Source organism: Pseudomonas sp. JL27(2026), assembly GCF_056933555.1.
Genome location: NZ_CM167794.1, coordinates 5537360 through 5592103, shown reverse-complemented (window position 1 = coordinate 5592103; position 54744 = coordinate 5537360). Strand labels below are relative to the sequence as shown.

Below are 54744 nucleotides of genomic sequence, written 5' to 3'. Positions count from 1 at the left end.
CGCACCTTGTTCAGGCCGGTCGGTTAACCGGCGATCTCTGCCACACGGTGCCACAACGCGTAGTAGACGCGCCCGGATTTTTGTTCACGGTGCAGGCGCCAGCTTCCCGGCAGGCCGAGGGTCGACGGGGCGTTTTCGCTTTCGGTGTACACCCAGGCGTCATCGGCCAGCCATTGCCGTTCTTCGAGCAGCGCACAGACCGTGGGCAGCAGGTTCTGGTTGAACGGTGGGTCGAGGAACACCAGGTCGTACGGTGTAGCGGTCTGGGTTTCCAGATAACGCAAGGCGTCGGCGGTCTGGACCTGGCCAACAGTGCAGCGCAGCGTTCCCAGATGTTCTTTCAGGCTGGAAACCGCCAGGTTGCTGGCGTCGAGCGCCTGGCCCATGGCAGCGCCACGGGACAGGGCTTCGAGGAACAGTGCGCCGCTGCCGGTAAACGGGTCGAGCACTTTGGCCCCGGCGACGTACGGCGCCAACCAGTTGAACAGGGTTTCGCGCACCCGGTCCGGTGTCGGGCGCAGGCCCGGGGCATCGGGGAAGCTCAGCTTTCGGCTGCGCCATTCGCCGCCGATGATGCGCAATTGGTTCACGCCGTTATGCACGTTGTGAACAGGTTTTTTAGGATGGGCCATTAATGCTCCGGAACCCCGAGCGGCTGCTCGGAAGGTTTGTCAGTAGGGGCCGGTAACGGCTGTTGTGGCACGGTCGGGCCAGCGGTGACGATGACCATTTTGTCCGTGCTGAGGTGTTTGTTCATGGCCGCTTTGACCTGCTCGACGGTCAGGCTCTGGGACTGACGCATGAAGTCTTCGAGGTAGCTCAGCGGCAAGTTGTAGAAACCCATGGCGCCCAATTGGCCGACGATATCGGCGTTGCTGGCGGTGGACAGCGGGAAGCTGCCGGCCAGTTCACGCTTGGCGTCGTCGAGTTCTTTCTGGGTCGGGCCTTTTTCAAGGTAGTCAGCGAGTACATCCTGCACCAGTTTGAGGGTGCCTTCGCTCATCTCGGCGCGGGTTTGCAGGTTGATCATGAACGGACCACGGGCCTGCATCGGCGAGAAACCGGAGTAAACGCCGTAGGTCAGGCCGCGTTTCTCACGCACTTCGCTCATCAGTCGGGTACCGAAACCACCGCCCCCGAGGATTTGGTTGCCCAGCGACACAGCGGCGTAGTCCGGATCATCGCGATCAATGCCCAGTTGCGCGAGCATCAGGTTGGTCTGCTTGGACGGGAACTCGATATGCGTGACGCCCGCCTTGGGTTCGACCGCCCCCGGGATTTTCGCCAGTGCCGGGCCGTGGGGCAGGGCGCTGGAAACCTGTGCAGCAATGGTTTCGGCTTCACTGCGCGACAGGTCACCGACCAGCGCGATCACAACGTTGCCGGCGGCATAGGCTTTCTCGTGGAACGCCCGCACTTGCGCCTGGGTGATCAACGGGATGCTTTTGGCGGTGCCATCGCTAGGGTTCGCGTACGGGTGATCACCGTACAGGCGCTTCATCAGTTCGATGCTCGCCAGTTTGCCGGGGTTCTGTTTCTGGTATTCGAGGCCGGCAAGCATCTGGTTTTTGATCCGCGCCAGCGAATCGGCAGGCAAGGTCGGCTTGCCGACGACTTCGGCGAACAGCTTGAGCGCCGGCTCGCGTTTATCCACGGCACTCAGGCTGCGCAGCGACGCGACGGCCATGTCTTTGTAGGCGCCGTTGCCAAAGTCCGCGCCCAGGCCTTCGAAGCCTTGAGCGATGGCGCTGACATCCTTGCCCGCCACGCCTTCGTTGAGCATGGCGTTGGTCAGTATGGCCAGGCCTGGCGACGCGCCGTCCTGGCTGCTGCCGGCGGCGAAGATCAGGCGCAGGTCGAACATCGGCAACTCGGGGGCGGCAACGAACAGTACTTTGGCGCCTTCGGCCGTGGTCCAGGTCTGTACGTCCAGTGCGCGGTGGCTGGGCGCCTTGCCGTCAAGTTCGGCCAGCGATTGCAGCTGTTTGCTGGCCTTGGCTTTATCGAGGGCTTCGCTGGCGTTGGAGGTGTCCGAACGGCTGAGGTAGAAACCCGCCGAGCCGAGCAGCGAGACGACCACCAGCCCGATCAGGGCCAGGCGTGATTGTTTGCGCTCACTCATGAGCTGTCTCCTCGGGCAGTACATGCGCAACGCTGAGACGTTCGCGAGTGAAATAGAGGGTGGCGGCCTTCTGGATATCTTCCGGGGTCACGCTTTGCAGCTCGGCGAGTTCGGTGTCCATCAGCTTCCAGGACAGCCCGACGGTTTCCAACTGACCGATGGAGGTGGCCTGGCTGGTAATCGAGTCACGCTCGTACACCAGGCCGGCGATGACCTGGGCACGCACGCGCTCCAGTTCTTCGGCGGACGGCGCGGTGGTTTTCAGTTGTTCGAGCAGTTTCCACAAACCGGCTTCGGCCTGGGCGATGGTTTTGTGTTTCTGGGTGTTTGGGGTGGCCGACAGGGTGAACAGGCTGTCGCCACGGGTGTAGGCGTCGTAGCTCGACGAGCCGCCGGACACCAGTTCCTGACCGCGCTCCAGCTGGGTCGGGATGCGTGCGCTGTAACCGCCGTCGAGCAGTGCCGCGATCAGGCGCAGGGCGTTGATCGAGCGTTTGTCGGTGGCGGTCGCGATGCTCGGCACGTTGAAGGCCAGCATCAGGCTTGGCAGTTGGGTCTTCACGTGCAGGGTGATCTGCCGTTCGCCGGGTTCGGCCAGTTCCAGCGGGATCTTGGCCGGGGGCACGTCGCGTCTCGGGATCGGCCCGAAGTAGCGCTGGGCCAGGGCTTTGACTTCATCCGGGGTTACATCGCCGACTACCACCAGCGTGGCGTTGTTCGGCACGTACCAGGACTGATACCAATGGCGCAGCTCTTCAACTTTCATGCGGTCCAGGTCCGCCATCCAGCCGATGGTTGGCGTGTGATAGCCGCTGGCCGGGTAGGCCATGGCCTTGAAGCGCTCGTAGGCCTTGGACATCGGTTTGTCGTCGGTGCGCAGGCGGCGTTCTTCCTTGATCACTTCGATCTCGCGGCTGAACTCGTCGGGCGGCAGGCGCAGGCTGGCCATGCGGTCGGCTTCCAGCTCAAAGGCCACGCCCAGGCGGTCGCGGGCCAGCACCTGGTAGTACGCGGTGAAGTCGTCGCTGGTGAAGGCGTTTTCTTCAGCGCCCAGGTCGCGCAGGATCAGAGATGCTTCACCGGGGCCAACCTTCTCGCTGCCCTTGAACATCATGTGTTCCAGGGCGTGGGACAAACCGGTCTGGCCCGGGGTTTCGTAGCTGGAACCGACCTTGTACCAGACCTGGGAAACCACCACTGGCGCGCGATGGTCTTCGCGCACAACGACTTTAAGGCCGTTGTCGAGGGTAAATTCGTGGGTCGGTTGTGGGTCGGCAGCCAAAGCTGAAAGGGGCAGACAAACTGTGCTGAACAGCAGGCCTGCGGCGCGGCGGGCTAGAGCATTCATTCGTGTTTTAACCTGTTGGGCTACCCGCTTGGTCTTAGCCTGTACGGGTGAGGAGGTGCTAGGATAACGATCCGTTTTACTGGCGGCCACGCCTATCCGGCTTTTATGCCTGATCAGGTTGTATGGGTTCCCGGCGGAAAGCCTTGGTTTATCAGCTAAACTCCGCTTTTTCGCCGATTTTGCCAGTCCAGTCCTTCGTGAAGTCGATCTTTGAGGTGCCGCTGAGCACTTCGACAAAATATTGCGCGTGAACAAGCTGGGTTAAACGCAGTCTGTTCTGCATCGAATACTTATCTGCCGAGGCGCCGGATTGGCGCGTCGCTACCGTGAGATAGCCGTCCTCCATGTTTGGTTCCAACGACGACAAGAAGACCCCAGCTGCGGCTGGCGAGAAAAAAAGCCTGTTCGGATGGCTGCGCAAAAAACCGCAGGAACCCGTCGTTGAACAGCCACAGCCCGAGCCGATCGTCGAAGTGGCGGTCATCGACGCTGCGCCCGTTGCCCCGGCACCGGCACCGATTGTGGCGCCGATTGCCGAGCCGGTGTTGCAGCCAGTTGTTGAATCAGCAGAGCCAGAAATTGTGCCGCTGACGCCGCACGCCGAGCACAAGCCGTGGTTGACACTGCCCGTGGCGGAAGAACCGGTGGCGCTGGTTGAAGACGAATTGACCCCGCACATTGTCCCGCCGATCCCGGCGCCGACCGATACGCAGCAAGCCGTGGAACTGCTGGTGGTCGAGACGCATCCGGTGGTGGAGCCGGTTGTGGTCGAACCCGATGTGCCAGAGCAGGTGATTGCGGCATTCGTGGCGCCCGAACCGGTTCGTATGCCCGAAGCCGCGCCGGTTGTGGTCGCAGCGCCCGTTGCGCCAATCGTCCCGGTTGCCCCGGTTGTCGAGGCTGCGGTCGTCGCCGAGCCGGCCCAAGCCGAAGACAATAAAGTCGGTTTCTTCGCCCGCCTCAAACAAGGCCTGTCCAAGACCAGCGCCAGCATCGGCGAAGGCATGGCCAGCCTGTTCCTGGGCAAAAAACTGATCGATGATGAACTGCTCGAAGACATCGAAACCCGTTTGCTGACCGCCGACGTGGGCGTTGAAGCGACCTCGGTGATCATCCAGAACCTGACCCAGAAGGTCGCGCGCAAGCAATTGGCTGACGCCGATGCGTTGTACAAATCTTTGCAGGCCGAGTTGGCAGGCATGCTCAAACCCGTCGAGCAGCCGCTGAAAATCACCTCGCAGAACAAGCCGTTCGTGATTCTGGTGGTGGGCGTCAACGGCGCCGGCAAAACCACCACCATTGGCAAACTGGCCAAGAAGCTGCAACTCGAAGGCAAGAAAGTCATGCTCGCGGCGGGTGACACCTTCCGTGCAGCGGCAGTCGAGCAATTGCAGGTCTGGGGCGAGCGCAACAATATTGCCGTGATCGCCCAGCACACAGGGGCAGACTCGGCTTCGGTGATTTTCGACGCCGTGCAGGCCGCCAAGGCGCGAAATATCGACGTGTTGATCGCCGACACCGCGGGTCGCCTGCACACCAAAGACAACCTGATGGAAGAACTGAAAAAGGTTCGCCGGGTGATCGGCAAGCTCGACGCCGAGGCGCCGCACGAAGTGTTGCTGGTGCTAGACGCCGGTACGGGCCAGAACGCCATCAACCAGGCCAAGCAATTCAACCAGACGGTCGAACTGACCGGCCTGGCCCTGACCAAGCTCGACGGTACGGCCAAAGGCGGGGTTATCTTCGCCCTGGCCAAGCAGTTTGGCCTGCCGATCCGCTACATTGGGGTCGGTGAAGGCATCGATGACTTGCGTACCTTTGAAGCAGAACCCTTTGTCCAGGCACTGTTTGCCGAGCGGGAGCGTTCATGATTCGTTTCGAACAGGTCGGTAAACGCTATCCGAACGGTCACGTCGGCTTGCATGAGCTGAGCTTTCGAGTCCGTCGGGGCGAGTTCTTGTTTGTCACCGGCCATTCCGGGGCTGGTAAAAGTACCTTGCTGCGCCTGTTGCTGGCCATGGAGCGCCCGACCACCGGCAAGCTGCTGCTGGCCGGGCAGGACCTGGGCACCATCAGCAACGCGCAGATTCCGTTCTTGCGTCGGCAGATTGGCGTGGTGTTTCAAAACCATCAGCTATTGTTCGACCGCACGGTGTTCAACAACGTCGCCTTGCCGCTGCAGATCCTTGGCCTGTCCAAAGCTGAAATCGCCAAGCGCGTGGATTCGGCGCTGGAGCGTGTTGCGCTCTCGGACAAGACCGACCTGTACCCAGGCGACCTGTCCACCGGCCAGCAGCAGCGTGTCGGTATCGCTCGCGCCATCGTTCACCGCCCGGCCTTGCTGCTGGCGGATGAGCCGACCGGTAACCTCGACCCGCGCCTGGCGGCGGAAATCATGGGCGTGTTTGAAGACATCAACCGTCTGGGTACCAGCGTATTGATCGCCAGTCACGACCTGGCACTGATCGCACGCATGCGCCACCGCATGCTGACGCTGCAACGTGGCCGATTGATCGGCGACGGGGAGGCCGGGGTATGAGTGCAACACGCAGCCCGAAAGTGGCCGAACGGGTGGCCCCCAAGGCCTCCGATCCGCAGGGGCCAAAGAAAAAACGCGACGAAGACGACGGCCCTGACTTCGGCACTTTGCTGCGGGCATGGATTGAAAGCCACCGTGCCAGCTTGGTCGACAGCCTGCGACGCCTGGGCAAGCAGCCAATCGGCAGCTTCTTTACCTGCCTGGTGATGGCGGTTGCCCTGAGCCTGCCGATGGGGTTGTCGCTGCTGCTCAACAACGTCGAACGCTTGGGCGGTTCCTGGCAGCGTGCGGCGCAGATTTCGCTGTACCTGCAGATCGACGCCAGCGCCAATGACGGTGAGCAACTGCGCGACCAGATCAAGGCGTTGCCGGGTGTGAGCGATGCCGAGTACATCAGCCGTGAACAGGCACTGGAAGAGTTTCAGCAACAGTCTGGCCTGGGCGAGGCGCTCAAGGAGTTGCCGCACAATCCGCTGCCGGGCGTGGTGTTGGTGACCCCGAACGAAGTCGACAAAGCGACTCTGGAAGCATTAAGACAAAGACTTTCCGAGTTGCCGAAGGTACAGCAGGCTCAACTTGATCTAGTCTGGGTCGAGCGTTTGGCGGCGATCCTCAAGCTGGGCGAGCGGTTTGTCTTCGGTCTGACCGTGCTTCTGGTTTCTGCATTACTTTTGGTGATAGGCAATACCATTCGTCTTCATATTGAAAACCGCCGCACAGAGATAGAAGTGATTAAACTCGTCGGCGGCACGGACAGCTATGTGCGTAGGCCTTTTCTGTATATGGGCGCGCTTTATGGCTTCGGTGCAGGGATTCTTTCGTGGGGTGTATTGGCGTTCGGGCTGAACTGGCTGAACGACGCAGTGGTCGGGCTGGCCGGTTTGTACGGCAGTGATTTTGCCTTGGCGGGCGTGCCGGTTGCCGATGGTCTATCACTCTTGCTAGGCGCAGTGCTGTTAGGGTATATCGGTGCTTGGATTGCGGTAGCACGCCACTTGAGAGAGCTTGCGCCGAAGTAGTGTCTTTTTGCTTGTATGACCTTTCAGCGTGTAGGGGAACTTGTCTTAGGGTTCCCGGTCAATTTTCGCAGTGCTGAACTGCACGAGTTATGTGAGTCGGAGGTTTTTTCGTATGACCACTTCTTTGCAACCTGCTTATGCTCTGGTCCCAGGCGCGAACCTGGAGGCTTATGTGCACACGGTGAACAGCATTCCTTTGCTGACACCGGAGCAGGAGCGTGAACTGGCCGAGAGTCTCTACTATGAGCAGGATTTGGGGGCGGCTCGGCAGATGGTGCTCGCCCACCTGCGTTTTGTTGTACATATTGCCCGCAGCTATTCCGGCTACGGCCTGGCCCAGGCTGACCTGATCCAGGAAGGCAATGTCGGCCTGATGAAAGCGGTCAAGCGCTTCAACCCGGAAATGGGTGTGCGCCTGGTGTCCTTTGCGGTGCACTGGATCAAGGCTGAAATCCACGAATTTATCCTGCGCAACTGGCGCATCGTGAAAGTCGCAACCACCAAGGCTCAGCGCAAGCTGTTCTTCAACCTGCGCAGCCAGAAAAAACGCCTGGCATGGCTGAACAACGAAGAAGTCCATCGCGTGGCTGAAAGCCTCGGTGTAGAGCCGCGGGAAGTGCGCGAGATGGAAAGTCGCCTGACGGGCCATGACATGGCGTTCGACCCGGCCGCGGAAGCGGACGACGACAGCGCTTTCCAGTCGCCCGCCAACTATCTGGAAGACCACCGGTACGACCCGGCCCGTCAACTGGAAGACGCCGACTGGACCGACAACTCAACCAGCAACCTGCACGAAGCGCTGGAAGTGCTGGACGACCGCAGCCGTGACATCCTCTACCAGCGCTGGCTGGCAGAAGAGAAAGCCACGCTGCACGACCTGGCGCAGAAGTACAACGTGTCGGCCGAGCGGATCCGTCAGCTCGAGAAGAGCGCGATGAACAAGCTCAAACTGTCGATCGCCGCCTAACCGGCGCGCAAGGCAATAAAAAACGCCCCGATCATGGATCGGGGCGTTTTTGTTTGTGCCCGATAATCCTGGAACAACACAAAACCAATGTGGGAGCGGGCTTGCTCGCGAAGGCGGTGTAACAGTCAACTGAGATGTTGAATGTTATGGCCTCTTCGCGAGCAAGCCCGCTCCCACAGGGGATCTCCAGGGTTACTGGTTCCAAGGTGCCGGGCGCGAATCGTTGAGTCCGGTCAGGTAGCTATCGCCGCCCAGTTGGCTCATCTGCTGCCGGATCCAGCCTGCCCGCCGCAATACATACGGGCTTGGATGGCTGGCACTCCAGACGCGAGGGTTGGGCAATACCGCCGCCAGCAGACTGGCTTGCTGGCGGCTCAGCGAGCGGGCGCCGATGCCAAAGTGATGCCGGGCAGCCGCTTCGGCACCGAACACGCCTTCATCCCACTCCACGCTGTTGAGGTACACCTCAAGAATCCGTTGTTTGGGCCAGAACACTTCGATCAGCCCGGTAAACCAGGCTTCCAGCCCCTTGCGCAGCCAGCTGCGGCCGGACCACAGGAACAGGTTCTTGGAGACTTGCTGGCTCAAGGTGCTGGCGCCACGGATCGAGCCGCCACGTCCGTTATGGGCCAGTGCGGCCTGAATCGCGCCGAAATCAAACCCCCAGTGCTCAGGGAATTTCTGGTCCTCGCCGGCCATAACCGCGACTTTCAGGTCGTCGGAGATGTTTTCCCATGGCTGCCAGCTACGTTGCAGGTCGATAGGCTCGCCATCGAACCAGGATTCGATCTTGCGCTCGACCATCAGCGTGGTTCCCGGTGGTGGGACAAAGCGAAACACCAACACCAGTAACACGCTACCGCCCGCGAACCAGAGCAGGGCTTTTGTGAAACGGCGGAAAAATAAACGCAGCATAGAGATGGCTTGGCCGAACCCGTCGAGCGGGCCATTATACAGACCCTGCTCAATGATTCTGACTGGAGTTCTCCATGCTGCGTGGCTTCCTGATGCTGGCCGCCTTCTTCGGTTTTACCGGCGTTGCCTTGGGGGCGTTTGCCGCCCACGGCCTGAAAAACCGCCTGAGCGCCGATTACCTGGCGATTTTCCATACCGGCGTCACCTACCAACTGGTGCACACCCTGGCGCTGCTGGGCGTTGCCCTGTTGGCTACGCAGGTTCCGGGGCGTTTGATCACCTGGGCCGGCGCCTCGTTTGCCATCGGTATTGTGCTGTTCTCCGGCAGCTTGTACCTGCTGACCCTGACGGGCGTCAGTGCGCTTGGCATTGTCACGCCGTTCGGCGGTTTGGCCTTCCTGGCAGGCTGGTTTTGCCTGGGGCTGGCGGCGTGGCGCTTGCAGTCGGCGAATTGATCTGACCGACAGGTCCATTTCAAGACGAATGGCTTGGGTCGGCCTGACTGATCGGGCTAGAATGCTGGCCCCTAAAAATGATGGCGGCATCTGGCATGCGCATTCAGTTGAACGGCGAATCCCTTGAACTGCCCGACGGTGAAACCGTTGCGGCCCTGCTGGCCCGTCTGGAACTGACCGGACGCCGGGTGGCGGTCGAACTCAATCTGGATATCGTCCCGCGCAGCCAACACGCTGAAACCACGCTGAACGACGGCGATTCGGTTGAAGTGGTACACGCCATCGGCGGCGGCTAGAGCGCAAACACTGTGAAAACTACTGCGGGCTTCGCACGTAATACATGGCTTTTAATAAACAGGCTCGGAATGCTCATTTACAACCCGTAGACTCCGCTTCCTCGTCTGTTTTTGCCTTGTCTTCCCTTCGCTCGCTACGTTTTCACAGCGTTTGCCAAATATAGAATTCTGCAAGAACCTCACCCCAACAGAGGATTTCCCATGAGCATCGTTCGTAGCGACAAGCCTTTCGTCCTGGCCGGTCGTACTTACCAGTCGCGTTTGCTGGTAGGTACCGGCAAGTACCGCGACATGGAAGAAACCCGCCTGGCCATCGAAGCCTCGGGCGCCGAAATCGTGACCGTCGCCGTGCGTCGGACCAACATCGGCCAGAATCCGGGTGAGCCGAACCTGCTCGACATTTTGCCGCCGGATCGCTACACCATCCTGCCGAACACCGCCGGTTGCTATGACGCCATCGAAGCTGTGCGCACCTGCCGCCTGGCCCGTGAGCTGCTCGATGGTCACAACCTGGTGAAGCTGGAAGTGCTGGCCGACCAGAAAACCCTGTTCCCCAACGTGATCGAAACCCTCAAGGCCGCCGAAACGCTGGTCAAGGAAGGTTTCGACGTGATGGTTTACACCAGCGATGACCCGATCATTGCCCGTCAACTGGCGGAAATCGGCTGCATCGCGGTCATGCCGCTGGCCGGTCTGATCGGCACGGGCCTGGGGATCTGCAACCCGTACAACCTGCAGATCATCCTCGAAGAAGCCAAGATCCCCGTGCTGGTGGATGCCGGTGTCGGGACTGCCTCCGATGCCACCATCGCCATGGAACTGGGCTGCGAAGCGGTGCTGATGAACTCGGCCATCGCCAATGCGCAGCAGCCGATCATGATGGCCGAAGCCATGAAGCACGCCATTGTGGCCGGTCGTCTGGCGTACCTCGCCGGGCGCATGCCGAAAAAACTCTATGCCAGCGCGTCCTCGCCGCTGGATGGTCTGATCAAGTAAGAGCCATTGATGACTGAATCGAACGACACGCCAATCGCGCCTGAAGAAGGCGAAGAGCGCCAACACCGCCGTATCAAGAGTTTCGTGATGCGCGCCGGGCGCATGACGGAAGGCCAGCAAAAAGGCCTGGAGCAGGGCACGCCGCTGTTCGTGCTGCCATTGGCCGATGCGCCGGTGGACTTCGACCAGGTGTTCGGCCGCTCGGCACCGCGCTCGCTGGAAATCGGTTTCGGCATGGGCCATTCGCTGCTGGAAATGGCCGCCGCTGCACCGGATCAGGACTTCATCGGCGTTGAAGTGCACCGTCCAGGTGTCGGCGCGCTGCTCAATGGCGTGCTGACGCAAGGCCTGACTAACCTGCGGGTCTACGATTGCGACGCGATCGAAGTGCTCAACCGTTGCGTGGCCGACAACAGCCTTGATCGCCTGATGCTGTTTTTCCCGGACCCGTGGCACAAGAGCCGCCACCACAAGCGTCGTATCGTTCAGGCGTCGTTTGCTGAACTGGTGCGCAGCAAGTTGAAGGTCGGCGGTGTGCTGCACATGGCCACCGACTGGGAACCGTATGCCGAGTACATGCTGGAAGTGATGAACGTCGCGCCGGGCTACCGCAACCTCGCCGAAGACGGCAAGTGCGTGCCACGCCCGACCGAACGTCCGATCACCAAGTTCGAACGCCGCGGCGAACGTCTTGGGCATGGCGTGTGGGATTTGAAGTTCGAAAAACTGGCTTAAGCCGTAACACAATCCAATGTGGGAGCGGGCTTGCTCGCGAAGGCGGTGTAACAGTCAACTGAGATGTTGAATGTTAGGGCCTCTTCGCGAGCAAGCCCGCCCCCACAGTTGTTTTGTGTCTGGCCGAAATTTAGCGGCGGTCGGCGACCACGCCGATCAATACCAGCACCACCAGCAACACGGGCGCCAGGCTGTAGTTGTTGAACTGGCTCAAGCCTTTAACGATCCACGGCGTGGCGTAGATCAGGGCGGCGCCGCTGCCGATCACGCACAGCAGGGCCATCAACGGGACGCGCAACGCACCGGCAATGTTGCCCAGGCGTTGCTCGACCCAGCCTTTGAAGTCCGCGCCAAACAGCACCAGCAAACACCCCACCAATGCCAGCGCGATCTCCGACAGGTTGCTGCGGCTCCAGCGGGACACGGTGGCGAGCAGGTCGAGTACCAGATCCATTCGATTTCCTTATGTCAGAAAATTCTGTAGCAAGTCATTGAGAAACAGCTGTCCGCGCATCGTCGCCGCCAGACGTGACGGTTCGACCTGCAACAGGCCACTTTGTTCGGCCTCGCGCCGGCCTTCGGCAAGGCTTTCCAGAGGTAGCCCGGTGCGCTCGGGATACACGTGCGCCTCGACGCCTTCGGTCAAGCGCAGGGCGTTCATCAGGAACTCGAAGGGCAGCTCATCATTGGTCAGGGCTTTCGAACCTGCCTGAAAGCTCTTGGCCGGGTTGAGGTAGTCCTTGGGCAGGCGAGTCTTCCAGGTGCGCACAATGCGTCCGTCCGGGTGACTGAGCTTGCCGTGGGCGCCCGCGCCGATGCCGATGAAGTCGCCAAAACTCCAGTAGTTGAGGTTGTGCCGCGCCGCACGACCGGGCTGGGCATACGCCGAGACTTCGTACTGGGCGTAACCGTGTTCGGCCAGCAGCGCTTGCCCGGCCTCCTGAATATCCCACAGGGTGTCGTCCTCGGGCAGGGTCGGCGGCTGATTCCAGAACACCGTGTTCGGCTCCAGCGTCAGCTGATACCAGGACAGGTGGGTCGGTTTCAGGGCGATGGCCTGACGCAGATCGGCGAGGGCATCGTCCAGGGACTGATCGGGCAAGCCGTGCATCAGGTCCAGGTTGAAATTGTCGAACCCGGCCTGACGGGCCATGCCAGCGGCGCGGATCGCTTCGTCGCCGTTATGAATCCGGCCCAGTGCCTTGAGCTTTTCTTGCTGGAAGCTCTGGATGCCGATCGACAGGCGATTGATGCCCAGGGCGCGGTAAGCGACGAACTTTTCCTGTTCGAAGGTTCCCGGGTTGGCTTCCAGGGTGATTTCGATGTCACTGGCGAACGGGATGCGTTGCTCCACGCCTCTGAGCAGTCGGCCCAACGCCTGGGCGCTGAACAGGCTCGGTGTGCCGCCACCGAAGAAAATCGAACTCAGTTCGCGGCCGTACACCGCGTGAAGGTCCTGATCAAGGTCGGCCAGCAACGCGTCGACGTACTCTTCTTCCGGCAGCACTACGCTTGCGGTGTGGGAATTGAAGTCGCAATACGGGCATTTGCGTACGCACCACGGGATGTGGATGTACAGCGCCAGCGGCGGCAAGACCGGCAAAGCCGCCCGAGGCGTTTGCGCGCCGCCGACAATCAGCGGCAACGCGGAGTGATCGTGGGTCATTGCAGGCCCAGACGCTGGCGCAGCAAGTCCATTGCACGGGCGCGGTGGCTGAGCTGGTTCTTCTCGGCCGGGCTCAGTTCGGCGCTGGAGCAGTCGCGTTCCGGCACCCAGAACAGCGGATCGTAGCCAAAGCCGTGTTCACCGCTGGCCTGGGTCAGGATGCGGCCGTGCCACAGGCCTTCACACAGAATGGGCAGCGGATCGTCGGCGTGACGCACCAGCGCCAGCACGCAGACGAACTGCGCACCGCGTTCGGCCTGCGGCACGTCCTTCAAGGCGTCCAGCAGTTTGGCGTTGTTCGCCGTATCGCCCTGGCCGTCGGCATAACGTGCCGAATAGATGCCCGGCGCACCGCCGAGGAAGTCCACGGCCAGCCCCGAGTCGTCGGCCAGCGCCGGCAAACCGGAAATGCGCGACGCGTTGCGGGCCTTGAGAATGGCGTTTTCGACGAACGACAGGCCGGTTTCTTCCGGCTCTACGCTGCTGAACTCGCCAATCGAGCGCAGGTGCACCGATTCGCCGAGCATGGCCTGGAGTTCTTTGAGTTTGCCGGCGTTATGGCTGGCCAATACGAGTTGCGTGAAGTTGATCATTCGCCGGGGAACAGCTCTTGGTTGAAGTTGATGGTGTTGATTTTGTCACCGGTCTGCACCTTGATCTCAAAGGTGCGGGTTTCCTGCTGGTCGACCGGGTACTGCGCCAGGTAGTAGATCGCGCCCTGTTCGGTGACCTGTTTGAAGTTCAGCGTCACACTTTTGCTGGTCAGGTCTTTCACGGTGCCGGTGACGCTGGCGACCATCGGTTGACCGGCCTTGATCACCGAGACGTTGATTACGCCCTGATTCTTGCTGCGGATCAGTTCGGCGGCTTTGGCAATGTCCGGTTGAATGAACGTCGAGTTGAAGGTGTTGTAGTGCACCGTCACGTCGCCAAAGGTTTCCTGGCGATCGCTTTTGATGGCTTCAGCCGCCATGGCGCTGACGCTCAGGCAGGCGGTTAACAGAAGCAGGGCTAGACGACCCATGATCGTTCTCCTTGAAATAGTGTGGTTTACACCGCGACCTTATGGTCCGCAAGGCCGGGGCTGCTCACGCGGTAAATGCCAATCTCACCTAACAGATTAGGCCATAGCTTACTGGCCCACCCGTGTCGGTGTTGTTGATCGACGGCAAGCCGGTCGATGACCTTGGCTTCACGTTCGCGACACAGCGCCTCAAAGTCTTCGAACGTGCAGAAGTGGATGTTCGGCGTGTTGTACCAGGTGTACGGCAGAAATTCCGACACGGGCATCCGGCCCTTGCTGGCCAGGTACCAGCGGCAGCGCCAGTGGCCGAAATTGGGGAAGGTGATGATGCACTGGCGACCGACGCGTAGCATTTCGTCGAGGAGCTTGTCCGGGTAATGCACGGCTTGCAGGGCCTGGGTCATGACCACGATGTCGAAACTGTTGCTGGCGAAGTTGCCCAGGCCCTTGTCCAGGTCCTGTTCGATGACGTTGATGCCCTTGGCCACGCATTCAGCGATGTTGTCGGCGTCGTTTTCCAGGCCATAGCCGGTGACTTGCTTGTTGTCGCGCAGCCAGGTCAGCAGCTCGCCATCACCGCAACCCAGGTCGAGCACACGGCTACCGGCGGGGATCCATTCCTGGATGATTTCCAGATCAGCTCTCATGGCTTTCTCACAGCGTTATTCGGTTCATGTAATTGCTGAACGCTTGCAGGTAGCGCGGGATCGGAATCAGGAAGGCGTCGTGGCCTTGCGGAGCGTCGATCTCCAGGTAGCAAACGTCCTTGCGGGCCGCCATCAATGCATCTACCAGCTCCCGCGAACGGGCCGGGGAGAAGCGCCAGTCGGTGGTAAAGGACATCACGCAGAACTTGGCCTGGCTGCCGGCGAAGGTTTTCGCCAGGTTATCGTCGAAGTTCGCTGCCGGATCGAAGTAATCCAGCGCTTTGGTCATCAAAAGGTAGGTGTTGGCGTCGAAGCGCCCGGAGAATTCCTCACCCTGATAACGCAGGTAGCTTTCGACCTGGAACTCGACGCTGTGGAAGTCGTAGTTGAGCTTTTCGCTCTTGAGGCCACGGCCGAATTTCTCGCCCATGGAGTCGTCCGAGAGGTAGGTGATGTGCCCGACCATGCGCGCCAGCATCAGCCCGCGCTTGGGGATCACGCCTTGTTCCTGGAACGAGCCGCCATGGAACTCCGGGTCGGTGAGGATCGCCTGGCGGGCCACTTCGTTGAAGGCGATGTTTTGCGCCGACAACTTGGGCGCCGAGGCGATGGCCACGCAGTGACGGATACGCTCGGGGTAGGTGATGCTCCATTGCATCGCCTGCATGCCGCCCAGGCTCCCGCCGATGACGGCGGCCCATTGGCTGATGCCGATGCGGTCCGCCAGGCGTGCCTGGCTGTGGACCCAGTCTTCCACGGTCAGCACCGGGAAATCGGCGCCGAAGGGCTTGCCGGTGTCCGGGTTGATGCTGCTCGGGCCGGTAGAACCGTTACAGCCGCCGAGGTTGTTCAGGCTGACCACGAAGAACTTTCCGGTGTCGATCGGTTTGCCGGGGCCGATGCAGCTGTCCCACCAACCGGGTTTGCTGTCTTCGGTGCTGTGGAAACCGGCGGCGTGGTGATGGCCGGACAAGGCGTGGCAGATCAGTACGGCGTTGCTCGCCGTGGCGTTCAGCGTGCCGTAGGTTTCATAGATCAGGTCGTAGGCTGGCAAGGAGCGGCCGCAGGCCAAAGCCAGGGGTTCGCTGAAGTGCGCCACTTGGGGCGTCACCAGACCAACAGAATCGGCGGGAAAGGCAGTTGGCATCGACCCTGCTCTCGTTGAAATGAGGCGTAAGTCTAAAGACCGCTGTGGTTAGCGGCAAGCAATGGCCGGGCTCATTTCATTCAGTTGGACCGAGGTGCGTTCTTCGCGAGCAAGCCCGCTCCCACATTGGAATGCATTCCCGTGTGGGAGCGGGCTTGCTCGCGAAGAACGATGACGCGCTCAGCCAGGCTGTCGCACTAACTCGGGCAAGTCAGGCAGCTTCTTCGGCGAACAGATCCGCACCCGCTTTTGCCGGTTCAGCTCGCCGCTGATCAGGCTCACCTGGCTTTTGGACACGCCAAATGCCTTGGCCAGAAACGCCATCAGGTAGGCGTTGGCCTTGCCTTCGACCGGCGGGGCGGTGAGGCGGATCTTCAGGCGATCACCGTGCAGCCCGCAGAAATCATCGCTGCGGGCCGCCGGTTGCAGGTGACATTCGAGGATCAGGTCCTCGCCGTCCCAACGGTAATAGCTCATTCACAAAGGCCGGGGTCAGATCAGCAGGCGCAGGATTTCCGGCATCATGCTCATGGCAGCGAGGTTGTTGATCACCAGCATGTCCAGCAGCTTGAGTACCATGAACGCCAGGATCGGCGAGATATCCAGGCCGCCCATGCTTGGCAGGAATTTGCGGAACGGCGCCAGGGCTGGCTCGCAGATCTGGTTTACCAGTTCGGCGCCGGGGTTGTGGCTGCCCGGTGCGACCCACGAGAGAATCACGCTGATGATCAAGGCGAAGAAGAATATCTTCAGGAACAACGCGGTCACGCCGATCAGCGACCAGATCAGCAGTTGCAGCGGGTTGCCGGTGGTGCCGTAAGTCAGCAGCAGGGTCAGGGCCATCAGTGTCAGTTGCACGAGGATCGCCAGCACCAGCGAAGACATGTCCAGCCCGAACATGCTCGGAATGACCCTGCGCAGTGGCTTGAGCAGCGGTTGAGTGGCGCGCACGGCGAATTGGCAGAGCGGGTTGTAGAAGTTGGCGCGTACCAGTTGCAGCACAAAGCGCAGCAGCACGATCAGCAGGTACAGGCTGCCGAGGGTTTGCAGCACGTACACCGCTGCAGTGTTCAATCCAATCATGAATGGCTCCTTATTGACCCAGTTGTTCGGCCATTTCGGCCGAGCGGTGTGCCGCGGCACCCAATGCTTTTTCGACCAGGGCTTCGAACCCCCCAGCCTGGAATGATTTGATCGCCGCTTCCGTGGTGCCAGCAGGCGACGTTACACGGCGGCGCAGTTCAGCGGCGTCGACATCACTGGCGACCGCCATGTGGGCAGCGCCCAGCGCGGTTTGCAGGGTCAGTTGGGCGGCGATGTCGCGCGGCAGGCCGAGTTTTTCGCCCGCCGCCGTCATGGCTTCGATCAGCAGAAAGAAATACGCCGGACCGCTGCCGGACACGGCGGTGACCGCGTCCAGTTGTTGTTCTTCGTTCAGCCACAGGGCAATGCCGACGGCCGACAGCAGCTCTTGTGCTTGCTGGCGTTGCTCGGCGGTGACCAGCGCGGTGGCGAACAAACCGCTCACACCCTGGCGCAGCAAGGCTGGGGTGTTGGGCATGCAGCGCACGACAGGTTGTTCACCGAGCCAGTTGTTCAGGCTGGCGCAGGTAATCCCGGCAGCAATCGACACCACCAGTTGATGGGGTGCAAGGCTTGGGCGCAGGGCTTCACACACGGCTTTCATCGCCTGGGGCTTGACCGCCAGCACCACCACGTCCGCGCCTTGAATGGCTTGGGCGTTGTCGGCGAACACCTCGATGCCGTGTTCGGCGTTCACCCGTGTGCGGGTTTCAGCACCCGGGTCGCTGGCGCGGATCTGCGCGGCGTCCAGACCTTTGGCGCGCAGGCCGCCGATCAGGCTGGCGGCCATGTTGCCGGCACCGATAAAGGCAATACGAGTCTTGCTCATGTCAGGTCCTTATAGAGAGGGGCGTCAGCCATTTATTTAAGGTTGGCCGTAGTCGCGGGCACCGAACAGTGCTGTGCCGATGCGCACCCAGGTGGCGCCCATGGCAATAGCCGACTCGAGGTCATGGCTCATGCCCATGGAAAGTGTGTCGAGCGCCAGGTTCAGGCTGGCTTGCAGTGCCTGCACCGTGCCAAAGGCTGCATCCTGGGCGGCGCGATCTTCCGTTGGTTCAGGGATAGCCATCAACCCGCGCAGTTTCAGGCGCGGCAACGCGCTGATCGCGCTGGCCAGGGCCGGCAGGTCTGCCGGTGTGCACCCGGATTTGCTCGCTTCGCCGCTGACATTGACCTGAATGCAGATGTTCAGTGGCGGCAGGTCCGCCGGGCGTTGTTCGGACAGGCGTTGTGCAATTTTCAAGCGATCCACTGAGTGCACCCAAGCGAAGTTCTCGGCGATAGCGCGCGTCTTGTTCGATTGAATGGGGCCGATGAAGTGCCAACTCAAGGGCAGGTCGGCCAATTCGAGCTGTTTGCCCAAGGCTTCTTGCAGGTAGTTCTCGCCAAAGTCGCGGATGCCAGCGGCGAAGGCTTCGCGCACGGCCGCGGCGGGCTTGGTCTTGCTCACGGCCAGCAGCCGGACGCTGTCTGATTCGCGGTGCGCGGCCTGTTCCGCAGCGCGGATGCGTGCGCTAACCAGAGCTATGTTGTCTGCTATCGTGGACATTCAATCCCGCCTTAAAAAGTGCCTACGCTCGATCATGCTGCGTTAAAAGTCGACTCAGAATGCTCATTGACTAACGTCAACTGCGCGTCTTCGCCAACTTTTGCCTTGCCTGATCATCGCTCGGCGACTTTTCAGGCCGGGATTCTGGCCGCCGGCAGTCTGAGGTTCGCGGCATTCTACTGGAATTGGGGAGCGCTATGGATATCACTGAACTGCTGGCGTTCAGCGCCAAACAAGGGGCGTCGGACCTGCACCTGTCAGCCGGGTTGCCGCCGATGATCCGCGTTGACGGCGATGTGCGGCGGATCAACCTGCCGGCGCTGGACGACAAGCAGGTGCATGAACTGATCTACGCCATCATGAACGACAAGCAGCGGGTGGAGTTCGAACAGTCCCTGGAGCTCGATTTCTCCTTTGAAGTGCCGGGTGTGGCGCGTTTTCGAGTGAACGCCTTCAACCAGAATCGTGGCCCTGGCGCGGCGTTCCGGACCATTCCTTCGAAGGTCCTGAGCATGGATGATCTGGGCATGGGCGATGTGTTTCGCCGTATTACCGAGTCGCCCCGTGGCCTGGTGCTGGTCACCGGTCCGACCGGTTCCGGCAAGTCGACAACCCTGGCGGCGATGATTGATTACCTGAACAACCATCGGCATCACCACATCCTCACCATCGAGGACCCCATCGAGTTCCTTCACGAACCGCGCAAATGCCTGATCAACCAACGCGAGGTTCACCGCGACACCCGCAGTTTTTCCACGGCGCTGCGTTCTGCCCTGCGTGAGGACCCGGACGTGATTCTGGTGGGGGAGATGCGCGACCTGGAAACCATCCGTCTGGCGCTGACCGCAGCCGAGACCGGGCATCTGGTGTTTGGCACCCTGCACACCACGTCGGCGGCGAAAACCATCGACCGGGTGGTGGATGTGTTTCCGGGTGAGGAAAAGTCGATGGTCCGTTCAATGCTGTCAGAGTCGTTGCAGGCGGTGATTTCCCAGACCCTGATCAAGAAGATTGGCGGCGGCCGGGTGGCGGCCCACGAGATCATGCTGGGTACCTCGGCAATCCGTAACCTGATCCGCGAAGACAAAGTGGCGCAGATGTACTCGTCGATTCAGACCGGAGGATCGCTGGGGATGCAGACGCTGGATATGTGTTTGAAGGACCTGGTGACCAAGGGCTTGATCAGTCGCGAGCATGCGCGGGAGAAAGCGCGCACGCCGGATAATTTCTGAAGAGAGATTTGTAGCGATTTCGAAGATGCCTTCGCGAGCAAGCCCGCTCCCACTTTAGTTCGGCTTTGCACCGGGGATTTGTGAAATACCACAAATCCAATGTGGGAGCGGGCTTGCTCGCGAAGAGGCCGTCATGTTCAAAGTAAATTCCGGGTCTGACCCTGGAATTTCAAATCAGCGCTGAACAACCCGCATCTGGTTCGGTTCTTTCGGCAGAACCCGTTTGGCAACCACATAGTGGCTTTCCCAGTACGGTTTCTTGAGCGTATCGATGCTGACGGATTTGCCACGACGCGGTGCATGGATGAAGCGGTCGTTGCCCAGGTAGATGGCAACGTGATTGACCTTGCGACTCTTGATGTTGAAGAAGATCAGGTCGCCCGGCTTCAGGTCCTTGCGCTCGACCTTCTGCCCGTGGCCGCTGGCCATGGCATTCGAGGTGCGCGGCAGGTCGAAGGTCGCGTCATTGAAGGCGTACTTCACCAACCCGCTGCAATCGAAACCCTTGCTTGGGCTGCTGCCGCCCCAACGGTACGGCGTGCCAAGCACGTTGACCGCACGGCTCAGGACATTGCTGCTTTGCTTGGTCGCCATCGGCGGCACCAGCGTGCTGTTGGCCTTGCTCAGGTGAGTCGGGCCTTTTACCGCTTGTTTGTTTTTGCTGGTGACAGCAGAAACATGGGATTTAGGGGTGTAACCATTAACGTTCGGAAGACGTTGCTCACGATTGGTGGCGTGGGCGGCCAGTGGCATTAATAGGCAAATGGTTAGCCATGTCTTGAAAAATGGACGCATTAGGCAAGGCTCTATGTGGGTAAGCGCGCAACTTTATAACAGCTTTTTTGTCCATTCCGAGGCCGTTGGTCGATTCAACCTGGGAGTCAATTTCGTCAAATGCGCGACAAATTGCCCTAATTGTCTGACAGAGGTCAGGCGCTGCAAGGCTTTGACGGGAGTGAAGGTAGCACCTGCCACACGTCGGGCGCCTGTAAAAAAGTCACAAAGAATTCAAGAATATTTATCTATCGTGTGAAATGAGGTCCGTCATGAACACCTATCAACCTCCGGTTTCATACCACGACACCCACAGCAAAGTGATCGGCTACTTGCTGTGGATTTTCGGTTTTATCGGCGCTCACCGCTTTTATTACGGCAAGCCGGTGACCGGGACGATCTGGTTTTTTACCTTTGGCATGCTGGGGGTCGGCTGGCTGATCGACCTGTTCCTGATTCCGTCCATGGACAGTGAAGCCGACCGGCGTTTCACTGCCGGCCCCATCGAGTACAGCGTCGCCTGGATTCTGCTGACGTTTCTCGGGGTGTTCGGCGTGCACCGGATGTATCAGGGGAAGTGGATCAGCGGTTTGCTGTACCTGCTGACCGGCGGATTTTTGCTGGTGGGTGTGCTGTACGACTTCTGGACGTTGAACACCCAGATTTCCGAGCTTAATGCCCAGAGCAGAGGCACCTACCAGTAAGTCATCGCGAGCAGGCTCTCCCACAGGATTGATGCGGTCCGTGTGGGAGCGAGCCTGCTCGCGATGGTGGCGACGCGGTTTAAGCCGGGTGGCTGATCCGTCCGTCCACCAGGGTGTAACGCACCACACCCGGCAGGCTATGGCCGAGGAACGGGCAGTTTTCGCCTTTCGACAACCAGTTTTCGCCGGCCACGGTGGATGCGGCGGGGTCGAACACCACCAGATCCGCCGGGGCACCCACCGCCAGCTTGCCCACTGGCAGGCGCAGGGCGTCAGCCGGGCCGGCACTCAGGCGTGCCAACAGCGTCGGCAGATCGAGTAAACCATCTTCCACCAGCGTCATCGCCAGCGGCAGCAGCAACTCAACACTGCTGATGCCCGGTTCGGTCGCGCCGAACGGCGCCAGTTTGGCGTCGCGTTCGTGGGGCTGGTGATGGCTGGAGATGGCCTGCACCACCCCGGACTTCACGGCGGCACGCAGGCCATCGCGGTCAGCGCGAGTGCGCAGCGGCGGCTGCACGTGATACAGGCTGTTGAAGTCGATCAGCGCCTCGTCGGTGAGGATCAGCTGATACAGCGCCACATCGGCGGTCACCTTCAGGCCACGGGCCTGAGCCTGCGCGATCAGGGCCACGCCGCGTGCACTGGTGAGCTGGCTGAAGTGTGCACGCACGCCGGTTTGCTCGACCAGCAACAGGTCACGGGCCAGGGCCACGGTTTCGGCGGTTTCCGGAATGCCCGGCAAGCCGAGGAAACTCGCGGTCGGGCCTTCGTGTGCCAGGCCACCTTCGGCCAGGTCATGGTCCTGCGAGTGGAAGATCACCGTCAGGTCGAACGTCGCCGCATATTCAAGTGCCCGGCACAGGGTGCGGGTGTTGCGGAAACTCTCCAGGCCGTTGCCAAACGCCACGCAACCGGCGTCGCGCAAGGCAATCAGCTCTGCAAGCTGCTCACCGTCCAGGCCTTTGCTCAGGGCGCCAATCGGGAACACCTTGGCATTGCCGGCTTCGCGGGCGCGGTCGAGGATCAACTCGGCGACGGCCGAGGTGTCGAGCACCGGTTTGGTGCGTGGCGGGCAGCACAGGCTGGTGACGCCACCGGCGGCGGCGGCGCGGGTCTCACTGGCAATCGTGCCTTTGCGGCTGTAACCCGGTTCGCGCAGGGCGACGTTCAGGTCAACGAGGCCGGGGGCGACCACCAGGCCTTTGGCTTCAATAGTGTTGACGGCGACGAAACCGGCTGGAGCCGCGCCAATGGCGACGATCTTGCAGGCTTCGATGTGGATATCGGTGATTTGATCCAGGCCGCTGCTTGGGTCGATGACGCGTGCGCCGAGAATGCTGAGCTTCACTGGGCGTTCTCCTGCTCGAATTGGCGCTGGGCCGTTTGCCCGCTCATGGCCATGGACAACACGGCCATGCGAATGGCGATCCCGTAGGTCACCTGATTGAGAATCACCGAGTGCGGACCGTCGGCCACCGCCGATTCGATCTCCACGCCCCGGTTGATCGGGCCGGGGTGCATGACGATGGCATCCGGCTTGGCACCGGCCAGGCGTGCGGTGGTCAGGCCGAACAGGCGGTAGAACTCGCCTTCGCTCGGCAGCAGGCCGCCGGTCATGCGTTCACGCTGCAAGCGCAGCATGATCACCACGTCGACATCCTTCAGGCCTTCGGTCATGTCGGTGTAGACCTTCACGCCGTACTGTTCGATACCGATCGGCAGCAGGGTTTTCGGGGCGATCACGCGGATGTCCGGGCAGCCGAGGGTTTTCAGCGCGAGCATGTTCGAGCGTGCCACCCGTGAATGCAGGATGTCCCCGACAATGGCCACCGAGAGGTTTTCAAAACTGCCCTTGTGCCGACGGATGGTGAGCATGTCGAGCATGCCCTGGGTCGGGTGGGCGTGACGGCCGTCGCCGCCGTTAATGATCGCCACTTGCGGGCACACATGTTCGGCGATGAAGTGCGCGGCGCCGGAGTCGCCGTGGCGCACGACGAACATGTCGGCGGCCATGGCTTCAAGGTTGCGCAGGGTGTCGAGCAGGGTTTCGCCCTTGCTCGCCGACGAGGTGGACACGTTCAGAGTGATCACGTCCGCCGACAGCCGCTGGGCCGCGAGTTCGAAGGTGGTGCGGGTGCGGGTGGAGTTCTCGAAGAACACGTTGCACACGGTCTTGCCGCGCAGCAGCGGGACTTTCTTGACCGCCCGGGCGCCGACTTCAAGGAACGAGTCGGCGGTGTCGAGGATTTCCGTCAGCAGCTCGCGGCGCAAACCGTCGAGCGAGAGGAAGTGGCGCAGTTGGCCCTGGTCGTTGAGCTGCAGCGGGCGCTTGGTTTCTAGAGGCGTCATCGCAATGGACTCTTTAAAAGGGCGAGTTAAATGGCGAGGTCTTGAAGTTCGAGTTGCAGCGGGTCGGGGCCGGTCAACTTGACCCGTTCGTGGGCGGCCAGTGACAGGGTCGCGCCGACCACGTTCGGGCGGATCGGCAGCTCGCCGGCGTCCAGGTCCAGCAGGCAAACCAGGGTGACGCTGGCCGGACGGCCGTAATCGAAGAGTTCATTCATGGCGGCGCGGATGGTCCGGCCGCTCATCAGTACGTCGTCGATCAGCACCAGGTGCTGGCCTTCGATTTCGAACGGCAGCGCCGAGGGACGTACTTGCGGGTGCAGGCCGTTCTGGCTGAAGTCGTCGCGGTAGAAGGAAACATCCAGCGTGCCCAGCGGCGAATCGCTGCCCAGCTCCTGGAGCAAGGCCTGAGCGACCCACACGCCACCGGTGCGAATGCCGATGTAACGCGGTTCGCTGATGTTACGTTTGGCCAGATAGGCATCAAGCCGGATAGCCATCTGGCTGATCAGCTCGGCGGGATTGGGCAGGCTCATGGTTGCTCCTTCGTGGGCCCGAGCCGATGCGTGCACAGTGCGGCGCGGGGTGTCGCTAAGTAGAGCCGCGGTCACGGCTCTTCAGGATTCGGTGTTCAGGACTCGAACAACGCGCCGTTTTCATCGAGCCAGCCTTGCAGCAGCAGGGCGGCGGCGATGGCGTCGACCGGGTTGTCGCGATAAGTGCCTTTCTGCCCGCCCTGTGCCCGCCGTTCGCCTTTGGCCTCGAAGGTGGTCAGGCGTTCATCGTGGGTATAGAAGGGCAGGTTGTAGCGGCCATTCAGGCGGCGGGCGAACTTCTCGGCCCGCAAGCACATGTCACTCGGCGTGCCGTCCATGTTCAGCGGCAGGCCGACCACCACGGCGTCGGGTTTCCATTCCTTGATCAGGGCTTCGACCTGATTCCAGTCGGGAATGCCGTTTTGGGCTTTCAACGTGCACAGCTCGCGGGCCTGGCCGGTAATCACCTGGCCGACGGCGACGCCAATCTGTTTGGTGCCGTAGTCAAAACCCAGTATCAGACGCAGGGCCATCAGGCGTGCCCCGCTTGGCTGGTGAGCAGGCTGAGGTTGACGCCCAGATGCCTGGCCGCGGCGTCGAGGCGCAGTTCGCTGCTGGTATTGAACAGGATGTCGGCTTCGAACGGGCAAGTCAGCCAGGCATTGTCGGCCAGTTCGGCTTCCAGTTGCCCGGCTTCCCAACCGGCATAGCCGAGGGCGATCAGGCTTTTAGCCGGGCCCACGCCGTCAGCGATGGCGAACAGCACGTCCTGAGAGGTGGACAGGGCGAGGCCGTCGAGTTCGACGGTTGCCTGGTACTTCGGCCCGATGGGGTGCAACACAAAACCGCGATCGGTCTGCACCGGGCCGCCGGTAAAGATCGGCACGTGCTGGCAGAGTACTGGCGGCTCGATGTCGGGGCGCAATTGTTCAAGAATGTCCGCCAGGCTCAGGTCTTGCGGGCGGTTGATTACCAGCCCCATAGCCCCATTGGCGGTGTGCTCGACGATGTAGGTCAAGGTGTGAGCAAAGTTCGGGTCGGCCATGTGCGGCATGGCGATCAGGAAGTGATGCTTGAGGTAGCTGGGGCTGACGTTCTTCATGTGCGCTAGTGTGGCGTTGGAGGGGCAAACTGACAAGCTGGGGATGCCGCAATTTGGCAGTCTACAGCGATCAAATGTGGGAGCGGGCTTGCTCGCGAAGACGTCGTGTCAGTCGACATCAATGTTGAATGACCGACCGCATTCGCGAGCAAGCCCGCTCCCACAAGGGATTTGCGCTGGTCAGTTGCTGGAGAGCTTGTCCCCGCGCGCAAACTTCCAGGTGCGGATGATTTCCAGTCGATCGATATCCGACAGATCGCCGGTAAACGGGGCGAATGGCGCTGCCAGTCGCACGATCCGTTGTGCGGCCTGATCCAGCAGCGGCTGGCCGGAGGACTCCAGCACCAGCACTTCATAGAGCGAACCGTCGCGGTTGATCGAGACCATCAGGCGCAAATTGCCGTAGATCTGCTTGCGCCGGGCTTCGTCCGGGTAGTTCAGGTTGCCGATGCGCTCGACCTTCTTGCGCCACTCGTCTTTGTACCAGGCACCTTTGTCGCGCATGGTCGACGCCGCGCTCAGGCGATGGATGCGCGGGCGCTTGGCGTATAGCTGTTGTTCGTGGGCCAGTTCGGCTTCCAGGCTGGCGATGTCGCTGGACAGCTGCGAGCTGTCGAACGTCGGTGTCGCGGCCTTGGGCGTCGGCTCTGCCTTGACCTCTTCTTTCTTGGTCGCGGCTTTCTTTGGCGCGGGGGCGACAGTGGTCACTGCCGCTTTCGGCGCGGCTTCCGGCACCTGGGGTTTGACCGAGGGTGGAGGCGTGACTTTCTGGACCTTGTTGTCCTGGAACGGCGCGATCTCGGTGGTCTTGGGAATCGCTTTTTTATCCAGGGTGCCGCTGCCTTGCTGGTTTTCCTGGGCGAGGAAATCGGCTTTTTTAGGCTTGGTTTCGCTTTTGAACGTGGCGAGGGTGATTTCCAGGGTTTTGCTGATCTGCTTGGGTTCGACAAGGGAGAACCCGACGCCCAACAGCAAGGCCAAGTGAATCAGCGCTGCAAGAAACAGGGTAAAACCGAGGCGATCGGCCGGGCGCACGCCACTGTGGGCGAGTTCGGGGGGCAGATCGGAAGGGAGTGTCATCAGCGGTTCGACATCACAAGAGGCATCACAAAAACCAACATCACGCGTTTCACAGGCGGCGCATGATAACGCAATGTTGGTTCCTGCTTGTTTGTTCTACATCACTTGGCTTTAAGCTTCTGATCGATGGCAGCCATCAGCATTTCGCCGATGTTCGTGCCAAAAGCGTTGTCGATCTCGCGAATACAGGTCGGGCTGGTGACGTTGATTTCCGTCAGGTGCTCGCCGATCACGTCGAGGCCGACGAACAGCAGGCCCTTTTCACGCAACGTCGGGCCGACCTGTGCAGCGATCCAGCGGTCCTTGTCAGTCAGCGGGCGGGCTTCGCCACGACCACCCGCGGCCAGGTTGCCACGGGTTTCGCCAGCGGCCGGAATCCGCGCCAGGCAGTAATCCACCGGTTCGCCGTCGATCATCAGGATGCGCTTGTCGCCGTCCTTGATTGCCGGCAGGTAAGCCTGGGCCATGATCTGCTGGGCACCCAACGCTGTCAGGGTTTCCAGGATCACCGACAGGTTCGGATCGCCCGCGCGGTGACGGAAGATCGAAGTGCCGCCCATACCGTCCAGCGGCTTGAGGATCACGTCGCCGTGTTTGGCGGCGAACTCGCGCAGCACGTCGGCACGGCGGCTGACCACGGTCGGCGGCGTGCACTGCGGGAACAGCGTGGCGAACAGCTTTTCATTGCAGTCGCGCAGGCTTTGCGGCTTGTTGACCACCAGCACGCCCGCGCGCTCGGCTTGCTCCAGCAGGTACGTGGAGTAGACGAATTCCATGTCGAACGGCGGGTCCTTGCGCATCAGGATCACGTCCAGATCGCTCAGCAGCGCGTCGGTTTCGGCTTCCAGCTCAAACCATTTTTCCGGGTTGGCGAACACCTTCAATGGGCGCATGCGTGCCCGGGCTTCACCTTCGCTTTGGTACAGGTCGCGCTGTTCCATATAGAACAGCGTCCAGCCGCGTGCCTGGGCGGCCAGCAGCATGGCCAGCGAACTGTCCTTTTTATAGGCAATGCTGGCGATAGGGTCCATGACAATCCCGACGCGAACGCTCATGGGTGTTTCCTCGAAAATGGGCTGGCCCGACTCTGGATAAAAAGCAGGGCAAAAAATGACGTGAAAAAGTGGCGTCAGAGTGGCGCCCAGTGTGTTCCCGGTCAAGGAAAAACCACCTCGCCGGTTGCTCGATAGATTGCCGCCAGCGACTGTGCTAAAAAGGCTGCCATGCTACGTAGAAGCCTTGAACATCAAGGGCTTCACGCATTGAAAACCCGTGCATCGACAAAATCGAATCCTAGTGGCGATGGTAGAGCAGATATGGAACAGCATTCCAACGCCTTGAAGGTCATGGTCATCGACGATTCGAAAACCATACGCCGCACGGCCGAAACGTTGTTGCGCAACGTCGGCTGCGAGGTGATTACGGCGGTCGATGGTTTCGATGCCCTGGCCAAGATTGCCGATCATCATCCGGGGATCATTTTTGTCGACATCATGATGCCGCGTCTGGATGGTTATCAGACCTGCGCTTTAATCAAGAACAACAGTGCGTTCAAGTCCACGCCAGTGATTATGCTGTCGTCCAAGGACGGCCTGTTCGACAAGGCCAAGGGGCGCATCGTCGGTTCCGACCAGTTCTTGACCAAGCCTTTCAGCAAGGAAGAACTGCTGGGTGCGATCCAGGCCCATGTCCCGGGTTTTGCCGCCGTTTCGCCGCAGTAGGACACGCACAGCGACACCCGGCCAACGGGCCAGGCGTCTATATGAATGGGGAAGACCATGGCACGTATTCTGATCGTCGATGATTCGCCGACTGAAATGTACAAACTGACCGGCATGCTCGAAAAGCACGGCCATGAAGTGTTGAAAGCCGAAAACGGCGCTGATGGCGTGGCCCTGGCCCGCCAGGAAAAGCCCGACGCCGTGCTGATGGATATTGTCATGCCGGGCCTCAACGGTTTTCAGGCGACCCGCCAGTTGACCAAGGACCCGGACACCGGCCACATTCCGGTGATCATCATTACCACCAAGGATCAGGAGACCGACAAGGTCTGGGGCACCCGCCAGGGCGCCAGGGATTACCTGACCAAACCGGTGGATGAAGAAACACTGATCAAAACCCTGAACGCCGTTCTGGCCGGCTGAGCCGTTGGCCATGGCCGAGTCGCTGACGGCGTTCGAACTGTTGTTGCAGATCGATGCGCGCTGCCGCTTGCTGGCGGCTGATTTGCCGTCCCAGCACACCCGCCAGCACGGCTGGAGCGGGATCGGTTTTCGCATTGGCGAGCGCTGGTACGTGGCGCCGATGGGGGAGGTCAGCGAAGTGCTGCACGAGCCCCGTTTCACTCAGTTGCCCGGCGTCAAGCCATGGGTTCGCGGTGTGGCTAACCTGCGGGGGCGGCTGCTGCCGGTCATGGACCTGTGCGGTTTTTTCGGTGTCGAGCTGTCGACGGTGCGCAAGCAGCGGCGGGTGCTGGTGGTCGAGCATAACGAAGTGTTTGCCGGGTTGATGGTCGATGAGGTGCTGGGTATGCAGCACTTTGACCAGAGCAGTTTCAGGCCTGATGTGGCGGACACGGCGCAAGGTCCGATGGCGGCGTTTATCAAGGGGCGGTTCGAGCGCGAGCAATGCTGGCAGGTGTTCAGCCCGTTTGCCCTGGCGCAATCACAGAGCTTCATGAACGTAGCCCTGTAACTGCAGACTTTTGTGGGAGCAGGCTTTTGTGGCGAGGGAGCTTGCTCCATCGCCACAGGTACTTTGGTGAGTTCTAAAGGGTGTTGGTTAACAGGCGAGGATTGATGACAAAAGCAAAAGCAGGCAAGCCAACGGAAGGGTCGCGCAGCCGGTCGCAGATCATCGTGCTGTTCATCGCACTGATCATTTTCATCGTGTTGCTGTTCGCCAACTTCGCCTACCTCAACACCCAGGCTACCTACGACAAACAGTACATCGGCCACGCCGGTGAGCTGCGCGTGCTGTCCCAGCGCATCGCCAAGAACGCCACCGAAGCGGCGGCCGGCAAGGCTGCGGCGTTCAAGCTGCTGAGCGATGCACGCAACGACTTTGCCCAGCGCTGGAGCTTTCTGAAGAAAGGCGACCCGACCACCGGCCTGCCGCCCGCGCCGTCGACCGTGCGCCCGGAAATGCGCGCCGTGCAGCTGGACTGGGAGCGCCTGCTGAAGAACACCGACGCGATCCTCTCCAGCGAACAGACTGTGTTGTCCTTGCATCAAGTTGCCGCGACTCTGGCCGAAACCGTGCCGCAGTTGCAGGTCGAGTCCGAAAAAGTCGTCGACATCCTGCTCCAGCGCGGCGCCCCCGCCACGCAGGTCGCCGTGGCCCAGCGTCAGTCGTTGCTGGCCGAACGGATTCTCGGCGCGGTCAACACCGTGCTGGCCGGAGACGAAAACGCCCAGCAGGCAGCCGACGCCTTCGGCCGTGATGCCGCGCGTTTCGGCCAGGTGCTCACGGGCATGCTCCAGGGCAACCCGGCGCTGAAGATCAGCCAGGTAGAAGACCGCGATGCCCGCGCCCGCCTGACCGAGATTGCCGAGCTGTTCGAGTTCGTCTCCGGCTCCGTGGATGAAATTCTCGAAACCTCCCCCGAACTGTTCAAGGTGCGCGAGTCGGCGAGCAATATTTTCAGCTTGTCCCAGACCTTGCTCGATGAAGCGTCGCACCTGGCCAGCAGCTTTGAAAACCTGGTGGGTGGGCGCACCACCGACACCATCGGCGGTTACGTGCTGGGCTTGCTGGCGCTGGCCTCGATCATCCTGATCGGCTTGGTGATGGTCCGTGAGACCAACCGCCAGTTGCAGGAAACCGCCGAGAAGAACGAGCGCAATCAGAACGCGATCATGCGCCTGCTCGATGAAATCGCAGACCTGGCCGACGGTGATCTCACGGTGACGGCTTCGGTGACCGAAGACTTTACCGGGACCATCGCCGACTCGATCAACTATTCGGTCGACCAGTTGCGCGACCTGGTGGCGACCATCAACCTTACGGCCGGTCAGGTCGCGGCGGCCGTGCAGGAAACCCAGGCCACGGCCATGCACCTAGCCCAGGCGTCCGAGCATCAGGCCCAGCAGATTTGCGAAGCATCGGCTTCGATCAACGAAATGGCCCAGTCCATCGACCAGGTGTCGGCCAACGCTGCCGAGTCCTCGGCGGTGGCCGAGCGCTCGGTGGAAATCGCCAACAAGGGCAACGAGGTGGTGCACAACACCATCCACGGCATGGACAACATTCGCGAGCAGATCCAGGACACCGCCAAGCGTATCAAGCGTTTGGGCGAGTCTTCGCAGGAGATCGGCGATATCGTCAGTCTGATCGATGACATTGCCGACCAGACCAACATCCTGGCCCTCAACGCGGCGATTCAGGCTTCCATGGCGGGCGACGCCGGGCGCGGTTTTGCGGTGGTGGCCGATGAAGTGCAGCGTCTGGCCGAGCGCTCGTCGGCGGCGACCCGACAGATCGAAACCCTGGTGCGGGCGATCCAGACGGACACCAACGAAGCGGTGATTTCCATGGAACAGACCACCACTGAGGTGGTGCGCGGTGCGCGGCTGGCGCAGGATGCCGGAGTGGCTCTGGAGGAAATCGAGGGCGTGTCGAAAACCCTCGCGGCGCTGATCCAGAGTATTTCCAATGCGGCGCAGCAACAGACGTCGTCGGCGGGTCAGATTTCCTTGACGATGAACGTGATCCAGCAGATCACCACGCAGACCTCGTCGGGCTCGACCGCCACCGCCGAGAGCATCGGCAACCTGGCGAAGATGGCCAGCCAGTTGCGCCGTTCGGTATCGGGTTTCACCTTGCCGACGGCCCCTGCGCGAGACGCCGGTCAGGCCTGATCCCTGAACGCGGTGAATGAATTTGACTGGAGTGGTTATGGGTGATCGGCACGACTATGTGGCCCTCGAATGGGTCAAGGGCGAAATTGCCGAAACGCTGAAGCAGGCTTCTCTGGCCCTCGAAAACGTGGCCCTCGACACCCTGGCCGAGGACCCGCAGGTGACGCCGGCCATCGACGAGTGCCTGGCCTGCATCCATCAGGTCCACGGCAGCCTGCAAATGGTCGAATTCTACGGCGCGGCCCTGCTTGCCGAAGAAATGGAGCAACTGGCCGGTGCCTTGCAGCAGAACCGCGTCAGCCATCGCGACGAAGCGATTCATGTGTTGCAACAGGCCTTGGGCCAGTTGCCGATCTACCTCGACCGCGTTCACAGTGCCCGCCGCGATTTACCGCTGGTGGTGTTGCCGCTGATCAACGACCTGCGCAGTGCCCGGGACGAGAGCCTTTTGTCGGAAACCAGCCTGTTCAGCCCGCACCTGCCGGTGATCGCACCACTGGACGCCGCGGCGCTGGCGCAGCTTGAACCTCCCGACCTTCCGGGCATGCTGCGCAAGGCCCGGCAACTGCTGCAAATGGGCCTGGTCGGCCTGCTGCGTGAACAGGACGATGAAACCAACGTCGGCTACCTGGCCAAGGTCTTCGCCCGCCTGGAAGGGTTGTGCCGCAACTCGCCGTTGAACCCGCTGTGGCAAGTGGCGTCGGCGCTGGTCGAGGGCATGGCGCAAGGCAGCATCGCCAACAGCCCCGCGTTGCGCAGCCTGTTCAAGGACGCCGACAAGGAACTCAAGCGCCTGCTTGAGCAGGGCATGACCGGGATCAATGAACCGGCCCCGCCCGAGTTGCTCAAGAGCCTGTTGTTCTATATTGCCAAGGCCCAATTCCCCAGCGCGCAGATGCATACCATGAAAGAACGTTACGGACTGGATGAGGCGCTGCCGGACAGCGCCATGGTCGATGAGGAGCGCGCCCGCCTGGCCGGCCCTGACCGCGACGCCATGCGCTCGGTACTCGCCGCGCTGTGCGAAGAGCTGGTGCGGGTCAAGGAGCGGCTTGACCTGTTCGTGCGCAGCGACCGGCAGCACACCTCGGACCTCGACAGCCTGCTGGCGCCGTTGCGGCAGATCGCCGACACCCTGGCAGTGCTGGGTTTCGGCCAGCCGCGCAAGGTCATCATCGATCAGTTGGCGGTGGTCCAGAGCCTCGCCCAGGGCCAGCGCGAACCCAATGACGCGACCCTGATGGATGTCGCGGGTGCGTTGCTTTACGTCGAAGCGACCCTGGCCGGAATGGTCGGCACCGTCGAACCGGAAAGCCGTGAAGAAAGCCGCCTGCCGACCACCGACCTGACGCAGATCCACCAGATTGTCATCAAGGAAGCCCGCATCTGCCTGCAACAGGCCAAGGACATGATCGTCGACTACATCGACGCCGACTGGGACCGCCAGCACCTGCAACCGCTGCCGGCCCTGTTGACCCAGGTGCGTGGCGCGCTGGCGATGATTCCGTTAAGCCGTGCGGCGAGCCTGCTGGAAGCCTGTAACAGGTTTATCCGCGAGCACCTGCTGGTGGATCAGGCCCAGCCCGGCTGGCAGCAACTCGACCACCTGGCGGATGCGATCACCAGCCTGGAATATTATCTGGAGCGTTTGAGTGACGATCACGAAGCGCCCGGCGAGGCGCTGCTGGACGTTGCCGAGCGAAGCCTCGCGGCGCTGGGCTACGTCCCTCGCGAGCCGCAGGTGCCGTTGCTCAATGACGTGCTTGCCCCCGACGAAGCGCAGGTGATGCAGGACCTGCAAGCGCTGGGCGATCCGCAGGTGGTGCAATCCCTGGCCGAGGTGCTGGCCAGCCCGGTGTCCGCCGTGAACCCGCCAGCCCTCAACACGCCGGGCAGCCTGTTGCCGCCGCCGCTCGGCGAGGCGCCAGTGGATGACGAGCTGCGTGAAGTGTTCCTTGAGGAGACCGACGAAGTCCTCGACGTGCTGCGCGAGTACCTGCCGCGCTGGTCCGCCAGCCCTGACAGTGCCTCGGTCCTGGGTGAGTTGCGCCGGGCCTTCCATACCTTGAAGGGCAGCGGGCGGATGGTCCGTGCGCTGGTCCTCGCCGAGCTGGCCTGGGCGATGGAAAACCTGCTCAACCGCGTGCTGGAACGCAGCGTCGAACCCGGTGCGGCGGTGCAGCAGCTGTTGGCCGATGCTTTGGAATTGTTGCCCGAACTGGTGGACGAATTTGCCGCTAATGGCCAGCGCCAGCGCGATGATGTCGACCGCCTGGCCGCCCGTGCCCATGCGCTGGCCAAGGGCGATGAGCCTGCCCCGGAAGGTGTGTCACCCCAAGATGCCGCACTCGATCCGCAGTTGCTGGAGATCTTCCGCAACGAGGCCGAAACCCACCTCGCCAGCCTTAACCGCTTTCTCGATCAGGCCGCCGAGCACATGCCCTTGCAGGCCAGCGACGAGTTGCAACGCGCTCTGCACACCCTCAAGGGCAGTGCGTCGATGGCTGGTGTGTTGCCGATCGCTGAGCTGGCGGCGCCGCTGGATCACCTTGCCCGCGAGTTCAAGGCACACCAGATGCCGCTGGACCTGGACGAAGTCGAGTTGCTGCTTGAAGCCGAAGGCCTGTTTCGCCGGGGCCTGAAGCAGTTGGGCCGCGACCCGCTGGCCGGGATTGCCGGTGCCCAAAGCCTGATCGAACGCACCCGGACCCTGCTTGCCGAACGGCTGGAAGCAATCCTCAGTGCGCCGAACACCGGGCTGCGGATCAAGCGTGATCCGCAGCTCATCAACAACTTCCTGGCCCAGGGCATGGACATCCTGCTGGACGCCGAAAGCCTGCTTCAGCGTTGGCAGCAGCACCCCGGCGAACGTCTTGAACTCAGCGCGTTGCTGGATGAACTGACGACACTGGGCGAAGGCGCGCACCTGGCAGACCTGCACCCGGTGGATGAACTCTGCGAGGCCTTGCTCGATCTGTATGGCGCGGTGGAAGAAAGCAGCCTGGCGGTCAGCGAGCGGTTTTTCCATGAGGCGAAAAGTGCCCACGAAGCCCTGATCAACATGCTCGACGAACTGGCTGCTGGCCAGGAAGTCAGCCCGCAGCCTGCCCGTATCCGGGCATTGCGCGAGTTGCTCGATGAGGGCCTCGATCCTTCGGCCATGGGCCTGATTCGCAGCGACGGCAGCCGTACCCTGAGCATCACCGAACTGGGCCGCGCCACGGCAACGCTTGAGCAAACGTCATCGGCGGACGATGAAATTGTCTCGATCTTCCTCGAAGAAGCAGCGGACATCCTCGAAAGTGCGGGTCAGGCCTTGCAGCGCTGGTTGCACGACCCGGACAACGCGGCGCCGTTGTCGTCGTTGCAGCGCGACTTGCACACCCTCAAGGGCGGCGCGCGGATGGCCGAAGTCGGGCCGGTTGGTGATCTGGCCCATGAGCTGGAAAGTCTTTACGAAGGGTTGGTGGACCGACGCCACAGCCACGGCGCTGACCTGGTGTCATTGCTGCAACAGAGCCATGACCACCTCGCGGTGTTGTTGGAACAACTGCAACGCCAGCAATCACTGGACGACCCGACAACGCTGATCGAGGCCATTCGCGAGTTTCGCCAGGGCAACGGCGCCAGCCCTGAAGCGCCGCAAGCACCGGCCGGGAGCGACTCGGCGGTGCACGACCCGGAGTTGCTGGAGATCTTCCTCGAAGAAGGGTTCGACATTATCGACAGCTCAGGCGCGGCGCTGGTGCGCTGGCAAGCCGAGCCGCAAAGCCGTCAGGAAGTCGAAACCCTGCTGCGTGACCTGCACACCCTCAAGGGCGGTGCACGGATGGTCGAAATTACCCCGATTGGTGACCTGGCCCACGAGCTGGAGTTTCTCTACGAAGGCTTGTCGGCCGGGCTGCTGCAACCGACCGCCGCGCTGTTCGGTCTGTTGCAGGGCTGCCATGACCGCCTGGCGCAGATGCTCGACGCGACACGCGCCGGTCAACCGGTGTTGTCGGCCGATGAACTGATCGAGGCGATCCGCGACTTCACCCACCCGGCCGCCAACGCTCCAGAGGCACCCGCGGCAGAACCGCTCGCGCCGCTGCCGGTCAAGCCCGAGGCGCCGGTTGCGCCAGCCGAGATCGCGGCCGACATGGTCAAGGTCTCGGCAGAGTTGCTGGATGATCTGGTCAACCTGGCCGGCGAAACCTCGATCTTTCGAGGACGGATCGAACAACAGGTCAACGATGCCCGCGTGGCTCTGAGCGAGATGGAAACCACCATTGAGCGAATGCGCGACCAGTTGCGCCGGCTTGATACCGAAACCCAGGGGCGGATTCTCAGCCGTCAGCAGGTTGAAGCCGAGCGCTTGGGTTATGAAGAATTCGACCCACTGGAGATGGACCGCCATTCCCAGTTGCAGCAGCTGTCGCGGGCGTTGTTTGAATCCGCCTCCGATTTGCTCGACCTCAAGGAAACCCTCGACCGGCGTAACCATGACGCAGAAAACCTGTTGCAGCAGCAGGGCCGCATCAATACCGAATTGCAGGAAGGCCTGATGCGCACGCGCATGGTGCCGTTCGAACGGATGTTGCCGCGGCTCAAGCGCATCGTCCGCCAGGTTTCGAGCGAGCTGGGCAAGGATGTCGAATTCATCGTCGGCAACGCCGAAGGCGAGATGGACCGCAACGTGCTGGAGCGCATGGCCGCGCCGCTGGAGCACATGCTGCGCAACGCTGTCGACCACGGTCTGGAAGCCACCGAGGTGCGCGTGGCGGCCGGCAAGCCTGCCCAGGGGCGGATTACCCTCGACCTGTCCCGCGAGGGCGGCGACATCATTTTCGACATCCGTGATGACGGTGCCGGGGTGCCGCTGGAGGCTGTGCGGCGCAAGGCGATCAAGCGTGGGTTGCTTGACCCGAACACCGAGATCAGTGACCGCGATGTCTTGCAGTTCATTCTGCAACCGGGGTTTTCCACCGCCGAGAAAATCACCCAGATCTCCGGGCGCGGTGTCGGCATGGACGTGGTCCACGAAGAAGTCCGGCAACTGGGCGGCACCATGACCATCGACTCTGTGCCTGGGCAGGGCGTGCACTTTCGTATTCGTTTGCCGTTTACCGTGTCGGTCAACCGCGCACTGATGGTGCAGTGTGCGGAGGACCAGTACGCGATTCCGCTGAACACCATCGAGGGGATCGTGCGAGTGCTGCCCAATGAGCTGGAGACGTATTATCAGCTCGACCCGCCGCGCTACACGTACGCCGGGCAGCACTATGAACTGTGCTACCTGGGCGAGTTGCTGAAAACCAGCGTGCGCCCGAAACTGTTGGGCCAGAGCCTGCCGTTGCCGGTGCTGCTGGTGCAGTGCAACGAACGACGGATCGCGGTGCAAGTCGACGCCATGGCCGGCACCCGGGAAATCGTGGTCAAGAGCCTCGGACCGCAGTTCGCCGGGGTGCAGGGGTTGTCGGGCGCGACCATTCTGGGCGATGGCCGGGTGGTGCTGATTCTAGACCTGCTGGCGCCGATCCGGGCGATGCAGGCCCGTGTGCCGTCGCGTACCGCAGTGCTGGAAACCGGCAATGACGCCCAGGCGCAGCGGCCGATGCTGGTGTTGGTGGTCGACGACTCGGTGACGGTGCGCAAGGTCACCAGCCGTCTGCTCGAACGCCACGGCATGAACGTGCTGACAGCCAAGGACGGGGTCGACGCGATGATGGTGCTCGAAGAGCACCTGCCGGACCTGATGCTGCTGGACATCGAAATGCCGCGCATGGACGGCTTCGAAGTGGCCATGCAGGTACGCAACGACCCGCGCTTGCAGCACTTGCCGATCATCATGATCACTTCGCGCACCGGTCAGAAGCACCGCGACCGCGCCATGGCCATTGGCGTCAACGACTACCTGGGCAAGCCGTACCAGGAGTCGGTGCTGCTCGAAAGCATCGCCCTGTGGAGCAAAACCCATGCATGAACATCGCGCCAGCAACCTCACCGGGCTGCTGCTGCCCTTGGCGGATCGCAACCTGATCCTGCCCAACGTTGCCGTTGCCGAACTGATCGACTACCAGCCCGGTGCTTTCGATCTTGACTCACCGCCCTGGTACCTGGGGTTGGTGAGCTGGCGTGATCGGCAAATTCCGTTACTGAGCTTCGAATCGGCGTGCGGCCAGAAAACCGTGATCGGCGACCGCGCCCGCATTGTTGTGCTCAATGCTCTTGGCGGCCGCCCGGACCTCAAGTTCATAGCCTTGCTGGTGCAGGGCATCCCGCGCTCCTACAAACTCGACAGCCAGTTGAGTTACGTCGACGTGCCGCTGTGCACCCTGGAACACGCAGCGGTGCAAGTCGCCGAACAAGTGGCCAAAGTCCCGGACCTGTTGGCGTTGGAGGAGTTGCTGGTGGGGGCGGGGTTGGTCTGAGGTGATCGTTGCCATGTCGACGGGTCGAACGCGTCCGTTGGGAACGATCCACGTTGGCGATAACATTCTTCTGAAACATTGTGCTTTCAGGCTACAAGCCTGAGCCTTGCGCACGGTTGTCCTGGTTTTAAGGTGAGTCATACATGTATCACGGGGAAAGATTCAACGCCTGGACCCATCTGGTGGGCGCGATTGCAGCGTTTGTCGGAGCGGTCTGGTTGCTGGTGATTGCCAGCATGGACGGCAGCCCATGGAAGATTGTCAGCGTGGCGATCTACGGATTTACCTTGTTGGTGCTGTACAGCGTGTCGACGGTGTACCACAGCGTGCGCGGTCGGGCGAAAACCATCATGCAGAAGGTCGATCACCTGTCGATTTACCTGCTGATTGCCGGCAGTTACACACCGTTTTGCCTGGTCACGCTGCGCGGGCCGTGGGGCTGGACGTTGTTCGGCATCGTCTGGGGGCTGGCGGTGATCGGCATGTTGCAAGAGATCAAGCCCCGCTCCGAAGCGCGAATCCTGTCGATTGTGATCTACGCGGTGATGGGTTGGATCGTGCTGGTGGCGGTCAAGCCGTTGATGGCCGCGCTGGGCGGCGTGGGGTTTGCCTGGCTGGCGGCGGGCGGGGTGTTTTATACCGTCGGCATCATCTTCTTCGCACTCGACAGCCGACTGCGCCACGCCCACGGCATCTGGCACCTGTTCGTCATTGCCGGCAGTCTGCTGCACTTTGTGGCGATCCTGTTCTACGTGCTTTAAACCGAGGCGCGGCCATCGCGAGCAGGCTCGCGATAGGGGACTAGAAATCGCCCCACAACTGCTGAGCCACGGCCAACGCCACCACCGGCGCGGTTTCGGTGCGCAGTACTCGTGGGCCGAGGCGGGCGGAATGGAAGCCGGCGCTTTGAGCCTGATCGACTTCCACGTCCGACAACCCGCCTTCCGGGCCGATCAGGAACGCCAGGGTTGCAGGTTTGGCATGGCTCACCAGCGGCTCGGCCACTGGGTGCAGCACCAGTTTCAGTTCGGCCTCGGTCTGTTTCAGCCAGTCGGCCAGCAGCAAGGGCGGGTGAATCACCGGTACGCGTGAACGCCCGCATTGTTCGCAAGCGCTGATGGCGACCTGGCGCCAGTGCTGCAAACGCTTGTCGGCGCGTTCGTCCTTGAGCCGGACTTCGCAGCGATCACTGAAGATCGGAGTGATTTCGTTCACACCCAACTCGGTGGCTTTTTGAATAGCCCAATCCATCCGCTCGCCCCGGGACAGACCCTGGCCCAGGTGAATGTGCAGTGGTGACTCGATTTGCCCGGCGAAGCTTTCCGTCAACGCCACGCGCACGCGTTTCTTGCCGACTTCCGCCAGCGTGCCGAGGAACTCCTGGCCAGAACCGTCGAACACTTGCAACGCATCGCCTTCGGCCATGCGCAGCACGCGGCTGATGTAGTGCGCCTGGGCTTCGGGCAGTTCATGTTCGCCGAGGCTCAGGGGGGCGTCGATAAAGAAGCGGGACAGTCTCATTCTGGTTCTCTGAAAAGGGTGTTATTCATCTGAGTAGGTATCGACTGCTCAGCGACAAACCTCTGTGGGAGCGGGCTTGCTCGCGAAAGCGCAGTGTCAGTCAGCATCAATGTCGACTGACACGGCCTCTTCGCGAGCAAGCCCGCTCCCACAGGGAAGGCTCAGTGGCTGTTAGCCCGGATCACGGAACCCCGGATGAAAGTCCTTCGGCACCGCCACGCTGACCTTGTTGCTCGTTGCGATGTCGATCCCTTCGCTGGCGACTTCAGCCAAGAAGTCGATCTGCTCGGGCGTAATCACGTACGGAGGCAGGAAATACACCACGTTGCCCAGCGGTCGCAGCAGCGCACCACGCTCCAGCGCATGCTGGAACACCTTCAGCCCACGACGTTCCTGCCACGGGTAAGCGGTTTTGCTGGCCTTGTCCTGCACCATCTCGACGGCCAGTACCATGCCGGTCTGACGCACTTCCGACACGTGGGGGTGATCCACCAGGTGTGCGGTTGCGGTGGTCATGCGCTGGGCCAGGGCCTTGTTGCTCTCGATGACGTTGTCTTCTTCGAAGATGTCCAGCGTCGCCAACGCCGCCGCACACGCCAGCGGGTTGCCGGTGTAGCTGTGGGAATGGAGGAAGGCGCGCAGGGTCGGGTATTCATCGTAGAAGGCGCTGTAGACCTCGTCCGTGGTGACGCACGCCGCCAGCGGCAGGTAACCGCCGGTCAGGGCTTTGGACAGGCACAGGAAGTCCGGGCGGATGCCGGCCTGCTCGCAGGCGAACATTGTCCCGGTGCGGCCAAAGCCAACGGCAATTTCGTCGTGGATCAGGTGCACGCCGTAACGGTCACAGGCTTCACGCAACAGTTTCAGGTACACCGGGTGGTACATGCGCATGCCGCCCGCGCCCTGGATCAGCGGTTCGACGATCACCGCCGCCACCGTGTCGTGGTTTTCGGCGAGGGTCTGCTCCATCGCGACGAACATAGTGCGCGAGTGTTCTTCCCAGCTCATGCCTTCGGGGCGCAGATAGCAGTCCGGGCTTGGCACCTTGATGGTGTCCAGCAGCAGGGCCTTGTAGGTTTCGGTGAACAGCGGCACATCGCCGACCGACATCGCGGCGATGGTTTCGCCGTGGTAGCTGTTGCTCAGAGTGACGAAGCGCTTCTTGGCAGGCTGGCCGCGGTTGAGCCAGTAGTGAAAGCTCATTTTCAGCGCGACTTCGATGCAGGACGAACCGTTATCGGCGTAGAAGCACCGGGTCAGGCCTTGCGGGGTGATTTTCACCAGCCGCTCGGACAGCTCGATCACCGGTTGGTGGCTGAAACCGGCCAGGATCACGTGTTCCAGTTGATCGACCTGATCCTTGATCCGCTGGTTGATGCGCGGGTTGGCGTGACCGAACACGTTGACCCACCAGGAACTAACGGCATCGAGGTAACGTTTGCCTTCGAAGTCTTCCAGCCACACGCCTTCACCGCGCTTGATCGGGATCAGCGGCAGCTGTTCGTGGTCTTTCATCTGGGTGCAGGGATGCCACAGCACCGCGAGATCGCGTTGCATCCACTGATTATTCAGGCCCATGTTCAGTCTCCTCGAGGCGGCTCGCGTCGTGCGCGGGCAAACAATCGCGCAAGCCTATGCAATGCCAGGCGAGCGGACAACCTATTGTGTCGTTTGTGGGTGGCACAGGGGGGCGCCACATGGTTGTATTGACGTGCGTATGCGTTGGCGGGGCACGCTTGAGGTTCTGCCGATAGCAGGCTTAACACGTGGTTAATCTTTCCTTAACCCACCCCTTTCAGACTCTTGATCGTATTTCTCGATATTTCAAAGCAAAATTTTCCGCTTTAACTCGATAGATAACTCGATAGTCTTGGTCACAGTTCTTACAGGATTTGGGCAATGCAGCTACGTAACTCTTCCTCCCGCTACGGCGGAGTCAGCATCTTTCTGCACTGGGGCGTGGCGCTCGCCGTCATCGGTTTGTTCGCCCTCGGTCTGTGGATGGTCGGTCTGGACTACTACAGCACCTGGCGCAAAGACGCGCCGGACCTGCACAAAAGCATTGGCCTGATACTGTTCGCGGTCATGCTGCTGCGGGTGCTCTGGCGCTTTGTCAGCCCGCCGCCACCGGTCCTGAGCAGCTATAGCCGGATGACCCGACTGGGCGCGAAGCTCGGCCATGGTTTTCTGTATGTCGGCCTGTTCGCGGTGATGATTGCCGGTTACCTGATTTCCACCGCAGACGGTGTCGGGATTCCGGTGTTTGGCCTGTTTGAAATTCCTGCACTGATTTCCGGTCTACCGGACCAGGCAGACATAGCGGGTGCGATTCATCTGTATCTGGCGTGGGCATTGGTAATTTTTTCCGGTCTCCATGCGTTGGCAGCACTGAAGCACCACTTTATCGACCGTGATGCGACCCTGATACGAATGCTGGGACGCAAAGCCTGATGTTCAACCTCGACTCCAAAGGAATAGAAAGCATGTTGAAAAAGACTCTCGCCGCTCTGGCAATCGGTACTGCACTGTTGTCGGCTGGTCAGGCGATGGCCGCGGACTACGTTGTCGACAAGGAAGGCCAGCACGCCTTCGTTGACTTTAAGATCAGCCACCTGGGCTACAGCTTCATCACCGGTACCTTCAAGGACATCGACGGCAAGTTCAGCTTCGACGCTGCCAAGCCAGAAGCCAGCAAAATCGAGTTCAACGTGAATACCGCCAGCGTATTTACCAACCATGCCGAGCGCGACAAACACATCACCAGCGCTGACTTCCTGAATGCGAGCAAGTTCGGCAAGGCGACGTTCGTGTCCACCAGCGTCAAATCTACCGGCAAGAATGCCGATGGCAAGGAAACCGCTGACGTGGCAGGTGACTTGACCATTCTGGGCGTGACCAAGCCGGTGGTGGTCAAGGCCACTTTCCTGGGTGAAGGCAAGGACCCATGGGGCGGCTACCGTGCCGGTTTCGAAGGCACTACCCACATCAAGCGCAGCGACTTCGGCAAGCAGAAGGACCTGGGCCCAGCTTCCGATGCGGTCGAACTGTACGTCACGTTTGAAGGTGTGAAAGCGAAGTAATTTTCGCCTGACACACAAAAACGCCCCCGGTCTTGCGACCGGGGGCGTTTTTTATTGCCGAACACATTTCTGGCAAGCAACGCAGAACCAATGTGGGAGCAGGCTCGCCCCCACAGGGAATTTGCGGCGGCTAGAAAAATGCCCCGGGTCTCGCGAGCCGGGGCATTTTTCATTGCGGCGCTAAATCAGCGATTGCGGGTCAGCAACGCTGGTTTCTCGCCACGTGGGCGGCTTGGCAGTTGATCGAGTTGCTCGGGTGTCGGGAAACGATCGGTTTTCGACTCCTTGTGCATGATCTTCGGCGCATTGCCACGCGGGTTCTGCACGGCGGGTTCCTGGCGCGGCTGGTCGTCACGGGCCGGGCGGCGGTTGCGCGACTCTTCGCGACGGGCTTGACCGTCACGCGGGGCGCCACTGCGTGGACCGCTGCGCTTGGCTGGCGGGGTGCCGGTGGTGGCGCCGCTGCTGTTGCGCGGGCCATTTTGGCGACCTTGTGGCTGGCCGGTGCGTGGAGCACCTGCGCCTGCCCCCGAGCCTTGCGCCGGAGCGCCCGGACGGCGGCCACGGCCCTGGGCAGGTTTGGCTTGAGGCACGTAGTCGACGCGGTTACCGAAGTTATCCACGTCGTCGTCCAGGAACTCGTCCGGTGCACGGTCAGCAGAGGCACGAGGTGCCGGGCGCTGTTGTTCGCGGGCCGGAGTGCCTTCACGCGGCTTTTGCGCCGGGCGTTCGCCACGGCCACTGGCAGCCGGTTTTTCCTTGCCGCCCTTGTCCTTGCCTTTGTCTTTACGACCGCCGCCACCGCCACTGCCGTTCGGGCCGTCGCCGCGCGGGCCACGTGGGTTGCGCGGGTTACGCACATCCGGACGCTCGCGCACTTCCGGTTTCTCGGCTTCGACGCTGCTTGCATCAAAGCCCATCAGGTCGCCGTCGGCGATCTTCTGCTTGGTCATGCGCTCAATGCTTTTCAGCAGTTTTTCTTCGTCCGGGGCCACCAGCGAGATCGCCTCGCCCGAACGACCGGCACGGCCAGTACGGCCGATACGGTGCACATAGTCTTCGTCGACGTTCGGCAGCTCGAAGTTGACCACGTGTGGTAGCTGATCGATGTCCAGGCCACGTGCGGCGATATCGGTGGCGACCAGGATGCGCACTTCACCGGCCTTGAAGTCGGCCAAGGCTTTGGTGCGGGCGTTCTGGCTCTTGTTGCCGTGGATCGCAACGGCGCTCAGGCCGTGTTTGTCCAGGTACTCGGCCAGACGGTTGGCGCCGTGCTTGGTGCGGGTGAACACCAGCACCTGTTCCCAGGCGCCAGCGGTAATCAGGTGCGCCAGCAAGGAGCGCTTGTGGCTGGCGGCCAGGCGGAAAACGCGTTGCTCGATGCGCTCGACGGTGGTGTTCGGCGGCGTGACTTCGATGCGTTCCGGGTTGTGCAGCAACTTGCCAGCAAGGTCGGTAATGTCCTTGGAGAACGTTGCCGAGAACAGCAGGTTCTGACGCTTGGCCGGCAGACGGGCCAGGACCTTTTTGACGTCATGGACGAAACCCATGTCGAGCATGCGGTCGGCTTCGTCGAGGACGAGGATTTCCACATGAGACAGGTCGACGCTGCCTTGGCCGGCGAGGTCGAGCAGGCGACCCGGGCAGGCCACCAGCACGTCAACACCACGGGACATGGCCTGAACCTGTGGGTTCATGCCAACGCCACCGAAGATGCAGGCACTGACGAATTTCAGGTCGCGGGCATAGAGCTTGAAGCTCTCGTGTACCTGTGCGGCCAGTTCGCGGGTCGGGGTCAGGACCAGGACACGCGGTTGGCGCGGGCCGTGACGCTGGGATTTGTCCGGGTGACCGTTGGGGAACAGACGCTCCAGAATCGGCAGGGCGAAGCCGCCGGTTTTACCAGTGCCTGTCTGCGCCGCGACCATCAGGTCGCGACCTTGCAACACGGCGGGAATGGCCCGCTGTTGCACCGGAGTAGGCTGGGTGTAGCCGGCGGCTTCGATGGCACCGACTAAAGCCTCGGAGAGACCGAGGGAAGCAAAGGACATGAGTAATCCTGTTTTAGTTAGGGCTTGGCCCAATGGGATAGTCTTGCCTGGCGCGAATGGCGTTTAAGAGAAGCGCAATCGCGTCCGGTCCTGCTGGGCCTTGAAGGCTCATCTTCGAGTGCCCGCGCGGGCTGAAAAGCTGCGCTGTAGCGGTGTCGAGATGCCTTTAACAAGACCGAGCGTCCGGGCGTGAGCCTGGCGGGAAGGCCGGAGTATAACAGAGCAATCACTGCGCGCCGCTTTCCTGCTGCTCAACGGTTTTTTCAAGGTGCACTTGCGGCGATGACGCCTGTGCTTGTGCAGGGGCCGCGCCATAGCGTGCGCTCAGTTCGGCATAGGCTGGTTCGCGCTTGAAACGCTTGAGTTCAGCGCCAAAACGCTGCACCAGCAAGTCCATGCCGGCACCGCGGCGGACCGCCAGGAACTGGGCTTCGTGGCTGATGACCGTGGGGCTTTCGCTGATTTGGTCGCGCAACTTCAATTCATCGAGCAGGTGCTGGCCGACGCGACGGTCAGTGATCAGCAGGTCGATGCGCCCGCGCACCAGTTTGCCGAAGTTGGCCTCGTGGGTCGGTGCCGGTTCGCGGGTAAACAGGGTCGATTCCCGAAAGTCCTGGCTATACAGATAGCCGGGCGAAGTGCCGATGGTCAGGCCGCGCAGGTCGTCGAGGGTGCGCAAGGGATGCGGACGTTCATTGGCGTAAAACATCACGAACTCGACTTGCGACAGCGGTTCGCTGGGATAGAGCAGGGTCGCGTCGCGGTCCTTGCTGTAGAAAATATCCAGCGCACCGTCGGCCAGCCCTTGGTCGAGCATGGCCAGGCAGCGTTTCCAGGGCAGGAACTGCCATTCGACTTCAATCCCCAGGCGCTTGAACACAATCGCCGTGGTTTCGTAGTCCAGCCCCAGGGCCTTGCCGTTTTCCTCATAGACATAGGGCGCCCAGGGTTCGGTGACAATGCGCAGCTTCTCGCCCCGTGCGTTAAGGCTCAGGCAAGCAAAGAGAAGGGCTGTCAGCAACTGGGCAATGACGGGCATGACTTGAGATTACGACGAGAAACCGTAAAGAGCCAGAAACCGGGCGCAGATGCTCTAACTCAAGTGTCGGTCGCAAAAAAAGGCCCCGGGTTTCGCCAGGGCCTTGTCTGAATCCGGCAGCGTCTTAGCGCGGCAGTTTCAGGTTGTTCCAGACGGCCAGGCTCGGCTCGGCCTGGTTCAGGGTGTAGAAGTGCAACCCTGGTGCGCCGCCTTGCAGCAAGCGTTCGCACATGTCGGTGATGACCTGTTCGCCAAAGCCTTGAATGCTCTGGGTGTCATCGCCGTAGGCTTCCAGCTGCTTGCGGATCCAGCGCGGAATCTCCGCACCGCAGGCATCGGAGAATCGCGCCAGCTTGCTGTAGTTGGTGATTGGCATGATCCCCGGCACGATCGGGATGTTCACGCCCATCGCCCGTACACGGTCGACGAAGTAGAAGTAGCTGTCGGCGTTGAAGAAGTACTGGGTGATCGCACTGTCAGCGCCGGCGTTGGCCTTGCGCACGAAGTTCACGAGATCGTCTTCGAAGTTGCGCGCTTGCGGGTGCATTTCCGGGTAGGCGGCGACTTCGATGTGGAAATGGTTGCCGGTTTCTTCACGAATGAAGCTCACCAGGTCATTGGCGTGGCGCAGTTCGCCGCTGGCCATGCCCATGCCCGAAGGCAGGTCACCGCGCAGGGCAACGATACGGGTGATACCCGCGTCCTTGTACTGGCTCAGCAGGTCACGCAAGTCGGCCTTGCTGTCGCCAACGCACGACAAATGCGGTGCGGCAGGGACTTTGACTTCGCTTTCGAGCTGCAACACGGTGTTCATCGTGCGATCACGCGTCGAGCCGCCAGCGCCGTAGGTGCAGGAAAAGAAATCGGGGTTGTAACCGGCCAGCTGACGGGCAGTGGCGAGCAGTTTTTCATGCCCAGCGTCGGTCTTGGTAGGGAAGAACTCGAAGCTGTAGCGGCGGTCTTGGGACATAGGAATACCCTTGCAAACGCATAAGCCTGTGGGGCTTGCACATCCCGTGTGGGAGCGGGCTTGCTCGCGAAAGCGATGGGTCAGTCAACATCAATGCTGAATGATAAATCGCCTTCGCGAGCAAGCCCGCTCCCACAGGGAGAGCAGGCAGCAGGACCGATCAGTAGCGGTAAGCGTGCGGCTTGAACGGGCCTTCGACGGTCACGCCGATGTAGTCGGCTTGGGTCTTGGTCAGTTGAGTCACGACACCACCGAAACCGCGGACCATTTCCAGGGCCACTTCTTCGTCGAGTTTCTTCGGCAGTACTTCAACGGTCAGGCGCTCGGCTTTCTGGGCTGGCGACAGGTCGGCGTACTTCTGGCCGAACAGGAAGATCTGTGCCAGGACCTGGTTGGCGAACGAACCGTCCATGATGCGGCTTGGGTGGCCAGTGGCGTTGCCCAGGTTAACCAGACGGCCTTCGGCCAGCAGGATCAGGTAGTCGTCGTTCTGTGCGTCGAAATCGCCAGGGCCGGTACGGTGAATCTTGTGAACCTGTGGCTTCACTTCTTCCCATGCCCAGTGCTTGCGCATGAAAGCGGTGTCGATTTCGTTGTCGAAGTGGCCGATGTTGCAAACAACAGCGCGCTTCTTCAGGGCTTTGAGCATGTTCGCGTCGCACACATTGACGTTGCCGGTGGTGGTCACGATCAGGTCGATCTTGCCCAGCAGCGCTTTGTCGATGCTTGCTTCAGTACCGGTGTTGATACCGTCGATGAACGGCGAAACCAGTTCGAAACCGTCCATGCAGGCTTGCATGGCGCAGATCGGGTCGACTTCGGAGACTTTAACGATCATGCCTTCCTGACGCAGGGACTGGGCCGAGCCCTTGCCCACGTCACCGTAACCGATGACCAGCGCTTGCTTGCCGGACAGCAGGTGGTCGGTGCCGCGCTTGATGGCGTCGTTCAGGCTGTGACGGCAGCCGTACTTGTTGTCGTTCTTGCTCTTGGTCACCGAGTCGTTGACGTTGATGGCCGGGATTTTCAGCTCGCCCTTGGCCAGCATGTCCAGCAGGCGGTGAACGCCGGTGGTGGTTTCTTCGGTCACGCCGTGGACGCGGTCCAGGATCGCCGGGTATTTCTTGTGCAGCAGCTCGGTCAGGTCGCCGCCGTCGTCGAGGATCATGTTGGCATCCCACGGCGCGCCATTTTTCAGGATGGTTTGCTCCAGGCACCACTCGTACTCTTGCTCGGTTTCACCCTTCCAGGCGAACACCGGGATACCAGCAGCAGCGATAGCGGCAGCGGCCTGGTCCTGAGTCGAGAAAATGTTGCAGGACGACCAGCGTACTTCGGCACCCAGGGCAACCAGGGTTTCGATCAGCACGGCAGTCTGAATGGTCATGTGGATGCAGCCCAGGATCTTCGCGCCCTTGAGCGGTTGTTCACCCGCGTACTTGCGACGTAGACCCATCAGGGCCGGCATTTCCGATTCGGCGATGATGGTTTCGCGACGGCCCCAGGCAGCCAGGGACATGTCGGCGACTTTGTAGTCGTTAAAATCTGCAGGCGTGTTGACAGCGCTCATGAAGAGCCTCCATTCGTAGTGTGCGAATGGGCGCCGTTGTGCGTTTAAGGCCTGACCGGATCATCCTGGCCAGACAACGCCCCATCCGAGCCTGACAGGTAAAACCTGCTGCAGCGCCCCTCGGACAGGTGGCGGGAAAACGGTATCAATGAATGATGACCGTTTTGAAACGGTGGCGATTATAGCTGTCTGTTCCAGACTTCCAAAGGGTTTCTGTCGGACACATGAAGAATGCTAATAGCGACCATAGTCGACCTTTCATAGAGCCCGGTCGCAGGCTCTGCCATGATGCCTGCCATCAATCGGCAAGACGGTCAGGAGTGAATATGAATTTCCACACCCGCAAATGGGTAAAACCCGAAGACCTCAACCCCAACGGCACGCTGTTCGGTGGCAGCCTGTTGCGCTGGATCGACGAAGAAGCGGCGATCTACGCCATCGTTCAACTGGGCAACCAGCGTGTGGTCACCAAGTACATTTCCGAAATCAACTTCGTCAGCGCCTCGCGCCAGGGCGACATCATCGAGCTGGGCATCACCGCTACCGAGTTCGGCCGCACCTCTATTACGCTGACCTGCGAGGTGCGCAACAAGATCACCCGCAAGAGCATCCTGACTGTCGAGAAGATGGTCTTCGTCAACCTCGGCGAAGACGGCTTGCCCGCGCCGCACGGCCGCACCGAGATCAAGTACGTCAAAGACCAGTTCCAGGATGACGTCGCCAGCGAGTGAGATTGAGGCGCGCCCTTCGCGAGCAAGCCCGCTCCCACATGAGATCTTCTGCGAACACAGAGGTTGTGTGCGAATGAGATCCAGTGTGGGAGCGGGCTTGCTCGCGAAGGCGATCTGATGAACACCAGGGATTTATCGTTCCCGCAGAAGATCAAAAAATGATCAGTGACGTTCGGCCTGTGCGGCAGGCGCGGGATCGTCCTTGGTCACGTGCTTGACCAGTTTGCCGATGCTCAGGCCCTGCAACAGGATCGAGGACAGCACCACGATGTAGGTGATGCTCAGCAACAGGTCACGTTCCGGACCCAGCGGCAAGGCCAGCGCCAGCGCCACCGACACGCCGCCGCGCAAACCACCCCAGGTGAGAATGCGGATGGTGCCGCGTGGCACCGAGCGCCAGCGACGCAGCAGCACGATGGCCGGGGCCACGGTGAGCAGGCGCGAAAGCAGAATCGCCACGGCCAGCAAACTCGCCGCCAGCAGGTGCAGCCAGTTGAACGGCAGCAGCAACAGTTCCAGGCCGATCAACGCAAACAGCAAGGCGTTGAGCATGTCGTCGAGCAGTTCCCAGAAACCGTCCAGGTAGCGCCGGGTCATGTCGTTCATCGCCAGGTTGCGGCCCAGGTTGCCGATGATCAGGCCGGCGACGACCATCGCAATCGGCGCGGACACATGCAGCTCGGTGGCCATCGCCGAGCCGCCGATCACCAGCGCCAGGGTCAGCATCACTTCGATCTGGTGCTGCTCGATGCTCTTGATCATCAGGTACACGAGGTAGCCGATCAGGCCGCCGAACACCACGCCGCCAATCGCCTCATGGGCAAACAACAGGGCGGTGGCACTGACGGTCGGGGTTTCGCCCAGTTGCGCGATGCCCAGCAACACGGTGAACACCACGACGGCCGTGCCGTCGTTGAACAGTGATTCGCCAACGATGGTGGTTTTCAACGGCTTGGACGCATTGGCGGTTCGCAGCACGCCGAGTACCGCAATCGGGTCGGTGGGCGAAATCAGTGCGCCGAACAACAGGCAGTACAGGAAGCTCACCTGCCAGCCGAACAAGGCAAAAATGTAATACGCCAGGCTGCCGATCACGAACGTGGCAATCAATACGCCCAAGGTCGCCAGCAGGCCGATGGGCCAGCGGTAGCTGCGCAAGTCACTGAGGTTGACGTGCAGGGCACCGGCGAACAGCAGGAAGGACAGCATCCAGTTCATCAGCAGATCGCCAAAGTCGATCTGGCCGATCAGCTGTTGCACATGTTCTTCGAGGCCGGGATAACCGATAAAGCTCAGGCCCTGCAAGAGCAGGGAAAACATCAGCGCGGTGACCATCACGCCGATGGTCGGGGGCAGGCCGATGAAGCGGAAATTCACGTAAGTGAGGAGCGTGGTGAGGCAGATAAACGCAGCGACAAGTTCAAGCATCCGAAGTCCTTTGGATGGGGGTGTGAATAGAATCACCCGACGATGCGGGCAGGGCTTTGATGCGTGGCTTACAGGAGGGGACACATGAGGTGCGCCTGTGAGCCCGCCTGCGTTGACCGCAGGATCGGTGCGGCGTTGCCTGCCGGCGCAAAAAAAGTCCGGGCAAGCCGTGATGCCAGTCAGTTAAGGCACGTAACCTGTGGGAGCGGGCTTGCTCGCGAAGAGGGCATTGCATTCAACATCAATGTTGACTGTGACGCCGCTTTCGCGAGCAAGCCCGCTCCCACAAGGATTGCAGTGCTCAAACTCTTAACTGACAAGCATCAGGGCAAGCCGGGGGCGTTTTACAGCGCCGGGGGCGGTGTCTGTTGCTGGCTGTCGAGCCAGCGCAGGACCTCGGCGGTGGTCTGGATCAGGTCGGCGGGGATGTACTGGTCGACATGGCTGTCCTGATATAACGCCCGGGCCAGCGGCACGCGTTGCAACACCGGAATGCCTTCTTCCTCGGCGATGCGCCGCACTTGCAGGGCCAGCGCTTCGGTGTGTTTCAAAGTGACGACCGGCAGCGGCGTCTCGCCCTTCACGTAACGAATGCCAATGGCGATGTGGGTGGGGTTGGCGACAATCACCGAGGAGCGTTTGACGTCGGCGCGCAGGTTGCTCGATTGCAACTCCTGGTGAAACTGACGCCGTTTGCTTTTGATCTCCGGGCTGCCTTCCATCTCTTTGTATTCGCGTTTGATCTCGTCCTTGCTCATGCGCAATTGCTTGTTGTGCTGGTAACGCTCGAAGGCATAGTCGAGCGCCGAGATCAGCACGAACCCCACGCCGCAGACCAGCAGTAACTGCTCAAGCAACAGGCCGATCACCGGGGCGATGCAGCTCATGCCGCAGCCGGGCAGCCTGATCAGGGAGTCCAGGTTGCCGGCCAGGGTTGTCCACACCAGCAACGACAACAGGGCTACTTTGATGATCGACTTGAGGAAGTCCACCAGGCTGCGGATCGAGAAAATCTTCTTGGCGCCTTCCACCGGGTTGATCTTTTTCAGGTCGGGCTTGATCGACTCGCCGCTGAGCAGGAAACCGTACTGGGCCAGGTGCGCCGCGATGACCACCAGTGCCGCGACGGCCAGCAGCGGCAGGCAGAGGTAGACCATCTCCTGGAACAGGTTTTCCACCATCAATTGCAAGGCCAGCCCGAAAGGCAGGTTCAGGTACGTCTCGGGCATCAGCATCAGTTGCCCCAGGTGCTCCATGTAGTACTCGGAAAAACTGATGAGCGTGGCGATCAACGACAGGATCAGCGCCGTGGACACCACTTCCTTGCTTTTGACCACCTGGCCCTTGGTGCGCGCATCGCGAAGTTTCTTTGGCGTGGGCTGTTCGGTTTTTTCGGCGCTCATGGCGTCTCCAGTACCGGGCGCAGCTGGCTCAGCGGGTCAAGTGCGATCAGCAGGCTGTCATAGGCGTGTTCCATCAACACGTTCAGGTAAATCACCAACAGCAGGCTGGCGACGATGCTCTTGATCGGCATCGCGAGGATGAACACGTTCAGTGACGGGGCGAAGCGGCTGATCAGGGCCAGGCCGAATTCGGCCAGGAACATGGCGATCAGCAGGGGCGCCGCCAGCAGCAGGCACAGGCGCAGCAGTTGCCCGAACTGGCCGTAGAAAAAGTCCACCCACTGGCTGCCGATGTAGGGGAAGAAAGTCGCGACCGGCCAACTGACGTAGCTCTGGAACAGCGCACCGATCAGCGTCAGGAACGCGCCCCCGGAGAAAAACAGGGTGATCAGGGTTTGCGTCAGCAGCAGGCCGGTGGGGCTGGTCTGGCTGCCCAGGGTCGGGTTGAGCGTGGAGGCAATGGACGCGCCGCGCTGGTTGTCGATGATGAAACCGGTCGCCTCGATGGCCCAGAAGGGGATCGTGGCGACAAACCCGATCAACAGGCCGAGCAACACCTCTTTGCCGATCAGCATGGCCAGGTCTATGCCGTCGAGCGTCATGGGCAGCGTGCCGGCGACGGTCGGGTAGGCGAACAGCGCCAGCGAGCAGGCCACGCCGTTACGAATCAGGCCGCCGCCGAGCATTTGTTTGCTCAGAATCGGCATGACCACAAAACAGCTGATGATTCTGGGCAGCAGCAGGGTGTACGCCAGCATGAGCTGTTGCAGGTCCTGAATGCTCATCGCACAAGGGGAATCTTGAGCAGGGTCAGTTCGGCGAAGGCGTAGAGTTCGTTACCCATCCATCCCGCCGTGGCAAACAGGGTGATGACCACGGCGATCAGCTTGGCGACGAAACCCAGGGTCTGTTCCTGGATCTGGGTCAGTGCCTGCACCAGCGACACCAGGGTGCCGACGGCGGCGGCCATGAGCACGGTGGGCATGGACAGGATCAGCACCAGCCACAGGCTCTGGCTGGTGAAGTGGAGGATCTCGGCGTTGTTCACCCTCAGCCTCCGTAACTGATGACAAGGCCGTGGGTCAGCCGCGCCCAGCCGTCGAGCAGGACAAACAGCAACAGTTTGAACGGCAGGGAAATGGTCATCGGCGAGACCATCATCATCCCCATCGCCAGCAGGATGTTCGAGATGATCAGGTCAATAGCGATGAAGGGCAGGTAAATCAGAAAGCCGATTTCGAAGGCGCGGGTCAGCTCACTGACCGTGAAGGCCGGCAGCAGGATCAGCAGGCTGTCGGGTTCGAGCCGGTCTGCGTATTCGCTCGGCCAGACCTGCCGGGTGCTGTCGACGAAGAACGCGTGTTCGCGGGCCTGGATCTGTTTCTTCAAAAAGGCCCGATACGGCTCCATGCCCTCGTCGAGGAACTGCTCCACGGATTCTGTCTTGCTCAGGCTGACGTCATGGGTGCGCAGGTAGTCGCGGGTGGCGAAACCGACGGGCGCCATCACGTACAGACTCAAGATGATCGCCAACCCGTACATCGCCATGTTCGGCGGGATTTGCTGCACGCCCAAGGCGTTGCGCAGCAGCGAAAACACCACGGTCATCTTGATGAATGAGGTGGCCATGACCGCAATGAACGGCAGTAACGCCAGCAGCGCCAGCCCGAAGATCAGGCTGAGTTCGTCAGGCAGTTGAATCATGCGGGCAGGTCCTGCAGCAGGCGGGTGACGCGCACGCCGAGACGGTCCTGAATACTCACCAGTTCACCCACGCCCAGGCAACGCTGGTTGACCAGGATCCGCACTTCGCCTTCGAGCGGGGCGGCCAGGTCGATCAGCGACCCCGGTTGCAGGGTGGCCAGGGTGTGCAGGTCGAGAGTCTGGCGTCCCACCTCGAAGCTGACCTGGACCGGGAGCTGATCAAGACTGGCCAGATCGTGGGTGGTTTCGAGGGGCGCATCGTTGTGCATGGCAAGCAGTTCCAGTTGAGAGTCGTGGTGGCGAAATCGTGCCCAGGGGCGGTCTTCGACCACGCCGAGCAAGGGGCTGGCGGCGTCGTGGCGTGCCGGCAGCAATAGAAGGTCGCCGGTGGCCAGCGAGTGCAGTTGCTCGGGGAGCAGGCAGACCGGGCCCCATTGCAGCGAAAGCCGCAGCGCAACGGTCGTCAGTTCCGCCAAGGGGCGAGCAGGCACGAAGGCGAGCAGCGCGTTCGGGTCGCCGTCGAGCCAGATAACCAGCCGTTGCGCACCGCGTGACAGCGTCAACGCCAGCGTGGGCGTACCTGTGCCAGGCTCGGGGCGGCACGGTTGAATGCTTTTCCAGATCAGCCCCGGCAACACCGCACTTTCCAGTTCCAGCAACGCCAATTGCAGCGGAGCCGGCAGGCTGCTGAACGCCGCTTCTTGCAGGTGGGGTTCAAGCCATCCGGCCAGGGTTGCGCTGTGGCACCGCCAGCGCAGTGCCAGGCCCTGCCAGTGAACATTCAACAGCACGTTCAGTTCGTCGGGTTGCGGCAGGATCGTCAGCCGCGCTTCACCGTCAGCGAGCGGGTAGCGACTGCGGCAGCGACTGATTTTTTGTTGCAGGGCCAGTTCCGACGTCTCGACGCGGGGCAGCATCAGGCTGTTCATGCGTCTTGCTCCCACTCGTCATACACGTGCCGCCGCTGCCGTGAACCCTGGTCGCCCCCGTGTTGATGCTGGGTAAAGGTCAGCTGGATCGGTTGCCCGGGGTTCAGCCGTTGCAGGCGCTCCATCAGGTCGCCACGGGCGAGTTGCAGTTGCAGCAGGCTGCCGGGGCTGGCCTGGATTTCGACGTGCAGGTGCCCGCGTGAATGGGCGAGCTGGACATCGACCGGCCCCAGTTGCGCCAGGTTCACCTGAAGCAGCGTGGTGCTGCCATCGCGGGAAACGCCAGCCTGGATCTGCAGTTGCAGCGTCTGCACCAGTTTGCCGAGGTCCTTGCTGAACTGCGGTTGTTCGGTGGTGTTCAGCAGGCGTGCCAGCAACTTGTCGCCCGGGGTCTGGCCGGTGGTCGAAGATGATTTCGAGTCCTCGATCGGTGAACCGAAGGGTGGCTGTTCGTCGTGCTCGCCGGAGGTGTCGTGTTGGTCCGAGGGCGTTTCGGGGGCTAAACCAGTGACGGGCGCGCCCAGCATCACGGGCAGATTCTGTTCCGGATTTTTCACGGCCGTCGTGGCGCTGTCGCGGTGGCCAGTTTCGGTTTTGGGACGGTCCGTCGATGGTGGTGGCACCGTGACAATGCCCGCGGGAGGCTGAGGCGTGGGAGGGTGTTCAGGCTCGGGACGCGGGGCCGGTTCATCGGGTTGGCCGGTCTCGGGCTTTTCGACGGGCTTCTCCTGTGTGGCCTTTTCATCAGGTGTGTCGGT

General features: G+C 61.3%; 56 protein-coding genes and 1 riboswitch (1 of these 57 running past the window's edge). Of the genes, 20 read left to right on the top strand and 36 right to left on the bottom strand.

The features are described 5' to 3' along the window. Positions 1–23: 23 nt before the first annotated feature. The 4 genes from rsmD to AC1Z1G_RS25625 form a co-directional block, all read right to left on the bottom strand. Positions 24–632, bottom strand: a complete 609-nt coding sequence (gene rsmD, locus AC1Z1G_RS25640) for a 16S rRNA (guanine(966)-N(2))-methyltransferase RsmD (protein WP_483623236.1) — start codon at positions 630–632, stop codon at positions 24–26. After that, a complete protein-coding gene (locus AC1Z1G_RS25635; RefSeq protein WP_483623234.1) occupies positions 632–2122 on the bottom strand; it encodes a M16 family metallopeptidase in 1491 nt (496 codons plus the stop codon). The genes rsmD and AC1Z1G_RS25635 overlap by 1 nt, the downstream gene beginning before the upstream one ends. Then, complete coding sequence (locus AC1Z1G_RS25630) at positions 2115–3470, bottom strand: M16 family metallopeptidase (RefSeq protein ID WP_483623232.1); 1356 nt, start codon at positions 3468–3470, stop codon at positions 2115–2117. The genes AC1Z1G_RS25635 and AC1Z1G_RS25630 overlap by 8 nt, the downstream gene beginning before the upstream one ends. Before the next feature lie 151 nt (positions 3471–3621). Beyond that, complete coding sequence (locus tag AC1Z1G_RS25625) at positions 3622–3816, bottom strand: hypothetical protein (RefSeq protein WP_483623230.1); 195 nt, start codon at positions 3814–3816, stop codon at positions 3622–3624. Here AC1Z1G_RS25625 and ftsY point away from each other — a divergent pair. From ftsY to rpoH, 4 genes are all read left to right on the top strand, one after another. After that, the gene (ftsY, locus tag AC1Z1G_RS25620; protein ID WP_483623228.1) at positions 3815–5341 is read left to right on the top strand and encodes a signal recognition particle-docking protein FtsY; all 1527 of its coding nucleotides are present in this window, start codon (positions 3815–3817) and stop codon (positions 5339–5341) included. The two genes, AC1Z1G_RS25625 and ftsY, sit on opposite strands and share 2 nt — an antisense overlap. Then, positions 5338–6009 carry a cell division ATP-binding protein FtsE gene (gene ftsE / locus AC1Z1G_RS25615; protein WP_017341290.1) on the top strand — a complete coding sequence of 224 codons (672 nt, stop codon included), beginning with the start codon at positions 5338–5340 and terminating at the stop codon, positions 6007–6009. Before ftsY ends, ftsE begins: the two co-directional genes overlap by 4 nt. Further along, positions 6006–7028: a permease-like cell division protein FtsX gene (gene ftsX, locus AC1Z1G_RS25610; RefSeq protein WP_483623226.1), complete on the top strand. Its 1023-nt coding sequence runs from the start codon at positions 6006–6008 to the stop codon at positions 7026–7028. Before ftsE ends, ftsX begins: the two co-directional genes overlap by 4 nt. A 112-nt stretch (positions 7029–7140) precedes the next feature. Further along, the gene (gene rpoH / locus AC1Z1G_RS25605; RefSeq protein ID WP_123426423.1) at positions 7141–7995 is read left to right on the top strand and encodes an RNA polymerase sigma factor RpoH; all 855 of its coding nucleotides are present in this window, start codon (positions 7141–7143) and stop codon (positions 7993–7995) included. Positions 7996–8187: 192 nt separating this feature from the next. Here the strand turns inward: rpoH and mtgA are convergent, their stop codons facing one another. Next, entirely contained in the window at positions 8188–8910 is a 723-nt protein-coding gene (gene mtgA, locus AC1Z1G_RS25600) for a monofunctional biosynthetic peptidoglycan transglycosylase (protein ID WP_483623224.1), read from the bottom strand. A 74-nt stretch (positions 8911–8984) separates the two neighbouring features. Between mtgA and AC1Z1G_RS25595 the strand changes: the two genes are divergently transcribed. The 4 genes from AC1Z1G_RS25595 to trmB all read left to right on the top strand — a co-directional run bounded on the left by AC1Z1G_RS25595 (position 8985) and on the right by trmB (position 11392). Beyond that, positions 8985–9365, top strand: coding sequence for a DUF423 domain-containing protein (locus AC1Z1G_RS25595; protein WP_483623222.1), 381 nt, complete (start codon positions 8985–8987; stop codon positions 9363–9365). Between the two features lie 95 nt (positions 9366–9460). Beyond that, positions 9461–9661 (top strand): sulfur carrier protein ThiS, encoded by a 201-nt coding sequence (thiS, locus tag AC1Z1G_RS25590; RefSeq protein WP_483623220.1) that lies wholly within the window; start codon positions 9461–9463, stop codon positions 9659–9661. A 201-nt stretch (positions 9662–9862) separates the two neighbouring features. Next, entirely contained in the window at positions 9863–10657 is a 795-nt protein-coding gene (locus AC1Z1G_RS25585; protein WP_017845016.1) for a thiazole synthase, read from the top strand. 9 nt (positions 10658–10666) lie between these two features. Continuing rightward, positions 10667–11392 (top strand): tRNA (guanosine(46)-N7)-methyltransferase TrmB, encoded by a 726-nt coding sequence (gene trmB / locus AC1Z1G_RS25580; protein WP_483623217.1) that lies wholly within the window; start codon positions 10667–10669, stop codon positions 11390–11392. Positions 11393–11522: 130 nt separating this feature from the next. Here the strand turns inward: trmB and AC1Z1G_RS25575 are convergent, their stop codons facing one another. The 10 genes from AC1Z1G_RS25575 to AC1Z1G_RS25530 all read right to left on the bottom strand — a co-directional run bounded on the left by AC1Z1G_RS25575 (position 11523) and on the right by AC1Z1G_RS25530 (position 18511). Beyond that, the gene (locus AC1Z1G_RS25575; RefSeq protein ID WP_483623215.1) at positions 11523–11846 is read right to left on the bottom strand and encodes a DUF3392 domain-containing protein; all 324 of its coding nucleotides are present in this window, start codon (positions 11844–11846) and stop codon (positions 11523–11525) included. A 9-nt stretch (positions 11847–11855) separates the two neighbouring features. Further along, positions 11856–13058 carry a radical SAM family heme chaperone HemW gene (hemW, locus tag AC1Z1G_RS25570; RefSeq protein ID WP_483623213.1) on the bottom strand — a complete coding sequence of 401 codons (1203 nt, stop codon included), beginning with the start codon at positions 13056–13058 and terminating at the stop codon, positions 11856–11858. Continuing rightward, positions 13055–13651 (bottom strand): RdgB/HAM1 family non-canonical purine NTP pyrophosphatase, encoded by a 597-nt coding sequence (gene rdgB, locus AC1Z1G_RS25565; RefSeq protein WP_483623211.1) that lies wholly within the window; start codon positions 13649–13651, stop codon positions 13055–13057. Before rdgB ends, hemW begins: the two co-directional genes overlap by 4 nt. Further along, on the bottom strand, positions 13648–14082 hold the full coding sequence (locus tag AC1Z1G_RS25560) for a DUF4426 domain-containing protein (protein WP_347902520.1): 435 nt from the start codon (positions 14080–14082) through the stop codon (positions 13648–13650). The genes rdgB and AC1Z1G_RS25560 overlap by 4 nt, the downstream gene beginning before the upstream one ends. Before the next feature lie 26 nt (positions 14083–14108). After that, positions 14109–14729 carry a methionine biosynthesis protein MetW gene (gene metW, locus AC1Z1G_RS25555; protein WP_347902519.1) on the bottom strand — a complete coding sequence of 207 codons (621 nt, stop codon included), beginning with the start codon at positions 14727–14729 and terminating at the stop codon, positions 14109–14111. Between the two features lie 7 nt (positions 14730–14736). Then, positions 14737–15876, bottom strand: coding sequence for a homoserine O-succinyltransferase MetX (metX, locus tag AC1Z1G_RS25550; RefSeq protein ID WP_483623209.1), 1140 nt, complete (start codon positions 15874–15876; stop codon positions 14737–14739). A 180-nt stretch (positions 15877–16056) separates the two neighbouring features. Continuing rightward, positions 16057–16353, bottom strand: coding sequence for a DUF167 domain-containing protein (locus AC1Z1G_RS25545; protein WP_483623207.1), 297 nt, complete (start codon positions 16351–16353; stop codon positions 16057–16059). A gap of 15 nt (positions 16354–16368) precedes the next feature. Continuing rightward, positions 16369–16959 (bottom strand): YggT family protein, encoded by a 591-nt coding sequence (locus AC1Z1G_RS25540; RefSeq protein ID WP_483623205.1) that lies wholly within the window; start codon positions 16957–16959, stop codon positions 16369–16371. Between the two features lie 10 nt (positions 16960–16969). After that, on the bottom strand, positions 16970–17788 hold the full coding sequence (gene proC, locus AC1Z1G_RS25535) for a pyrroline-5-carboxylate reductase (protein WP_483623203.1): 819 nt from the start codon (positions 17786–17788) through the stop codon (positions 16970–16972). Positions 17789–17824: 36 nt separating this feature from the next. Further along, a complete protein-coding gene (locus tag AC1Z1G_RS25530; protein ID WP_483623201.1) occupies positions 17825–18511 on the bottom strand; it encodes a YggS family pyridoxal phosphate-dependent enzyme in 687 nt (228 codons plus the stop codon). Positions 18512–18708: 197 nt separating this feature from the next. On the opposite strand from AC1Z1G_RS25530, the gene AC1Z1G_RS25525 reads away from it, so the two are divergent. Beyond that, entirely contained in the window at positions 18709–19743 is a 1035-nt protein-coding gene (locus AC1Z1G_RS25525) for a type IV pilus twitching motility protein PilT (RefSeq protein WP_483623199.1), read from the top strand. A 174-nt stretch (positions 19744–19917) separates the two neighbouring features. Here the strand turns inward: AC1Z1G_RS25525 and AC1Z1G_RS25520 are convergent, their stop codons facing one another. Further along, positions 19918–20538: a C40 family peptidase gene (locus AC1Z1G_RS25520; protein ID WP_483623197.1), complete on the bottom strand. Its 621-nt coding sequence runs from the start codon at positions 20536–20538 to the stop codon at positions 19918–19920. Positions 20539–20789: 251 nt separating this feature from the next. Here AC1Z1G_RS25520 and AC1Z1G_RS25515 point away from each other — a divergent pair, with 251 nt between their 5' ends. Further along, positions 20790–21221 carry an NINE protein gene (locus AC1Z1G_RS25515; RefSeq protein WP_483623195.1) on the top strand — a complete coding sequence of 144 codons (432 nt, stop codon included), beginning with the start codon at positions 20790–20792 and terminating at the stop codon, positions 21219–21221. Positions 21222–21300: 79 nt separating this feature from the next. Here AC1Z1G_RS25515 and AC1Z1G_RS25510 read toward each other — a convergent pair whose 3' ends face one another. The 7 genes from AC1Z1G_RS25510 to gshB form a co-directional block, all read right to left on the bottom strand. Continuing rightward, positions 21301–22572: a dihydroorotase gene (locus AC1Z1G_RS25510; RefSeq protein ID WP_483623193.1), complete on the bottom strand. Its 1272-nt coding sequence runs from the start codon at positions 22570–22572 to the stop codon at positions 21301–21303. Next, positions 22569–23573, bottom strand: a complete 1005-nt coding sequence (locus AC1Z1G_RS25505) for an aspartate carbamoyltransferase catalytic subunit (protein ID WP_103395764.1) — start codon at positions 23571–23573, stop codon at positions 22569–22571. The genes AC1Z1G_RS25510 and AC1Z1G_RS25505 overlap by 4 nt, the downstream gene beginning before the upstream one ends. Positions 23574–23599: 26 nt before the next feature. After that, entirely contained in the window at positions 23600–24106 is a 507-nt protein-coding gene (pyrR, locus tag AC1Z1G_RS25500; protein ID WP_483623191.1) for a bifunctional pyr operon transcriptional regulator/uracil phosphoribosyltransferase PyrR, read from the bottom strand. Positions 24107–24201: 95 nt separating this feature from the next. Then, complete coding sequence (ruvX, locus tag AC1Z1G_RS25495; RefSeq protein WP_483623189.1) at positions 24202–24639, bottom strand: Holliday junction resolvase RuvX; 438 nt, start codon at positions 24637–24639, stop codon at positions 24202–24204. Then, the gene (locus AC1Z1G_RS25490) at positions 24639–25208 is read right to left on the bottom strand and encodes a YqgE/AlgH family protein (RefSeq protein ID WP_483623187.1); all 570 of its coding nucleotides are present in this window, start codon (positions 25206–25208) and stop codon (positions 24639–24641) included. Before AC1Z1G_RS25490 ends, ruvX begins: the two co-directional genes overlap by 1 nt. 180 nt (positions 25209–25388) lie before the next feature. Beyond that, on the bottom strand, positions 25389–26288 hold the full coding sequence (locus AC1Z1G_RS25485; protein ID WP_483623186.1) for a TonB family protein: 900 nt from the start codon (positions 26286–26288) through the stop codon (positions 25389–25391). A gap of 101 nt (positions 26289–26389) precedes the next feature. Next, positions 26390–27343 (bottom strand): glutathione synthase, encoded by a 954-nt coding sequence (gene gshB, locus AC1Z1G_RS25480; protein WP_483623184.1) that lies wholly within the window; start codon positions 27341–27343, stop codon positions 26390–26392. Positions 27344–27604: 261 nt separating this feature from the next. On the opposite strand from gshB, the gene pilG reads away from it, so the two are divergent. From pilG to trhA, 7 genes are all read left to right on the top strand, one after another. Next, positions 27605–28009 (top strand): twitching motility response regulator PilG, encoded by a 405-nt coding sequence (pilG, locus tag AC1Z1G_RS25475; protein ID WP_483623183.1) that lies wholly within the window; start codon positions 27605–27607, stop codon positions 28007–28009. Between the two features lie 57 nt (positions 28010–28066). After that, positions 28067–28432 (top strand): twitching motility response regulator PilH, encoded by a 366-nt coding sequence (gene pilH, locus AC1Z1G_RS25470; protein WP_483623181.1) that lies wholly within the window; start codon positions 28067–28069, stop codon positions 28430–28432. A gap of 10 nt (positions 28433–28442) precedes the next feature. Next, the gene (locus AC1Z1G_RS25465) at positions 28443–28982 is read left to right on the top strand and encodes a chemotaxis protein CheW (protein WP_483623180.1); all 540 of its coding nucleotides are present in this window, start codon (positions 28443–28445) and stop codon (positions 28980–28982) included. Between the two features lie 104 nt (positions 28983–29086). Then, positions 29087–31147, top strand: a complete 2061-nt coding sequence (locus AC1Z1G_RS25460; protein WP_483623178.1) for a methyl-accepting chemotaxis protein — start codon at positions 29087–29089, stop codon at positions 31145–31147. Between the two features lie 37 nt (positions 31148–31184). Next, entirely contained in the window at positions 31185–37112 is a 5928-nt protein-coding gene (locus tag AC1Z1G_RS25455) for an Hpt domain-containing protein (protein WP_483623176.1), read from the top strand. Then, positions 37105–37560, top strand: coding sequence for a chemotaxis protein CheW (locus AC1Z1G_RS25450; protein WP_483623174.1), 456 nt, complete (start codon positions 37105–37107; stop codon positions 37558–37560). The genes AC1Z1G_RS25455 and AC1Z1G_RS25450 overlap by 8 nt, the downstream gene beginning before the upstream one ends. A gap of 143 nt (positions 37561–37703) precedes the next feature. Beyond that, positions 37704–38321 carry a PAQR family membrane homeostasis protein TrhA gene (gene trhA / locus AC1Z1G_RS25445; protein ID WP_483623172.1) on the top strand — a complete coding sequence of 206 codons (618 nt, stop codon included), beginning with the start codon at positions 37704–37706 and terminating at the stop codon, positions 38319–38321. Between the two features lie 40 nt (positions 38322–38361). Here trhA and AC1Z1G_RS25440 read toward each other — a convergent pair whose 3' ends face one another. After that, a complete protein-coding gene (locus AC1Z1G_RS25440) occupies positions 38362–39081 on the bottom strand; it encodes a 16S rRNA (uracil(1498)-N(3))-methyltransferase (RefSeq protein ID WP_483623170.1) in 720 nt (239 codons plus the stop codon). Between the two features lie 171 nt (positions 39082–39252). Then, positions 39253–40659 (bottom strand): adenosylmethionine--8-amino-7-oxononanoate transaminase, encoded by a 1407-nt coding sequence (locus AC1Z1G_RS25435; RefSeq protein ID WP_483623168.1) that lies wholly within the window; start codon positions 40657–40659, stop codon positions 39253–39255. A gap of 321 nt (positions 40660–40980) precedes the next feature. On the opposite strand from AC1Z1G_RS25435, the gene AC1Z1G_RS25430 reads away from it, so the two are divergent. Both AC1Z1G_RS25430 and AC1Z1G_RS25425 read left to right on the top strand, forming a co-directional pair. Then, positions 40981–41532 (top strand): cytochrome b, encoded by a 552-nt coding sequence (locus AC1Z1G_RS25430; RefSeq protein WP_483623166.1) that lies wholly within the window; start codon positions 40981–40983, stop codon positions 41530–41532. Positions 41533–41564: 32 nt separating this feature from the next. Beyond that, positions 41565–42161, top strand: coding sequence for a YceI family protein (locus AC1Z1G_RS25425; protein WP_483623164.1), 597 nt, complete (start codon positions 41565–41567; stop codon positions 42159–42161). A gap of 185 nt (positions 42162–42346) precedes the next feature. Here the strand turns inward: AC1Z1G_RS25425 and rhlE2 are convergent, their stop codons facing one another. The 4 genes from rhlE2 to ahcY form a co-directional block, all read right to left on the bottom strand. Next, positions 42347–44212, bottom strand: coding sequence for an RNA helicase RhlE2 (rhlE2, locus tag AC1Z1G_RS25420; protein WP_483623163.1), 1866 nt, complete (start codon positions 44210–44212; stop codon positions 42347–42349). A 226-nt stretch (positions 44213–44438) separates the two neighbouring features. Then, a complete protein-coding gene (locus tag AC1Z1G_RS25415; RefSeq protein WP_483623161.1) occupies positions 44439–45251 on the bottom strand; it encodes a substrate-binding periplasmic protein in 813 nt (270 codons plus the stop codon). 124 nt (positions 45252–45375) lie between these two features. After that, on the bottom strand, positions 45376–46221 hold the full coding sequence (gene metF, locus AC1Z1G_RS25410; RefSeq protein WP_483623159.1) for a methylenetetrahydrofolate reductase [NAD(P)H]: 846 nt from the start codon (positions 46219–46221) through the stop codon (positions 45376–45378). Positions 46222–46381: 160 nt separating this feature from the next. After that, positions 46382–47791 carry an adenosylhomocysteinase gene (ahcY, locus tag AC1Z1G_RS25405; protein ID WP_483623157.1) on the bottom strand — a complete coding sequence of 470 codons (1410 nt, stop codon included), beginning with the start codon at positions 47789–47791 and terminating at the stop codon, positions 46382–46384. Positions 47792–47812: 21 nt separating this feature from the next. Further along, a riboswitch (S-adenosyl-L-homocysteine riboswitch) is annotated at positions 47813–47919 on the bottom strand. Between the two features lie 198 nt (positions 47920–48117). Between ahcY and AC1Z1G_RS25400 the strand changes: the two genes are divergently transcribed. After that, a complete protein-coding gene (locus AC1Z1G_RS25400) occupies positions 48118–48522 on the top strand; it encodes an acyl-CoA thioesterase (protein ID WP_347902490.1) in 405 nt (134 codons plus the stop codon). Positions 48523–48684: 162 nt separating this feature from the next. On the opposite strand, the gene AC1Z1G_RS25395 is transcribed toward AC1Z1G_RS25400, so the two are convergent. The 7 genes from AC1Z1G_RS25395 to AC1Z1G_RS25365 all read right to left on the bottom strand — a co-directional run. Next, positions 48685–49950, bottom strand: coding sequence for a cation:proton antiporter (locus AC1Z1G_RS25395; protein WP_483623155.1), 1266 nt, complete (start codon positions 49948–49950; stop codon positions 48685–48687). 344 nt (positions 49951–50294) lie between these two features. Continuing rightward, the gene (gene sctU / locus AC1Z1G_RS25390; RefSeq protein WP_483623153.1) at positions 50295–51353 is read right to left on the bottom strand and encodes a type III secretion system export apparatus subunit SctU; all 1059 of its coding nucleotides are present in this window, start codon (positions 51351–51353) and stop codon (positions 50295–50297) included. Next, positions 51350–52138 (bottom strand): type III secretion system export apparatus subunit SctT, encoded by a 789-nt coding sequence (gene sctT, locus AC1Z1G_RS25385; protein WP_483623151.1) that lies wholly within the window; start codon positions 52136–52138, stop codon positions 51350–51352. Before sctT ends, sctU begins: the two co-directional genes overlap by 4 nt. After that, positions 52135–52401 carry a type III secretion system export apparatus subunit SctS gene (gene sctS, locus AC1Z1G_RS25380; protein ID WP_076963264.1) on the bottom strand — a complete coding sequence of 89 codons (267 nt, stop codon included), beginning with the start codon at positions 52399–52401 and terminating at the stop codon, positions 52135–52137. The genes sctT and sctS overlap by 4 nt, the downstream gene beginning before the upstream one ends. Positions 52402–52403: 2 nt before the next feature. Then, entirely contained in the window at positions 52404–53057 is a 654-nt protein-coding gene (gene sctR / locus AC1Z1G_RS25375) for a type III secretion system export apparatus subunit SctR (RefSeq protein ID WP_094949080.1), read from the bottom strand. After that, positions 53054–53986, bottom strand: a complete 933-nt coding sequence (gene sctQ, locus AC1Z1G_RS25370; protein WP_483623149.1) for a type III secretion system cytoplasmic ring protein SctQ — start codon at positions 53984–53986, stop codon at positions 53054–53056. The genes sctR and sctQ overlap by 4 nt, the downstream gene beginning before the upstream one ends. Further along, a protein-coding gene (locus tag AC1Z1G_RS25365) for a type III secretion system needle length determinant (RefSeq protein WP_483623147.1) crosses the window boundary here: on the bottom strand, positions 53983–54744 show its 3' portion. Its footprint extends 300 nt past the window's final position; 762 of the gene's 1062 nt are visible here — the last part of the coding sequence; the start codon falls outside the window, past its right edge; the stop codon is at positions 53983–53985. The genes sctQ and AC1Z1G_RS25365 overlap by 4 nt, the downstream gene beginning before the upstream one ends.

What these genes read in the sequence shown, in the direction of transcription:
- rsmD (WP_483623236.1), bottom strand. Translation starts at nt 632, where the DNA reads ATGGCCCATCCTAAAAAACCTGTTCACAACGTGCATAACGGCGTGAAC.
- hemW (WP_483623213.1), bottom strand. Translation starts at nt 13,058, where the DNA reads ATGACCCACGATCACTCCGCGTTGCCGCTGATTGTCGGCGGCGCGCAA.
- AC1Z1G_RS25595 (WP_483623222.1), top strand. Translation starts at nt 8,985, where the DNA reads ATGCTGCGTGGCTTCCTGATGCTGGCCGCCTTCTTCGGTTTTACCGGC.
- AC1Z1G_RS25545 (WP_483623207.1), bottom strand. Translation starts at nt 16,353, where the DNA reads ATGAGCTATTACCGTTGGGACGGCGAGGACCTGATCCTCGAATGTCAC.
- AC1Z1G_RS25505 (WP_103395764.1), bottom strand. Translation starts at nt 23,573, where the DNA reads ATGACGCCTCTAGAAACCAAGCGCCCGCTGCAGCTCAACGACCAGGGC.
- AC1Z1G_RS25560 (WP_347902520.1), bottom strand. Translation starts at nt 14,082, where the DNA reads ATGGGTCGTCTAGCCCTGCTTCTGTTAACCGCCTGCCTGAGCGTCAGC.
- ftsE (WP_017341290.1), top strand. Translation starts at nt 5,338, where the DNA reads ATGATTCGTTTCGAACAGGTCGGTAAACGCTATCCGAACGGTCACGTC.
- thiS (WP_483623220.1), top strand. Translation starts at nt 9,461, where the DNA reads ATGCGCATTCAGTTGAACGGCGAATCCCTTGAACTGCCCGACGGTGAA.
- AC1Z1G_RS25465 (WP_483623180.1), top strand. Translation starts at nt 28,443, where the DNA reads ATGGCCGAGTCGCTGACGGCGTTCGAACTGTTGTTGCAGATCGATGCG.
- AC1Z1G_RS25455 (WP_483623176.1), top strand. Translation starts at nt 31,185, where the DNA reads ATGGGTGATCGGCACGACTATGTGGCCCTCGAATGGGTCAAGGGCGAA.
- gshB (WP_483623184.1), bottom strand. Translation starts at nt 27,343, where the DNA reads ATGAGCGTTCGCGTCGGGATTGTCATGGACCCTATCGCCAGCATTGCC.
- AC1Z1G_RS25425 (WP_483623164.1), top strand. Translation starts at nt 41,565, where the DNA reads ATGTTGAAAAAGACTCTCGCCGCTCTGGCAATCGGTACTGCACTGTTG.
- AC1Z1G_RS25540 (WP_483623205.1), bottom strand. Translation starts at nt 16,959, where the DNA reads ATGATTGGATTGAACACTGCAGCGGTGTACGTGCTGCAAACCCTCGGC.
- AC1Z1G_RS25530 (WP_483623201.1), bottom strand. Translation starts at nt 18,511, where the DNA reads ATGTCCACGATAGCAGACAACATAGCTCTGGTTAGCGCACGCATCCGC.
- sctR (WP_094949080.1), bottom strand. Translation starts at nt 53,057, where the DNA reads ATGATTCAACTGCCTGACGAACTCAGCCTGATCTTCGGGCTGGCGCTG.
- AC1Z1G_RS25625 (WP_483623230.1), bottom strand. Translation starts at nt 3,816, where the DNA reads ATGGAGGACGGCTATCTCACGGTAGCGACGCGCCAATCCGGCGCCTCG.
- trhA (WP_483623172.1), top strand. Translation starts at nt 37,704, where the DNA reads ATGTATCACGGGGAAAGATTCAACGCCTGGACCCATCTGGTGGGCGCG.
- AC1Z1G_RS25585 (WP_017845016.1), top strand. Translation starts at nt 9,863, where the DNA reads ATGAGCATCGTTCGTAGCGACAAGCCTTTCGTCCTGGCCGGTCGTACT.
- AC1Z1G_RS25485 (WP_483623186.1), bottom strand. Translation starts at nt 26,288, where the DNA reads ATGACACTCCCTTCCGATCTGCCCCCCGAACTCGCCCACAGTGGCGTG.
- pyrR (WP_483623191.1), bottom strand. Translation starts at nt 24,106, where the DNA reads ATGAGCCTGCCCAATCCCGCCGAGCTGATCAGCCAGATGGCTATCCGG.
- pilH (WP_483623181.1), top strand. Translation starts at nt 28,067, where the DNA reads ATGGCACGTATTCTGATCGTCGATGATTCGCCGACTGAAATGTACAAA.
- ftsY (WP_483623228.1), top strand. Translation starts at nt 3,815, where the DNA reads ATGTTTGGTTCCAACGACGACAAGAAGACCCCAGCTGCGGCTGGCGAG.
- metF (WP_483623159.1), bottom strand. Translation starts at nt 46,221, where the DNA reads ATGTCCCAAGACCGCCGCTACAGCTTCGAGTTCTTCCCTACCAAGACC.
- AC1Z1G_RS25400 (WP_347902490.1), top strand. Translation starts at nt 48,118, where the DNA reads ATGAATTTCCACACCCGCAAATGGGTAAAACCCGAAGACCTCAACCCC.
- AC1Z1G_RS25515 (WP_483623195.1), top strand. Translation starts at nt 20,790, where the DNA reads ATGAACACCTATCAACCTCCGGTTTCATACCACGACACCCACAGCAAA.
- ruvX (WP_483623189.1), bottom strand. Translation starts at nt 24,639, where the DNA reads ATGGCCCTGCGTCTGATACTGGGTTTTGACTACGGCACCAAACAGATT.
- AC1Z1G_RS25630 (WP_483623232.1), bottom strand. Translation starts at nt 3,470, where the DNA reads ATGAATGCTCTAGCCCGCCGCGCCGCAGGCCTGCTGTTCAGCACAGTT.
- ahcY (WP_483623157.1), bottom strand. Translation starts at nt 47,791, where the DNA reads ATGAGCGCTGTCAACACGCCTGCAGATTTTAACGACTACAAAGTCGCC.
- rdgB (WP_483623211.1), bottom strand. Translation starts at nt 13,651, where the DNA reads ATGATCAACTTCACGCAACTCGTATTGGCCAGCCATAACGCCGGCAAA.
- rpoH (WP_123426423.1), top strand. Translation starts at nt 7,141, where the DNA reads ATGACCACTTCTTTGCAACCTGCTTATGCTCTGGTCCCAGGCGCGAAC.
- ftsX (WP_483623226.1), top strand. Translation starts at nt 6,006, where the DNA reads ATGAGTGCAACACGCAGCCCGAAAGTGGCCGAACGGGTGGCCCCCAAG.
- sctQ (WP_483623149.1), bottom strand. Translation starts at nt 53,986, where the DNA reads ATGAACAGCCTGATGCTGCCCCGCGTCGAGACGTCGGAACTGGCCCTG.
- metX (WP_483623209.1), bottom strand. Translation starts at nt 15,876, where the DNA reads ATGCCAACTGCCTTTCCCGCCGATTCTGTTGGTCTGGTGACGCCCCAA.
- AC1Z1G_RS25460 (WP_483623178.1), top strand. Translation starts at nt 29,087, where the DNA reads ATGACAAAAGCAAAAGCAGGCAAGCCAACGGAAGGGTCGCGCAGCCGG.
- AC1Z1G_RS25450 (WP_483623174.1), top strand. Translation starts at nt 37,105, where the DNA reads ATGCATGAACATCGCGCCAGCAACCTCACCGGGCTGCTGCTGCCCTTG.
- proC (WP_483623203.1), bottom strand. Translation starts at nt 17,788, where the DNA reads ATGAGCAAGACTCGTATTGCCTTTATCGGTGCCGGCAACATGGCCGCC.
- metW (WP_347902519.1), bottom strand. Translation starts at nt 14,729, where the DNA reads ATGAGAGCTGATCTGGAAATCATCCAGGAATGGATCCCCGCCGGTAGC.
- AC1Z1G_RS25490 (WP_483623187.1), bottom strand. Translation starts at nt 25,208, where the DNA reads ATGAAGAACGTCAGCCCCAGCTACCTCAAGCATCACTTCCTGATCGCC.
- AC1Z1G_RS25395 (WP_483623155.1), bottom strand. Translation starts at nt 49,950, where the DNA reads ATGCTTGAACTTGTCGCTGCGTTTATCTGCCTCACCACGCTCCTCACT.
- AC1Z1G_RS25575 (WP_483623215.1), bottom strand. Translation starts at nt 11,846, where the DNA reads ATGGATCTGGTACTCGACCTGCTCGCCACCGTGTCCCGCTGGAGCCGC.
- AC1Z1G_RS25430 (WP_483623166.1), top strand. Translation starts at nt 40,981, where the DNA reads ATGCAGCTACGTAACTCTTCCTCCCGCTACGGCGGAGTCAGCATCTTT.
- trmB (WP_483623217.1), top strand. Translation starts at nt 10,667, where the DNA reads ATGACTGAATCGAACGACACGCCAATCGCGCCTGAAGAAGGCGAAGAG.
- sctT (WP_483623151.1), bottom strand. Translation starts at nt 52,138, where the DNA reads ATGAGCATTCAGGACCTGCAACAGCTCATGCTGGCGTACACCCTGCTG.
- AC1Z1G_RS25520 (WP_483623197.1), bottom strand. Translation starts at nt 20,538, where the DNA reads ATGCGTCCATTTTTCAAGACATGGCTAACCATTTGCCTATTAATGCCA.
- rhlE2 (WP_483623163.1), bottom strand. Translation starts at nt 44,212, where the DNA reads ATGTCCTTTGCTTCCCTCGGTCTCTCCGAGGCTTTAGTCGGTGCCATC.
- sctU (WP_483623153.1), bottom strand. Translation starts at nt 51,353, where the DNA reads ATGAGCGCCGAAAAAACCGAACAGCCCACGCCAAAGAAACTTCGCGAT.
- AC1Z1G_RS25415 (WP_483623161.1), bottom strand. Translation starts at nt 45,251, where the DNA reads ATGCCCGTCATTGCCCAGTTGCTGACAGCCCTTCTCTTTGCTTGCCTG.
- mtgA (WP_483623224.1), bottom strand. Translation starts at nt 8,910, where the DNA reads ATGCTGCGTTTATTTTTCCGCCGTTTCACAAAAGCCCTGCTCTGGTTC.
- AC1Z1G_RS25435 (WP_483623168.1), bottom strand. Translation starts at nt 40,659, where the DNA reads ATGGGCCTGAATAATCAGTGGATGCAACGCGATCTCGCGGTGCTGTGG.
- pilG (WP_483623183.1), top strand. Translation starts at nt 27,605, where the DNA reads ATGGAACAGCATTCCAACGCCTTGAAGGTCATGGTCATCGACGATTCG.
- AC1Z1G_RS25635 (WP_483623234.1), bottom strand. Translation starts at nt 2,122, where the DNA reads ATGAGTGAGCGCAAACAATCACGCCTGGCCCTGATCGGGCTGGTGGTC.
- AC1Z1G_RS25525 (WP_483623199.1), top strand. Translation starts at nt 18,709, where the DNA reads ATGGATATCACTGAACTGCTGGCGTTCAGCGCCAAACAAGGGGCGTCG.
- AC1Z1G_RS25440 (WP_483623170.1), bottom strand. Translation starts at nt 39,081, where the DNA reads ATGAGACTGTCCCGCTTCTTTATCGACGCCCCCCTGAGCCTCGGCGAA.